Raw genomic sequence first — 57,671 nt, 5'->3', positions numbered from 1 at the left:
AAGGGAATGTTCGTGCATGCAAGGTAAAGTTAAATGGTTTAACGCAGAAAAAGGTTATGGTTTCATCGAGACTGAGGAAGGCGGCGACGTATTCGTACACTTTTCCGCAATCCAATCCGAAGGCTTCAAGACTTTGGAAGAAGGTCAATCCGTAGAATTCGAAATCGTCGAAGGCGCACGTGGACCACAAGCTGCTAACGTAATCAAATTATAATCATCCCGGCTTAGCCCGACCTACATATAACGGTTAGATGGTTAACAATTGAGTTTAGCTAGCGTCAACCTTGAGACAGTTGTCTCAAGGTTTTTTTTGTTCCCGTTAGAGGGATTTATCTCTCCTCGCTTAGCTTGGGTACCAAGGTACACATGAAGGGACACATACAAGCCTGCTCTCTTTCGAGTATCTAATATCAAACAACAAACTTTAAGCATTGAACCTAAAGCTTCAAACTTAATCTTCAATCTCCTCTATTATTGCCAGGTGCTACTACTCATAGCTATTCATGCAACATTGCATATATCTCAATGGATTATATATTGAACCTCACTAAATAGTACCTCACAGGCTTTGCTCCCCCTCAGGATGTGTACTCTCAGAGTCTTGGCCCCATTTAAGACAACTTCAACCTTATCTCAACGAGATCTAAAGCTTATTTTCTTGCATGATCAGAAATTTTAATTTCACATTATATTAAATTTCCGACAAAATAAGTGAAAGTCTCCGCCAAAATCCGCAGATTTCTTCTTCTCATTTCACAAAGATAACAGAGTATTTTAACCGAATCCTGCTCGCCTCAAACGCTCCTCATACAATTGTCATAACTTTGTGTTAGATATGTGTAAAACGCCCTCATTCTTTTTACATTGGCCTAACAAACATGTTATAATCAAGGTGCAAAGGAAAAGGAGGAATTGCCCTATGAATTTGAGTATTCGAGGTCAACAAATCGAGGTTACCGATGCTTTGAAAGAATATGTCGACAAGAAACTTAGCAAGCTAGAGAAGTATTTCGATGAACCTCTAACCTCTGATGGCAATGTGACACTAAGCGTGAATGTTAACCGCGGGTTCCACACTGTTGAGGTTACGATTCCGATGAAAGGTCTGGTCCTTCGCGCAGAAGACGAGAGCACGGACATGTACGCGTCCATTGACGCGGTGGTGGAGAAGCTCGAGCGTCAGATCCGCAAGCATAAGACGAAGATCAACCGCAAATTCCGTCAAGAAGATAATTTGAAGACGTTTTTTGTTGAAAATGTTCCTGCCAGCCCGTCCCCAGTTACCGATGAGGAGCTGGACAGTGAATATGATGATCTAGAAGTGGTCCGTACGAAGAAATTCTTCCTGAAGCCGATGGATGTGGAGGAAGCCATTTTACAGATGAACATGGTCGGCCATAACTTCTTTGTATTCTCCAATATTGAGAATAATGAAGTTAGCGTCGTGTACAAGCGTAATGACGGCAAGTACGGTCTTATTGAACAAGAATGAGTAAGTACCATTTAAATCTTATTGCATTCAGCCGGTTTGATTTCAACTTAATCTAAGGTTGACTGAAACGATTGTGAATGTTGCGTGCAGGTACTGGTAAGGATTATTTAAAAATTTGATCGAACTAGAAAATAACCAAGAGCCCTCTCTTTGATGAGCAGGGGCTCTTTTTTGTATTTTTCCACATAATGTCTTCGTCATATAGCGAAACTAAATATTAGGCTCATGCGTCTATATATACAGAGTCTTACCGGATGATGGGCTAGGGCTGTGATGAGTTTCACTGCTCATTTTAATAGCGGAATTCGGTGAAAATAAAGGGCCTGCCCTTGTTGCGACAGCCTTGACAAACTGTTACAATTTAGGCAAAACCATTTTTATGTATACTAGAATCAATTTCATAATACCTTTGTTTATGATTTATGAAATTGATTCACCGCTGAATCTAATTCATTGTTTTCGTGAGTGATGAAGTGGATTCACCTTGATTTGAATATGCGTAGAAATGTTATGAATGATTCGATATGAACATCAGCTTGTGCATGTAAGAACTTTGAATGACAGTTGAACCACTCAAGTTCCTAACATTTACCCTTTGCATGCCGAGTTTGATTCTAACATCTGTTTTGCACGAAAGGGGTTAACCATGCTAGGACTAGTGAAGAAGATCTTCGGCGACACCAACGAGCGTGATGTCAAACGTCTGATGAAGACGGTCGATACTATTAATAAAATGGAACCGGAATTTACCGCGCTTTCCGACGCTCAACTTAAAGGGAAGACAGAGGAGTTCCGCGCACGGATTGAGAAAGGGGCTACCCTTGAGGAGATACTGCCGGAAGCCTTTGCTACTGTAAGGGAAGCATCGAAGCGTGTCTTGAATAAACGTCACTATGACGTACAGCTACTTGGCGGTATTGCACTGCATGAAGGCCGGATTGCAGAGATGAAGACAGGGGAAGGGAAGACGCTCGTCGGAACGCTGCCTGTATATCTCAATGCACTTCTTGGCAAGGGTGCTCACGTGGTTACGGTCAATGACTATTTGGCTCAACGTGACAGCCAGGAGATGGGACAGATTTATGAGTACCTCGGCATGACCGTTGGGATTAACCTCAGCGGCATGGATCATGCGTCCAAGCAGGCTGCTTATGCATGTGATATTACGTACGGAACGAACAACGAATACGGGTTTGACTACCTTCGTGACAACATGGTCCTATACAAGGAACAAATGGTACAGCGTCCACTCTATTTCTGCATTATTGACGAAGTGGACTCCATCCTTGTTGACGAAGCGCGTACACCGCTCATCATTTCCGGACAAGCCCAGAAATCGACAGAGCTCTATTTTGCAGCCGATCGTTTCGTGAAGAAGCTGGTCGCTGAAGAGGATTACACTGTAGATATTAAGGTGAAATCTGTAGCGCTGACCGAAGCAGGGGTTGCTAAGGCTGAGCGTGCTTTTGGTATTGATAACTTGTACGACCAAGCTCATGTAACGCTGAATCACCATATCGTGCAGGGGCTTAAGGCGAATGTCATCATGCGTCGTGACGTCGATTACGTCGTTGCAGAAGGCGAAGTTGTCATCGTTGACGAATTTACAGGCCGTCTAATGGCGGGTCGTCGTTACAGCGATGGTCTGCACCAGGCGATCGAAGCGAAGGAAGGCATCGAAGTTCAGAACGAGAGCATGACGCTTGCGACGATTACCTTCCAGAACTATTTCCGGATGTACAAGAAGCTGGCAGGGATGACCGGTACGGCGAAGACAGAGGAAGAAGAGTTCAAGAAGATTTACGGACTTGAAGTGCTTCAAGTACCGACGAACCGTCCGAACCAGCGTCAGGATATCCCGGATGTGGTTTATAAGAGCGTAGAGAGCAAGTTCAGAGCCGTGGTGAATGAGATCGTAGAACGTCATGCGAAGAATCAGCCGGTACTCGTGGGTACGGTGTCCATTGAGAACTCTGAGGTTCTGTCCGAAATGCTGAAGCGCAAAGGTGTGAAGCACCAGGTATTGAACGCGAAATACCATGCGGAGGAAGCACAGATCATCTCCGGTGCAGGTCAGGCTGGAGCGGTAACGATTGCGACCAACATGGCTGGACGCGGTACAGACATTATTCTGGGTGAAGGCGTATCGGATCTTGGCGGCCTGCACATCATCGGTACAGAGCGTCATGAGTCGAGACGGATCGATAACCAGCTACGCGGTCGTGCCGGACGTCAGGGTGATCCGGGTTCGACGCAGTTCTATCTGTCACTTGGCGATGAGCTCATGAAGCGCTTTGGTGCGGATAACGTACTGAACATGATGGAGCGTCTTGGCTTCGAGGAAGATCAGCCGATTGAGAGCAAGATGATTACGCGTGCGGTAGAATCCGCTCAGAAGCGTGTTGAGGGCAATAACTTCGATATGCGTAAAGTCGTTCTCCAATATGACGATGTCATGAACCAGCAGCGTGAAGTCATCTACAAGCAGCGTCGTGAGGTGCTGGAGTCTGAGAACATCAAGCAGATCGTGATGGAGATGATCCGTGGAACGATTCAGCGTAATGTGGAGGCTCACTGCCCGGATGATATCCCAGAGAACTGGGAGCTGCAGGAAGTAGCAGACTACATGAACAGTAAGATGCTCGAAGAGGGCGCTATTACCCGCGATGATCTATGGGGCAAAGAGGTTGAAGAGATCGTTGAGTTCATCTTTGGCAAGGTGCAGGAGAAGTATGATGCCCGTGAAGAGCGCATTGGGGAAGAAATGGTGCGTGAATTCGAGAAGGTTATTGTGCTTCGTGCGGTAGATAGCAAATGGATGGACCATATCGATGCGATGGATCAGCTGCGTCAAGGGATTCACCTTCGGGCATACGGCGGTACTGATCCGCTTCGCGAATACCAATTTGAAGGATTTGCGATGTTCAACGAGATGATCTCCACGATTCAGGAGGAAGTTGCAACTTATGTCATGAGAGCTCAAATCGAGAGCAACCAGGAGCGTCAAGCGGTTGTGGACGAGAAGCAGATCTCAACAAGCGGCGAACCTGCGGAGAAGCGTCCTGTGAAGGTAGCAGACCAAATCGGACGCAACGATCCTTGTCCTTGCGGCAGTGGCAAGAAATATAAACATTGCCATGGTCAAACTTCTTAATTCGGCATAGAATATAATATAAATTAAGGGTTTTGCTCAGAATCCCACCTGTGTGATGCACAGGATGCATGGGATGGCGTGATGCATAATCTGAAATAGGTTTGTTTTAATAATACAGCTCCCTGAGACTTGTCCGTGTTACTGTACGTGGCCAGGTCTCAGTGGGGCTTTATCTACAAGTAAAGAGAGGAATCTGTGAATCATGATTGAACCAAGCATTAAGCAGGATTTACGCGAGATCAGCAAGAAACTAACCAACCTTAGGGGGTCTCTTTGACTTAGATCTGAAGAATGAAATGATCGCAAACTTCGAAGAGAAGATGTCAGCCCCTGATTTTTGGGATGATAATGATAAAGCCCAGGCGCTCATCTCCGAGATGAATGCAGTGAAGGGCTCTGTCGATCAGTACAAGAAGCTGCAGCAGGAATATGATGATGCGAGCATGATGATCGAGCTGGCGGAAGAGGAAGGCGATGAGAGCATCGCGGCAGAAATCGGTGAAACGATCAAAGCCCTGGTAAGCAAGCTGGAGGAGTTCGAGCTGCAGCTGCTGCTGGATCAGCCTTATGACAAGATGAATGCCATTCTGGAGCTGCATCCTGGTGCAGGCGGTACGGAGTCTCAGGACTGGGGACAAATGCTGCTTCGGATGTACACTCGCTGGGCTGAGAAGCGCGGCTTCAAGGTGGAAGTGCTGGATTACCTTCCGGGAGACGAAGCGGGAATCAAGAGCGTGACCTTGTCCATTAAGGGCTATAATGCTTATGGTTACCTCAAAGCTGAGAAGGGTGTACATCGTCTGGTGCGAATCTCTCCATTCGATTCATCTGGCCGCAGACACACCTCGTTCGTATCCTGTGATGTTGTACCCGAGATTACAGAGGACGTAGAAGTGGATATCCGGACTGAAGATTTGAAGATCGATACGTACCGTGCGAGCGGTGCCGGCGGTCAGCATATCAATACGACGGACTCGGCTGTACGGATTACGCATATTCCAACCGGTGTCGTTGTGACGTGTCAGAATGAGCGCTCTCAGATCAAGAACCGTGAGCGTGCCATGACGATGCTTCGTTCGAAGCTGTACGAGCGAAAACTGGAAGAGCAGCAAAAAGAACTGGATGAAATCCGAGGGGAACAGTCGGAAATTGCATGGGGCAGCCAGATTCGCTCCTATGTATTCCATCCCTATAGTATGGTAAAGGATCACCGCACATCCGTGGAGACGGGGAACGTAGGCGCAGTAATGGACGGCGATCTGGATACTTTCATTGATGGATACCTCCGCAAGCAAATTAAGGTGGAGTCTGAATAATTTATATGGAATTCCAACATGGTAAGGTTAAGTATAGCCGTGTAGGAATTTTTTTGGTTGTTTTTAATTATGAAGTGAAATCATCGATCATCTATGTTAAGGGGAGACAGTAATCAAGATGCAGCAAGCACAAGAGCGCAAGAGCAGGAACAAAAGAGCTTCAAATCTCATTCCGGTGGACGGTCCGCTTCGAGTGGTCGTTGACGCCTTTTTCATCATATTCGGGGCATTTGTCATGTCCATTGCCTTCAATCTGTTCCTCGTGCCGAATTTGATCGCCTCGGGCGGTGTATCGGGTATCTCGATTCTGGGGCAGGCCGCCTTCGGATTCGAACCGGCATTTACACAGTGGGCACTGAATATTCCGTTATTCATTGCAGGGTATTCCATACTGGGAAGGCAATATGCTATCCGTTCCCTGCTCGGAAGTGTGATGCTTCCGCTGTTCGTTTATCTTACTAAGGATTGGACGGTGCCTACCAGCAACCCGCTGCTGGCTTCGATCTTTGGCGGAATTGGCGTTGGGCTCGGGATTGGTATCGTATACCGCGGACGAGGTTCCACAGGGGGACTGACGATCCTTGCGCAAATTATTCAGAAATACAGTGGTCTCCGGCTGTCCCTGAGTGTCATGCTGCTGGATGGGGCAGTTATTGTAATAGCGGGGATGCTGCTGTCCCTAGAGAACTCACTTTATGCACTCATCAGTTTATATGTCACGGGAAAAGTGATTGATGCGGTTGAAATGGGATTTGGTACTTCCAAAGTCGCCTACATTATATCCAATTATACGGAACCAATTAAGCAGGCGATATTGCACGATCTGGACCGAGGCGTAACGAAGCTGTCTGCCCAAGGAGGTTATACGGATGATGACCGTACGGTGCTGATGGTTGTTGTGGGGCAAAGTGAGATTGCGAGATTGAAGACGCTCGTTCGTGCGGTGGATCCGAATGCATTTGTGACCATTACGAATGCGCATGAGGTGCTGGGAGAAGGGTTTAAGAAGACATTCTAAACAGAAGCGTGTTAGTTACTTGCTGCATAAGCCGTATTTATGCAAACTGTGAATCATCGAAGTTCATGAACTTATTCAAGCGATGAACACCGAGTGCAGGTGGAGAAGAATGGTATGTGTAGCTACAGAAATGTAGAAAATTTTTAGCTACAGCTAGTAGATGTAGAGATTCAGGCTGAGTCGCTAAAGAATGAATGGAGCGGCTAATGCATAAATGAATAAGTTAATAGGGAAATGACAAAAGGGAGTGGCCTCACGTTTGAACGGAGGAACTCCCTTTTCTCTATTATATAGCTATAAAATTGGCGAGAGCAGCCTGGATATGGATTCCTTGAACCGGATCCAGAGCGAACGCTGTCTGTAGTGTTCTGCTGTCATCTCGGCAGAGAGCTGCATATCTTTTTCGAAAGCATCCGTCAGCTCCAGCGCAATCTTGGAATCATAAATAAAAGCGTTGATCTCGAAGTTAAGCCTGAAGCTGCGGACATCGAAGTTGGCTGTACCGATGGTGGCCATTTTCTTATCTACAACGATCATTTTCGTATGCAGGAAGCCGTTGTCGTAGATATAAATCTTGGCGCCGACCTTGATAAGCTCACCGACGTACGAAGTTGTTGCCCAGTAGACAAACATGTGGTCCGGCTTATTCGGGATCATGATTCGTACATCAATTCCTGACAGACAGGCAATCCGTACCGCATCCAGCATACTAGCATCGGGAATAAAATACGGCGTCTGAATGATGATGGATTTCTTCGCAGCAGAGATCATTTTGATATATCCATTCTTGATATGCTCGATTTCGGCATCGGGTCCGCTCGTTACAATCTGCATACCGATATGATCCTTGCCTTCCGGCTCAGGAAAATGTTCAGGCACAAACGTAATGTCATGATAACGGGACGCTTCATTCCAGTCCATAATAAACCGGGCCTGCAGTGTGGAAACCGCCGTTCCTTGAATCCGCAGATGCGTATCGCGCCAGTATCCAAACTTCTTATCCTTGCCGAGATACTCATCCCCTACGTTAAACCCGCCAGTATATCCGATAATTCCATCAATGATAACGAGCTTACGGTGATTACGATAATTGAGCCGCAGGTTGATCAGCCTGAACTTCGATGGGAAGAAGACCTCAACCTTCCCTCCGGCTGCAACCAGCTCTTTGAAGAAGCTCTTCTTCATGCTCCGTGAGCCAAGCGCATCATACAGTACCCGCACGTACACGCCTTCTCGGGCTTTTTTGATCAGTGCATTTCGAATGCTTCTCCCCAGCCCATCTCCTCGAAGAATATAGTACTGGATATGAATATGATCCTGTGCATTTTCAATGTCTTCCATCAGCTTGTTGAATTTATGATGTCCGTCGCAGAAGATTTCGACACTGTTGTCTTCCGTAAATAGCGCACCATTTTGAATGAGATGCATATAAATAAAATCCTTGTACTCTAAAGTGTCTTGTTTGCGGAATGGGAAATCCTTCTCCTGCAGGTGACGAATCTGATCGATGACCATCTGGTCGATGTTGAGCTTCGCGCGTTCCTTCCATTGAAAAAGACGGTATCTTGTAAGGTTTTGTCCGAGCAGCAGGTAGAGCACGAACCCTACAATCGGAATAAAAGTAAGCACGAGCAGCCAGGCCCAGGTGGAAGAAGCATCTTTGCGTTCTAGAAATATAAGGGCGGCAGCCAGTAACATATTGATGATGATCACTACGATGTAGCTGATATGGTTAATATCCAAGTGAGTCGTTCCTCCAAATTCGATGATATCTATGTAGCTAGGCTTATTAGTCCAATCTATCTATGAGCTTAATTAACCCTATTATGCATCATATCACTCAATTGGAATCCACGAAAAGAGATTTCATAGCATGTCATCATTTTTTTGACGAGGGGAAGGATCAGGAACGAATAATAACATATAGAAATCATGTATAAAGTGTTGTATTTATATAAGTCTGGATGTATAATAATTCACATCTATTAAAGAGAACGTATCGTTAAATGTATGGAGTACATCGGAAATTAGGGATCAGAAATTCAGAATTACTGACATAATAGGCACCGTTATATAGAGTGCTGCATACATAGAGAGTTGCATGGACTGTGAGCTCAGCTTAAGAGAGAAGGGGAGACATTATGAAGAACAAATTAAAGGTAGCAATTGTGGGTTCCACTGGGTATGGCGGAGTGGAGCTCATTCGTTTTTTACAGCATCATCCAAACGTAGAGATCGCCTCGGTCATTTCGTCTTCGACGAGCGGAGTATCCATTGCTGAAGGGTTCCCTCACTTGAACACGATTATGGAGCAGACACTGGACGGCATTGACGTAGCCCATATGGCAGCAAATGTGGATCTTGTATTCACCGCCACGCCATCAGGTGTAAGTACACAGCTCGTTCCTCAGCTTATTGATGCGGGTCTCAAGGTTATTGACCTGTCGGGCGACTTCAGGTTGAAGGACGGAGCAGCGTATGAAAAATGGTATAAACACACTCCTGCAGAGGATCAGTATCTGGAGCAGGCTGTTTACGGACTTAGTGAAGTGTATGGAGAGCAGGTTCAAGGTGTAGACTTCATCTCTAACCCGGGCTGTTATCCGACAGCAACGCTGCTGGGACTGATTCCTGCCATCGCATCAGGCATGATCGATCCCGCAAGCATCATTATTGATGCGAAATCCGGTGTATCCGGAGCAGGTCGAGGCACAAGCCTGGCTTCGCATTATGCTGAGATTAATGAGAATTTCAAAGCCTACAAGGTCAACAAGCATCAGCACATTCCGGAGATTGAGCAGGTACTTACAGACATAGCAGGTCATAAAGTAACCGTCACATTTACAGCACAGCTCGTTCCTATGACTAGAGGTATCATGAGCACGATGTATGCAACCTTAAATGGAAATTATACAGACCAGGATTTCATTGATGCATACAACCAGTATTATGAGGGCAAGCCATTCATTCGAATCAGGCAAGCGGGAAGCTGGCCGGCGACGAAGGAAGTGTTCGCATCCAACTATTGTGACATTGGGTTCTCAGCCGATTCACGTACAGGAAGAGTTACCATCTTCGCCGTGATTGATAATGTCGTGAAGGGCGCTGCTGGGCAGGCCATTCAGAATTTGAATCTGATGATGGGCTGGGAGGAAGCAACAGGTCTTCAATTCTCACCAGTATACCCATAAATATAAGGAAGCATAATCCGTGCATGTCCGGCTTTTCATATTAACTTGGATAGGATGGGGAGGAAATCATGGGACAGGTTGCAATTCAGGCTTTTAGCATCGTGGATAACGGATCGATCGTATCGCCCTTAGGATTCAGCGCAGGAGGTCTGCATTGTGGACTTAAGAAGACAGATCGGAACGATCTTGGCGCTATTAAATGTGATGTAGTTGCGAACGCGGCTGCTGTATATACAACGAATGTATTCCAAGCGGCACCGCTTCAGGTGACAAGAGACAGTCTGAAGAACGGTAAGCTTCAAGCCATTATCGTGAACAGCGGTAATGCGAATGCCGTGACGGGCAAGCAGGGAGAAGAAGATGCTTATGCAATGAGAGCAGCTGCTGCGCGTGAGCTGGGTGTGGCCGAAGAGGATGTAGCGGTTGCTTCAACGGGTGTCATTGGTGAGCTGCTCAAGATGGATTGTGTACATGCCGGAATTAAGGCGATGCCTGCGAAGATGGGCAAGGACACGGATGTAGCGGGTGAGTTCTCTCAAGCGATTCTGACTACTGATCTTGTAAAAAAAGAAATCTGTGTCACCACTCAAGTGGACGGCAAACAAGTTACGATTGCGGGAGCGGCAAAGGGCTCAGGGATGATTCACCCGAATATGGCGACAATGCTTGCTTTTGTAACCTGTGATGCAGAGATTGAACAGCAGGCATTGCAAGGGCTGCTGGGTCAATCGACAGATTCGACCTTCAATATGATTACGGTGGACGGCGATACCAGTACGAATGATATGCTGGTGGCGATGTCCAGCGGGCTGGCAGGCAACGATATACTCACTCCGAAGCATAAAGACTGGGAGTCGTTCGCAGAGGCATTCAACTATGTATGCGAAGTGTTGGCCAAGGCGATTGCAAGAGATGGAGAAGGCGCAACAAAGCTGGTTGAGGTAAACATTCAAGGAGCAGACACGGATGATTCTGCCAGAGCCATCGCGAAGACGGTGATTGGTTCGAGTCTGGTCAAGACAGCCATGTTCGGTGCAGATGCAAACTGGGGACGAATCATTGCTGCTGTAGGCCGTGCCGGCGTGCCGGTAAATCCGGAACAGGTGGATGTGAAGCTGGGAGATATTTTGGTGCTGCAAGGCTCTCGTCCTGTGGCATTCAGTGAAGATGAGGCACTTGCCTATCTTCAGGGCGACACGGTTCAGATCTTTGTTAATCTTCATGGTGGTACAGGTAAGGCTACTGCCTGGGGCTGCGATCTGACTTATGATTATGTGCGGATTAATGCAGCTTATCGGACATAAAGATACTTGGAGAAGGGGAGAGGGGACATGACGCAGGCAAGTGCAGAAGTGAAGAAGAGCTCGACCGGGAAGTCAGCAGGAGCGTTTGTCATGAAATGCGGAGGGAGTACGCTTGCGGCGCTGCCGGCTTCCTTTTTCGAGGATTTGCGTGAGCTTCAAGCGGAAGGTACAGCACCCGTTATCGTTCATGGCGGCGGTCCGGCGATTTCGGAAAATTTAGAGAAGCTTGGCATCGAAACTGAATTCGTTAATGGGCTGCGTAAGACAACCGAGCCGGTGCTGGATGTTGTGGAAATGGTGCTGGCAGGCAGCATTAACAAGCAGATCGTCCGACTTATCCAGGGGACGGGAGCACGGGCGATTGGTTTGTCCGGTGTGGACGGTGGTCTCATACAGGCGAAGCCGGTCAGTAACAGTGCTGAGGTTGGTTATGTAGGAGATGTCACTCGGGTAGAGGCTTCTATTATAGAAGGAATCGTTAACCTGGGTTATATGCCAGTAATTGCGCCTGTAGGTGTAGATGCAGCAGGACAACGCTATAATATCAACGCAGACACTGCGGCGGGAGCTGTCGCTTCCCATCTGGGTGTGGACCGAATGATTGTCGTTACTGATGTACCTGGCATTATGAAGAACGTTGATGGAGTGAAGAAAGTGCTTCCTTCGGTTACCGTGCAGCAGATTGAAGATATGATCCAGAGCGGCGAAATTTATGGAGGCATGATTCCCAAAGTGAGAGCCGCGATTAAATGTATTCAAGGCAAAGTAAAAGAGGTCGTCATCGTGGACGGCAGCGAGCCGAAGATCTTGAGCCGGGTGCTTAAGGGAGAAGTGATCGGCACGAGAATTGTACGGATGTAACGGTTAGGCCGCAATAATAAGTTGAAGAATACTAACTTACAATACGAGTTCGTGGTAACAGCTCGGAATAAGAGTTTGCAGTAGGAGCAATGAATACTTTTTATTAAAAAAGGCGCATGCGCCAAAATCGGATGGGAGTGTAGATGATGACCGTTACGAATCAATCACAGCAGACACAAGCGGGAGCACCGGATACGCAAGTGACAAATGAAACAGGGAGCTCGCTTTTTCCAACCTATGCACGGTATCCGCTCAGCCTGATCAAGGGCAAGGGCAGTTACCTGTGGGATGACAAGGGCAATAAATATTTGGACTTCGTGAGTGGTCTCGCTGTTACCAATCTGGGTCATGCGCCGGATAAGATTGTAAATAAAGTGAAGGAACAGCTGGATGAGCTGTGGCATGTATCGAATCTGTTCACCATTCCTGGACAGGAGCAGGCAGCGAAGCTGCTTACGGCGAATACTTGTGCAGATGCAGTGTTCTTCTGCAACAGCGGGGCAGAGGCTAATGAAGCTGCAATTAAGCTGGCGCGCAGATATCAGCAAAAAGTGCTGGGCAAAGGCAAGTTTGAAATTATCACCTTCAAACAGTCCTTCCATGGCCGGACACTGGCAACACTCACGGCGACAGGACAGGATAAAGTGAAGGAGGGCTTCCTTCCGCTGCCTGAAGGCTTTGTTCATGTACCATTGCATGATATTCCTGCACTGGAAGCAGCGATTACACCGCATACAGCGGCGATTATGCTAGAGCTGATCCTGGCTGAAGGCGGCATTCATGTCGTCGATCCGGAATTTTTGAGAAAAGTGAAGGCACTCTGTGAGGAGCATGGCTTGCTGCTGATTATGGATGAGGTGCAGACAGGCATGGGCAGAACAGGCAAGCTGTTTGCTCATCAGCATTATGATGTGGAGCCGGATATTTTCACTTCAGCCAAAGGGATTGGCAGTGGATTTCCGGTGGGTGCGATGCTGGGTAAAGGTTATTTGCGCGACGCATTTACCCCGGGAAGTCATGCGACCACATTCGGCGGCACACCGCTGGCCATGGCAGCAGTCAATGCAACGATAGAGACGATCATTGAAGAAGAGCTGCCTAAACGAGCACAGCAAATGGGAGATTACTTGATCGAATCCTTGCGCAAGGAGCTGGAAGGCATTTCATTTGTTACTGAGGTGCGCGGCAGAGGTCTGATCGTTGGCATTGCGTGTAAGGGTCCGGTTGGCGATATTATTACAGCAGGCCAGAACAGAGGCTTCCTGTTCGTGAATGCGGGGCCTGAAGTGATTCGCTTCCTGCCGAACTTGTACGTAACTACAGAAGAAATCGACACAGCGGTTGCTCTGATCAAGACTTTGATTGAGGAACACGTCGCGGCGAATGCGTAAATCCTTATAAGGCCAGTCCTGCAAGGGGAACTTAGAAGCTGGAACATTGTAGGTCGAACTAAACGTTAAACTGAGGTGAAGCTCAGTTGAAGGATAGAAGAAGTTTGAGCATGGAGATAGATTTGAAGGAGGATGAAAAATGACGATTACACAGCTGAACCTCAAAGGCCGGGATTTTATTGAATTTACAGACTACAGCAAAGAGGAGATTGAGTATCTTCTACAGCTTGCTGTCGATATCAAGAAGAAGCAAAAAAGCGGTGAAGTCTATCAGCCGCTGAAGGGCAAGACCATCGGACTTATTTTTGAAAAATCATCGACACGTACACGCGTATCTTTTGAAGTAGGGATGTTCCAGCTGGGCGGGCACGCACTATTCCTTAGCAAAAATGACATTCAGCTTGGACGCGGCGAAATCATCAGCGACACAGCTCAGGTGCTCTCACGTTACCTGGACGGTATTATGATTCGGACGTTTGCGCACAGTAATGTGACGGAGCTTGCCAAGTATGCGGATATTCCCGTAATCAACGGGCTGAGCGACGATGCACATCCTTGCCAGGTGCTCGCTGATTTCCAGACCGTGCTGGAGCATAAAGGACAGCTGAAAGGTCTCAAGATGGCCTATGTAGGCGACGGAAACAACATGGCACATTCCCTGATGCTCGGCGCTGCCAAGCTTGGAGTGCATGTATCGGTAGCAAGTCCAGAAGGATACGAGCCGAATCCGGCGATCGTAGAGCAGGCGAAGAGCATTGCGCAAGAGACGGGAGCTCAGGTTGTGGTGACCCGCAGTCCAGAGGAAGCAGTGAAGGATGCGGATATTATTTATACAGATGTGTGGGCAAGTATGGGCTTTGAGGAAGAACAGAAGGTTCGCGAAGCCGCTTTTGCCGATTATCAGGTTAATGAAGAGCTCGTTAAAGGAGCGAAGAAGGATTATATCTTCCTGCACTGCCTTCCTGCTCACCGCGGCGAAGAAGTAAGTGAAGGCGTCATCGACGGACCGAACTCGGCTATTTTTGACCAGGCGGAGAACCGACTTCATGCCCAAAAAGCACTGATGGCTGCCCTGATGGGTTAATGGGGAGATTGTGGTAGGGAAATTCAGCTTGAATTAAGCAGCTAAAGGTTTATGAAATTGACTTGTTAATGTTAAAATAAATTAAATTGAAAATTTTGGATTCCATATCGACTATGGTTCAAGCGACTTAAGGAGGACATTATGGCAAAAGAGAAAATTGTACTAGCTTATTCCGGCGGATTGGATACTTCCGTCATTCTAAAATGGCTCAAGGAAACCTATGATGCAGAGATCATTGCATTCACAGCAGATATCGGACAGAAGGAAGAGCTGGACGGTCTAGAAGAAAAAGCACTTGCAACAGGTGCCTCCAAAGTATATATCGACGATCTGCGTGATGAGTTCGCTAGTGACTTCATTTATCCAATGTTCCAGGCAGGCGCCTTGTACGAAGGCCAATATCTGCTCGGTACCAGTATCGCGCGTCCATTGATTGCTAAACGGATGGTTGATATCGCGATTGCCGAAGGCGCAACAGCTATTGCTCACGGCGCGACAGGCAAAGGTAACGACCAGGTTCGTTTCGAGCTGAACGCAGCTGCGCTGACACCAGATATCAAGGTAATTGCCCCATGGCGTCTGGAAGAATTCCGTAATCAATTCCCGGGACGGGCGGAAATGATCGCTTATGCAGAACAGCATGGCATTCCGGTAACTGCATCGGCTGCGAAGCCGTATTCCATGGACCGCAACCTGCTGCATATCAGCTATGAGAGCGGAGTGCTTGAGGATCCTTGGTTTGATGCGAGTGCGCCGGAGAACAAAGAAATGTTCCTTCTTAGCAACTCGCCGGAGGATGCTCCGGATGAAGCGGAATACTTGGACCTTGAGTTCAAGAATGGGGACTGCGTAGCCTTGAACGGAGAGCAGCTTAGTCCGCTTGAAGTGATGGAGAAGCTGAATGAGCTGGGCGGCAAGCACGGAATCGGCCGTGTAGATATGGTGGAGAACCGTTTCGTGGGTATGAAGAGCCGCGGCGTGTATGAGACACCAGGCGGAACGATTCTGTTCACTGCACATCGTAAGATGGAATCCATCACTATGGACCGTGAAGTCATGAACCTGCGTGACAGCTTGATTACCCGCTACAGTACGCTTGTGTACAACGGCTTCTGGTTTGCACCGGAACGCCTGGCACTGCAGGCACTGGTGACAGAGAGCCAGAAGAATGTAACAGGAACCGTTCGCGTGAAGCTGTACAAAGGCAATATTATCGCGGCTGGTGTGAAGAGCCCTGTCAGTCTGTACAATCCGGATATCGCTACGATGGAGGCAGATCCTACCCAGGCTTACGATCAAGGGGATGCAACAGGCTTCATCCGCCTGAATGCGCTTCGTCTTAAGGTCGGATCAGGTGTAGCACAGAACCAATAATGAAGTGTCCTAGTGGCATGAGTGGCATGATTATAGATAAAGCAGCAGTAAGCTGGTAAGGAAGCGTAAGGCCGTTCCTTGAAGAGACCTCAGGAGCGGCCTTTATCCATGAGATGTGAAAGGGAGGCAAGCACAGACATGAGTAAATTATGGGGCGGGCGTTTCACCAAGCAAACGAATCATTTGGTTGAGGAATATACAGCATCGATCAATTTTGACAAGGCACTTGCAGAGGAAGATATTCAAGGCAGTCTGGCACATGTGACGATGCTGGGCAAATGCGGGATTTTGCCACAGGAGGATGTGGAGAAGATCAAAGAAGGACTTCACACGGTCCTTGGCAAAATTCGGGAAGGCCAGATTGAGTTCTCTGTCTCGGATGAAGATATTCATATGAATATCGAGAAGAATCTGATTGAGGAGATCGGACCGGTAGGTGGTAAGCTTCACACGGGACGCAGTCGGAATGACCAAGTAGCAACCGACATGCATCTCTACTTGCGGTCACGCGTTATCGAGATTGTCGGGATGCTGCATGCGCTGCAGGAGGCGCTGATCGGACAAGCCAAAGAGAATCTGGATACGATTATTCCTGGCTATACCCATCTGCAAAGAGCACAGCCCATTCTGTTCGCTCATCATCTGATGGCGTATGTCTCCATGTTCCAGCGTGATGCGGAGCGTCTGATCGACAGCTACAAACGAATTAATGTGCTTCCACTGGGTGCAGGTGCCTTGGCAGGCACAACCTTCCCGATTGATCGTCATTTTGTAGCTGAGCAGCTTCAATTTGACCGTGTGTATGAGAACAGCCTGGATGCGGTAAGCGATCGTGATTTTATCGTTGAGTTCTTAGCTGATGCTTCCCTTATTATGATGCACCTGTCTCGTCTGAGTGAGGAGCTGGTACTATGGAGCAGCACAGAGTTCAGTTTTGTTGAGCTTGATGATGCATTCTGCACTGGCAGCAGCATTATGCCACAGAAGAAGAACCCGGATGTACCGGAGCTCGTCCGCGGCAAGACAGGACGTGTATATGGGAATCTGATGGGTCTGCTCACTGTGCTTAAATCCCTTCCGCTTGCCTACAACAAAGATATGCAGGAAGACAAGGAAGGTATGTTTGATACGGTGGCAACTCTTGAAGGTGCGCTGCAGCTGTTTGCGCCAATGATTGCTACGATGAAGGTAAACAAAGGACGCATGCGCGAAGCCGTGAACCAGGACTTTTCCAACGCGACTGATATTGCGGACTTCCTCGTAGGCAATGGCCTTCCTTTCCGTCAGGCACATGAGGTTATCGGTAAGACAGTGCTGTATTGTATCCAAAACGGAAAATACTTGCTCGATCTAACCCTTGATGAGTTCAAGCAGTTCTCCGAGCTGTTCGATGATCAGATCTATGCCGTGCTTCAGCCGGAAGCGGTTGTTAATGCGCGTAATGTTTACGGAGGTACAGCTTCAGTCCAAGTAACGGATGCGATTCGCCGAAGCGAAGCGATGCTGGGTCTGACGACACAATGGCTCAAGGAGCATACAGAGTAAGTAAATCGTTCTAAATATAAAAAGGGATTACTTGAAGGAGGCCAGTGCGGCCTTCCTCAAAGTAATCCCTTTTTTAACGTGCTGACTGTTTATTTTTGCAAAGGAAGCCAGTTCAAAACATCCTGAATATGTGTATCCCAGTATCCCCACTCATGCTCTCCAGGGCCTTCGATATAGGTGAAGTCAAGACTTGTTTGTTCAGCCGCCGAACGGAAGCTGAGATTATCCTCATATAGAAAGTCCTCTGTCCCGCAGCATTGGAACAGCTTAGGCTTAGGTCCTGGCTGCTGATCGCATTCCTTGAGCAAATGCAGCAGATCATTATCCGTGCCCGCTATCTTATCCCCGAATATCCGTTTGAATTCTACGCTTCGTGCTTCATCCTGAGTCTGGATCTTGTCATAATGGGCAGCCATGTCAACAGCACCCGAGAGGCTCGCGGCAGCAGCATATTCCTGGGGTCTGGACAACGCAATCTTCATAGCACCATATCCGCCCATGGAGAGCCCGGCCACAAAGTTATCCTCACGTGCAGAAGACAATGGGAAGAAGGATCGGGCCAGCTTTGGAACCTCCTCCGTTATGTACGTATAATACTTGCTTCCTTCCGCCATATCGGTGTAGAAGCTGCGGTAACCGTTCGGCATCACGACCGCGATTCCCAGAGCAGAGGCGTAGCGTTCAATGGAAGTCCGGCGCAGCCAGATCGAGTCATCATCGGAGAGACCATGCAGTAGATAAAGTGTCGGGTAGGGCCCGTGTCCCTGCTTCGTATCCACGCCAATCTGAGAGAAAGTCTGCTGAGGCAGAATGACGTGCATCGTTGTATTCAGTCCTAGTACTTCGGAATAAAAGTGACATTGCATAAAGGCCATGTAAAGGTGCTCCCTTCGAATAGAGATGAATTGTAGTCACTTTTATTATAAAGCATATTCCAATAAAAAGCGGTTTCATTTTCAGCGGAGCAATTCAATTCAAATAGGGTGGATATCAAGAAGTGACAGGAAAGTTTAAACGGGCTTCATCTCGGTCTGTGGCGTACGTAAGCGCTGAACGAAAAGTTATCAACAGATACCAAAATGTTGATAACTTCCTGTAGGAAATGGGGTTATTTTGAAGACTTATTCACGATTCGGGATAAAATGGTGCGTTTTCATGTGCATAACATTGTGTTATACACAGGACGCTCGAAATAACGACATTTTTTTCATGTTTATGCACATATCTATTCACATTACTCACAGACAAGCAGAGAAATTGAACATGTCCTATGCAAGTCATGTGGATAGGATTCAAAAGTAGAAGCCTGTTATTTTCAGTTATCCGGCGCAAGAAAGTGCTAATCCACAGCTGTCTACGGCTCTGTAACAATCTTAACGACGAAGAAACGAGCTCATTTCATTTACAGCGTAACAATGTTATGTTACATTGTGTTCAGGAGGTTGATTTCACATGCAGGAGGACTTGATATCGAAGAAAGATCTGCTGGAGATCACCGGTATTTCATATGGACAGTTATACCGATGGAAGCGGAAGAATTTAATTCCGGAGGGTTGGTTCATTCGCAGATCTTCCTTTACGGGTCAGGAGACGTTTTTCCCCAGGGAGAGCATCTTATCACGAATTCACAAAATAAAAAACATGAAAGATGATCTATCTCTGGATGAGCTCGCAGATGTGTTCTCTCCATCGGTTAGCACACTTCTTCTGACACAGGAAGAAATCATGCATAGAGAGCTGGTTACACCGATTACCATGCAATTGTATTTAGAGCAAGCAGAGCTTCGTGAGACAGAGCAGCTGGAGTTCGAGCAGCTTCTTTGCCTTTATGTTCTGGATCAGGCTTTGTCCAGCGGACAAATGACCCGAGATGAAGGAGTGCTTCTCATTCGTACGTTTCATCAGGAATACAGGAAGTTTGAGGATAAGGGCTGCGACATCATTCTGATCCGTAAAATGGGAGTGCCGATTCTCATGATGGTCAGTGCCGGAAGCGGGATTTATTACGATATGGGCGTGAAGGAAGCGCTGAGATTACCGATTGCAGTATATATAGAACAGCTCAAGGTACATTTAAATCGATCTGGAGGTTATGGCTATGAGTGAAGCAGAAAGACGGAATCGGAATATTGCGGGGATCGGCAGTTCTTCAGGGGGAGTATACCAGCATGTCAGAGCAGATGGGATGGCCAGGTTTTCCAGCGATATTGACTGTATCAGCTATGAGGTGAATGGGAATGCAAGTCTGAATGGCACTTTGAAATGTAATCGCTACGTCGTGAATGGGTTATCAACGGTGGATGGTGATATCGCTGCAGAAGATATCCTCGTAAACGGAACGAGTAAAGCGAAAGGGAATGTGAGAGCTGAGCGTACCCGAGTGGATGGCGTCTTTTCTATTAGAGGACTGCTGGATACAGAGTCGCTTATTGTCAACGGCAAAGCTAACTTAGGCGGCAAACTCATCGCAAGCAGCGTAGAGGTGGCGGGAACCCTGTCCGTAGATCGGGATGTGGAATGCGAGAAATTCGAGGTCCAGGGAGGCTTTAAGATCCGTGGGCTCCTGAACGCAGGTGATGTTGATATTAAGCTGCTTCTGGGGTGTGAGGCAGAGGATATCGGCGGGGAACGCATTCATGTGCGCCGTGATCACAAGGTGAAGCTTCTCGATGGTTTCGTGCCAGGACTCGCACCTAAGCTGAAGGCCAAAGTCATTGAGGGAGACGACATCTACTTGGAGCAGACCTATGCTCAAACGGTTAGGGGAAACCGGGTGGTTATTGGCCCAGGCTGCCAGATCGGTCTTGTGGAATATAAGGAATCCTATCATCAGGATGAGGATACGGTCGTCGATCGCTACATTCAAATGTAAAGAGGTGAATTCGTTGTGATTACAGGGAATCGTGAGCTTAACAGCGATTGGAAAAGCGACGTCAGAATAATTGGCGAAGGGGACTCCGCTGGAGGATTATTTCGAAAAATAAGCATTATGGGCCAAGGCCGAATTGACGGGGATGCGAGCTGTGAGACCTTTCGCTGTATGGGGGACGCCTCTGTGCAAGGGCAATTAACTGCTTCTTCATTTAAACAATTGGGAAACATGCATATTAAAGGCGGATTATCCGGTGATTCGGCTTCAACGCTGGGGGAGCTTCGTGTAGATGGGTCATTGCAGGTTCGTCGCATGAAGCTGATCGGAGCAATGAAAGTAGGGCAGAATCTTCGCGGTGAGAAGCTAAAATGCTCTGGGCAGCTGCAGCTTCACGGGGACTGTATCTCTGAAGAAGTGCGCATACGAGGTGTGATAACGGCAGAAGGAGCCGTGAACGCGGAGCGTATCCAAATTAAACTGAATGGACCAAGTCATGTAAGGGAAATCGGCGGGGCACAGATTGATGTTCAACAGGCGTCTTTATCCTGGTTTCCGATCTTACGCAGCAAGAGAGTCAGCAAGACGCTGACGGCTGACCTGATTGAGGGGGATAACATCAGGCTAGAGCATGTGGAAGCTAAGGTTGTGCGGGGACGACATGTGACGATTGGTCCAGGCTGCCGGATCGGGCTGGTTGAATACAAGGAGAAATACAAGGAGCATCATTCCGCGAAGGTCGGAGAAAGTGTGCGTCACTAAAATAGGAAGTATGAACTCAATAACTTAATACTCATTAACTCATGAACCTGCATCCTACAGGCCCATGAGTTTTTAGTTTTTTAGGACTTAAAGTACGACAGAAGCACCTGTTGCTCGCAAATAAATATCAATTTCCGATGGTTCCTAGTGTACGTATACCGTCCTCGACCGGAGGAGCGGGATCAGATGGCGTATCTTCTGGCGGGTCTTCTTTTTCAGAGGGAGGGTTGTCTGAATTCACAGCAATAAGACGCGTTTGTGGGCGATAGGTGTCCTTGGAGATCAAAGTGCGGGAGACGATATCTCCGTTAACCCGTTTGATCTGATAGGTTTCCACGATATAACCAGGTGCTCCTTCTTGGACTACGGTTTGCGTATTTACCGGGATAGAGGAGTCATTCGTATACGTTGTGGGTGCTGGGATGGTTTCGAGAAGATGCGTTTCAAGTTCATAACTAACATTCTCTGCCATGGTCCCAAAAAACTTTACAACCATCTCACGATCTCTGACTTCAGCTTTGATCAATAGGGAGCTGCCCGTCGTATTCTGAAATCTGAAATTGATATAGCCCGTCGCGAACGTAGCATCAAGACCTTTGGGCATATAGCTGACGGGCAGTGAATGATTTCTTCGTTCCACAATGTGCAGCCCCGTCTTAAGTGCCGCCGTATAGAGGGTGCTTGAGACCTGGCAGATACCTCCGCCGATTCCTGGCACAAGCTCTCCGCCTACAATGACAGGTGCTTCCTTGAAGCCGCTGTCCTTCTCTACTTTTTTAACAATTTGTCCATAGTCCAGCTCATCACCCGGCTTAAGTATCATACCATCCACCGCTTTGGCGGCAGCCATTACGTTGTAGGTTCTGCCTTCTCCGCTAGTGCCGAGCGGGGTAGAGACTTGAATGATTTTTCGCTGAATTCCCGACCTTCTAAGAGAGTCAATTGTCACTGAGGGGTTCATCACTTGGAGGGGGAGGTCGATAACAATAGTAGGTCTGGGTTCTATTGGATTCATAAGTACTGTAAAATCGGCGGGGACAGCATGTTCTACGCGCCGGGTCATTTCCACCCAGTTTATCCTGTTCGCGCTGTGCTCAGGTATCAACTCGATTTCATCCAGCTTCGTAATATTGACCTTAGCAGGGATGATGTCACCGAATTCAGATTGTTCCCAGACAGGAGACAGATAGCTTTGCAATTTAGCACGATCGTAGCTGTAGGTGATGCTCCAGTCTTTTTGGAAACGGAGTCGGTTAAACAGTCTTTGAATCATGTTTCCTTCGGACAGCCCAGCTGCGGCCTGTTTAAACTCATTTGCGTTATACCTCACTCCGGCATGCTGCAGTGTCAGCTTGGGGGTGTACAGGGGTCGATTGCCTTCCTTTAGATGTAGAGGAAGTTCTTCTAATGCTTGGAGCTTCTGATCAAGCTCACTAATTACAGAGGGAATATCTTGGCCGCCGACAGCCCAGCCGGAGACGGTTACTTTCGAGGGGAGCTTCGTTTGATGAGTATACATATAAATCCACACCAAAAGGGTGGTGAAAAAGAGAGCAAATAGCACAGAAATGATGGCGAAAGTGTGAATTTTTTTCATGGGTAGCTCCTTTCCTGCTTCTTGTTTCCCCGGATTACAGACACTTTACATGTATATGTTCCGGGAGCGGAAATCTTTCAGCTACTCAAAAGGTAACAAATTTGTTACAATGGGAAACATCTTGATGAAATTCGCGAGATTTTAAAGGAAATCAATGGAAAGTGTCGAAATGATAAAGGCTACTATGCAACGGGAAGTGATCATGTGATTGAATTACAGGACGTGTGGAAGACCTATCCGAATGGGGCACATGCCTTGCAAGGTGTGTCGGTAAAGATCGACCGCAACGAATTCGTTTATATTGTCGGACCGTCTGGCGCGGGGAAATCGACATTTATGAAGCTAATTTACAGAGAAGAAATTCCGACAAAAGGACAGATCTCAGTTAACGGATTTAATATCGGCAAGCTGAAGCATCGCAAAATCCCTTATGTTCGGCGTAATATCGGCGTTATTTTTCAGGATTTCAGACTTCTTCCGAAGATGACGGCGTATGAGAATGTCGCTTTTGCGATGGAGGTTGTCGAGGCGCCGAAGAAACAGATTAAGAAACGGGTTATGGAAGCCCTGGATCTTGTCGGCCTTAAGAACAAGGCAGACCGCGAGCCAACCCAGCTGTCAGGCGGGGAGCAGCAGCGTATAGCGATTGCTAGGGCGATCGTGAACAATCCCTCCGTCATCATTGCGGACGAGCCTACAGGCAACCTTGATCCCGAGACATCATGGGGAATTATGCAGCTGCTGGATGAAATCAATTTCCGAGGAACAACCATCGTTATGGCAACACATAACCGGGATATCGTAAACACCATGCGTAAACGGGTTATTGCTATCGAGCAGGGACATATCGTTCGAGACGAAATGAGAGGGGAATACGGTTATGAATTTTAGTACCTTCTTGCGCCATTTGCGGGAAGGGTTCAAGAGCCTATTCCGCAACGGCTGGATGTCGATTGCATCCATTACGTCGATCATTGTCTCGTTGTTGATTCTGGGTGTATTCGTTCTGCTCGTAGTGAATGTCAATTCCATGGCTAATCAGGCAGATGATCAAGTGGAGATCAGCACATTCCTGCAGCTTAACGTAGATGAGGATCTGCGTAACAGTCTTCAAGACCAGATTGGAGCCATGCCAGAAGTAAGCAAGATTGAATTTGTTCCTAAGGAACAAGGTTTGGCTGATTTTAAAGAAGAGCTTGGAGAAGATGGTCAGGAGCTGCTTGAAGGCTTCGATGAGGATAACAATCCTCTTCCAGATACTTTGCGGGTAGAGGTTATTGATCCGAGCACCGTCAGCTTTGTAGCTGAGAAGATTGAAGCTCTGAATGAGGAATATCCAGAACAGCCAATTATGAAAGTGAACTATGGAGAAGACACGGTGGAGACATTGTTCAAGATCACTCGTCTAATCCGGACAATCGGCGTTGTTTTTGTAGCAGGACTTGCACTTATGTCTATGTTTTTGATCTCGAACACGATTCGCGTAACGATCCTGGCACGCCGCCGGGAGATCAGCATTATGAAGCTGGTAGGAGCGACAAACTCCTTTATCCGTTGGCCGTTCTTCGTTGAAGGAGCCTTGATTGGATTCATTGGATCTATTATTACGATCGCAATTCTATTTATCGGATACAACCAGCTGCTAAACTCGATTCAGCAGGATATTATTATCCAGATGCTTGATCTGGTACCATTGTCCAGTATATGGACCTGGTTTGGCGGAGCACTGCTCATTATGGGGATGCTCGTGGGTATCCTGGGAAGCACGTTGTCTATTCGCAAATCTTTGAAAGTGTAAGGCTTTCATAGTTTCAGAAGTTTGTAGTTTATATAATGATGTGGCTGTCCAATACCGGGCAGCCGCTTAAGTAAGAACATAACTCGTCATGGATTGATATATAAAATATTTATGAAGAAGGATGGGAAACGAACTTGAAAAAGACGGCCACTGCAATTGCGTTAAGTTTACTTACAGCCACAGTACTTAGTCCTGGATATGGAATCGCTGCATCGAGCATCAGCGATATTGATAAAGAGCTGAATCAGCTGGAACAGCAGTCCGAATCTGCTAAGTCCCAGCAACAGAAGGCGGAACAGAAGAAAGAGGAAGCAGAGCACTACAAGCAGAAGCAAGAAGGCTATCTCGAAGCGATTATGGAACAAATTAATGCTGTAAGTAATGAGCTGGCGACCGTGTCTTACCGCATTGAAACAACAGAAGAGAATTTGCGGAACACGAAGAAAGAACTGCAAGCAGCAGAGGAAAGAATTGCAGCCCGTGAGGAACTGCTTGAATCTCGTGTGCGTCTGATGTATACAGATGGAACGGTTTCCTATCTGGATGTATTGCTGTCTTCTACAAGTATTTCCGATTTTCTGGAGCGTGCAGACTCACTGAAGATGATTGTGGATCAGGATCAGAATCTACTCGTTGAACATAAGAAAGATAAGCAGCTTGTTGTAGACAAAAAGGCAGAGCTGGAACAACAATATGCAGAACATAAACGTCTATATGCTCAGAAGAAAGAACGCAAGGCAGAGCTGGACAGCAAGGAACAGGAGAAACAGGTCCTCATTGCAGGCTATGAGGAAGAAATTCATGTGCATGGTGAACTCAGCGAAGAACAGGATCGCATGCTGGTAGAGATTGCATCCAAACGTTCAGCGTTGGTTCAAGAGAAAAATAAGCTCAAAGCAGAGCAGGCAGCAGCAGCGGCAAGAGCGAAGGCAGCAGCAGAAGAAGCGGCAAGAAAGGCTGCTCAGAAGAAAGTAGCTAGCTCAAATACAAGCTCTGGTTCAAGCTCAAGTTCAAGCTCAAGTTCTTCAAGTGAAAACATCTCTTCCAGCGGAAGTGGTGTACTGGGAATGCCAGTTTCAGGAGCACGGATTTCTTCAGGCTACGGCCCGCGTGTTCACCCAATTACAGGTGTGGTTGGTAAAATGCATACGGGTACTGACTTTGCTGCTCCGCAAGGGACAAGCATCTATTCAGCCGAAGATGGTGTAGTTATTATGGCAGAATGGTACAGCGGTTATGGTTATACAGTGATGGTCGATCATGGTGATGGACTATGGACGCTGTATGGACACATTCGTGAGGGCGGCATTAAGGTGAGCGAAGGTGATTCTGTAAAACGAGGCCAAAAAATTGCTGAGGTCGGCTCGACTGGAAACTCCACGGGTCCTCACTTGCACTTTGAGGTTCGCGTCAACGGAAGCACACAAAATCCGATGAATTATTTGTAAGCAGAGGTCTATTCTGGTCATATTCCGTACAAGCTTTACATATACTCTTGCTGGTATATGGTTTTTAGTTAGGATGATTCAGACAACGCAAATATAACGATTGTCTGAATCATCCGGGATGAATCAGGCAGCGCATATATAACCGACTGTCTGAATCATCCTAGGATGAAATGGAGAGCGTGACACAGTCGTGCAGTGTTTCATCCAAGGATGAAACGTGAGACGTATCAGAGACGTGGACTGTTTCATCCTTCAGCGAAATATGATACAAGTAAATAAGGAGCTTGTTTTCATCTTAAATGAAGCAGGACTCTAAGTTGACTTGTATCCTATTTACATCCAAAGCAAGTAAGTCGGAATAGAAAGGGCGGTGACGCTCATGATGAAGAAGCGCTCTGCTATACTGCTGTTCGTTCTCGCGCTTCTGGGTGGGAGCTTGCTTACACTCGCGGTCGTAAATTACCCAGGGCTGAACAGCCAGGGTGGAGAAGGACTGCTTGCCAGTGTAACGGGCAGCAATCAGAAGAATGAACTCCAGAAGATTGAAACCGCACTTGACCTGATTGAAGCTAATTACTATCAAGATGTGGACCGTACTAAATTGATTGACGGCGCTATTAATGGAATGATGGAGTCCCTTGGAGATCCTTATTCCAATTACATGGGTCAGGAATCGGCTGCCCAGTTTGAAGAGTCAATTGAAGGCTCATTTACAGGGATTGGCGCAGAGGTGTCCTCACAGGACGGTAATGTTGTGGTGGTATCTCCAATTAAAGGCTCTCCCGCTGAAAAAGCAGGAATACGGGCTAAAGACGTGATCTTATCTGTTAACGGTGAATCATTACAAGGTCTTGATCTCAATGATGCCGTATCCAAGATCCGCGGACCAAAGGGCAGCGAAGCCAAGGTACAGGTTCAGCGTACAGGCTCATCTGAACCGTTAGAATTTAGTATTGTACGAGATGACATCGATCTAGAGACCGTGCACGCGGAGATGAAGGATGATGGCGTCGGCGTCATTACGATTACCCAATTCTCTTTGAATACAGGTGAACGATTCAAGGAGGAGCTTGCTAAGCTTGAAAGTCAGAACATGAAGGGACTTGTCATTGACGTTCGTAACAATCCGGGTGGCGTTCTGTCTGTCGTTATCGATATTGCAGAGCAATTTGTTCCGTCTGGAGAGCTGATCGTTCAAGTGGAAGACAAGAACGGGGCTCGGGAAACGAATGAGTCCAAAGGGTCATCTAAGGATTATCCGGTGAGTGTTCTGATGAACAAAGGAAGTGCGAGTGCATCTGAAATATTGGCAGGCGCACTGCAGCAGTCTGCAGGGGCAACGTTACTAGGAGAGCATTCCTTCGGTAAAGGAACGGTTCAGACCAGCTTCGAGCGTCAGCTTGGTGACGGAAGCCTTGTGAAGATTACGATTGCCAAGTGGCTTACGCCAAACGGTGATTGGATCCACGAGAAAGGGATTGAACCTGATATCAGTGTAAGTCAGCCTGATTATTTCTCCGTGGCGCCGATCAATAAGGATAATCTTCCATTGAAGTTCGATACGAACAGCTCGGACGTGAAGAATGCCCAAACGATGCTTGAGGGACTCGGATATAAGACGGATCGCAAGGATGGTTATTATGATGATAAGACCGTAGAAGCCGTCAAAGATTTCCAGACTTCAAAAGGATTGAGTGTGAGTGGAAATATCAATGAGGAAACGGCAGCTGCACTCGAGACTGCGCTCATTGAAAGAATCGGTGATCCTGCATACGATACGCAGCTCAAACAGGCCGTTTCCACTATGAAGCAGGAGATCTCTTCTGCAGCGTCGAACTAAGAGAGAAAAACGACCCGAACATCAAGCGTTCAGAATAAGTTTTTCTTGTCGATATTAGAAAAACAGATGAAAGAAGGCTGCTTGTTCAGCCTTCTTTTTTACTTGGATTTTGTATGTGGAGAGGGCATGCAGCAGTTGAATTAGAGGGGGGCGTGAGCTAACTTGAATGAAGTCATCACATGGCTATGGCTTGTCGTGGATGCATTAATCGCTTTGCTGACTCAGCCATTTTATTATATAGCCATCGTATTATTAGCGCTCAGTTACCGTCGTCAGGGGATGCTGGAACGAAGGTTGCTCCACACACGTCTTCATGGGTGGCCGCTGTTAACGCTGCGAGCTATTTTTACAGGTATACTTGTTGGTCTTATTGTTTCTGTTGTTTATTTATTGCTTGGCATTGAGATGACTGCGCAGGCTGTAGTGGCAATATGGGTGACCTCCATTATATTAATGCTGTTCCGGGTTAGATACCTGAACGCTGTATATGCAGTGGGTTTGCTCGGAGTTGTACAATGGCTGCTTAAGCTGTTTGGCAGCTGGGAGCCACAAGGCTTCCTCGAAGCCATTGTCTCTACAATTCGTGATCTGCCAATTCCTCAGCTGCTGGTGCTTGCAGCGGTGCTGCATCTGACACAAGCTATGTTCATAAAGCTGCAGCAGGAGCAGAACGCTTCCCCGGTTTATTTCAAAGGGAAGAGGGGCAAGCTTGTCGGCGGTTATCAGCTGCAGTACTATGTACCGGTGCCGCTTATGCTGCTGATGCCCACGACTTCTGCCAGCGGGGCAGATCTTGCCTGGAGTCCGTTACTTGCCGGCGGTGCCGATATGTATATGCTCTACGCTGTTCCATTTATCATTGGATTCAGTGAGATGACAAAAAGCATGCTGCCAGAAGAGAAAGCAGCTCTAACTATGAAGCGGCTTCTGCTATATGGTGTCATACTGCTCGTTCTGAGTCTCTTGTCGGTATGGTGGAATCCGTTGTCACTGGTAGCTGTGTTGTTTGCTCTTATTGGTTTGGAAGCGATTTGTTGGATAAGTTCGTCAGAGGAAGAGAACCGCAGTCCAATGTATGTTCATCCTAAGCAGGGACTTCAGGTTCTGGCGGTATTGCCGGGCAGTCCAGCGGAGGAGCTGGGGATACAGGCTGGCGAAGTCATTTTTAGAGTAAATGGACAGCATGTCAGCTCACAGGCTGAGCTGCACAGCGCGCTTCGAATGAATCCTGCATTTTGCAAGTTAGAAGTACGCAATATCGAGGGAGAGAGTAAATTTCTACAGCGTGCGATATATGAAGGAGAGCATCATCAGCTTGGTGCATTACTTGCGCCAGATCCGGATACCGGCTTTGCTATTGACGAGCGTCCAGCCTCATTCTTTCAGATTGTGGGGATGAAGCTGGATACACATCGTACCGAAAAGCCAGCGCCAGATCCTTTCAGTCACGAGGCTTGAAGGAATAGAAGTTGAATGACGCTGAGCTATAACACGATAAGATAAGCCTGGAGAAGTGAACGGCTGTATACAAGCTTCTCTGACATATAAAAGAGCCTCTATCCTGTATAAAAACAGGGCGGAGGCTCTTTTTTTATAAACGAAAATTGCTTCATTCGCCTTGCAGCTGGCGCAGGACAGTGATCTCAACTCTGCGGTTTTGTTGTCTGCCCGCTTCGGTCGTATTCTCTGCTGCAGGCCGGTTATCGGCATATCCTGCATATTGGAAGCTATCTGGATCAAGGTTTTCTTGTTCAATAAAATAACGAAGTACAGAAAGTGCGCGCTCACCGGACAGTTCCCAATTGTCTCGGTATTTGGAGCTAGATGTCACTGGAGTGTTATCGGTATGCCCTTCAATTGAAATGGTTGTCTCAAGATCCCTGAACAAGCTGGCTAATTGAGAGAGAACCGGTCCTGCACCCTCCATCAAATTGGCGTCCCCTGTGCGGAACAGAAATTGTTCACTGAGCGTAATGGAGATCCCTTGGGGCTTGTCCACCACAAAGATAAGATTCTCAAGCTCATGATCTCTAATGTAATCCTCAATTAAGGCCATCAAGTCTTGAAGCTCCTGTTCCTGCTCGCGAAAGGCGACCTCCCGTTCTGTCAAAGGTCCACTGTCCTCCTCAAGTCCAGCCTCAGAACCGGTCCCACCCGAACCCGGCTGGTTCGCTTCGCTGCTTGTGTCTCCATTCTGGCCAGAGGGGTGGTCAATGACACCAGTGCCTCCGTCAAGAATTCCGCTTGAACTCTGAAAGGTGCTCTGCAGGGAGCTGGTTACTTCCTTATACTTGATTGCATCAAGCCGGCTCATCGCATACATCATCACGAAGAAAATGAGCAGAAGCGTAATGAGATCCGCATAGGTGATCATCCAGCGATCATGCTGAGAGCCGGAGGAAAGCGCACGTCCTGCATTCCGTGTTCGCCTATTCCGTTGTCTCATGCGTGACATCCTTCCTTGAGCTTAATGGATTCGGCTGTGAGGTGATATAGGTGTTCAGCTTTTTACGAACAAGTAGTGCATTATCGCCATTTTGTACAGACAGCACACCTTCAAGAATCATTTCCATCACCAGGATCTCCTCTGCGCTCTTCGATCTAATCTTGGATGCGATGGGCAAGAAGATCAGATTTGCGCTGGCAACGCCATATAAAGTCGCGATAAAGGCAACGGCGATCGATGGACCGAGCTGACTCGGATCTGTCAGATGGCCAAGCACCTGAATAAGTCCCATGACCGTCCCGATGATCCCCATTGTTGGCGCATAAGAGCCTGCAGATTCAAATAGCTTGGCATAGTTATCATGCTCCTGCTCTTTGGCATCGATATCCAGCTCCATAATCTGGCGGACGATCGGCTGATCGGTTCCATCAACGACCAACTGAATTCCTTCTCTTAAGAAAACATTAGGATGGTCAACCACCTTCTGCTCCAAAGCTAGAACGCCCTCGCGTCTTGCAACCATAGACATCTCCACGATATCATCCAGCCATTCATTCACTTCAGACTTGTTTGGTTTGAAGGCCATTTTAATGCCCGCAGGCAGGGTGCGGATCCGGTGCAGCGGATAGCTGATGAGCACAGCTGCAATCGTACCGCCGAAGACGATAAGAGCAGCTGTCCCCTGAAATAGTCCTGTTATCTGTCCCCCTTCCCATAAAAATCCTCCAATAATTGCGACAGCTCCGGCTATAAGGCCGATTAGGGTCGCGATATCCATCACATCATCCCCTCCAGTCAATTGCTTTCTTTGTTTGCATCCAGGACATGAACCGAGTATAATAAACGGGAACAAACATTCTTATAAAATGCTTTTGCTTAACTCATGAACGAAGAGCCGATGAAACAGCCTTATGAAGAGCTACAATCACTTTTTTGAGATGAGTTCTTTTTTATTTCGGCTGAGGCACTTCATTTGCAGGTATGGAAATAAGCATTTCAGCATACAAAATGGTTTCCGAATGTTATATTTTCGGTAAATCTCGACATATATAAGGATATTGCACTGCTTGCTATGCGCTGTTCTTACATGAATATCTAGGTTGATTTGAAGTTTTTGTGTGTAAGTATGTACATTGATGACTTCATTCTATCTGGATATTTGTAGTTTCTTAGCGAGTAAGATCGAAATTTGCATAATCCTGGTGTAAAACTATTTTAGACGATGAAGGTGAGGTTGGGCAATGAGCGATATTGTCATGAGCAATAAAGGATTCGAACTCGTATCGGAGTTTGAACCTCAAGGGGATCAGCCGCAGGCTATTGTAGAGCTGGTAGAAGGAATCCGGCAAGGGAAAAGGCATCAGACATTGCTTGGTGCCACAGGTACCGGTAAGACGTTTACCATTGCTCAGACCATAGCGAAGTTAAACAGACCCACGCTTGTTATTGCACATAACAAGACGCTTGCGGCACAGCTCGCAAGTGAGTTCAAGGAGTTTTTTCCTAACAATTCGGTAGATTACTTTGTAAGTTATTACGATTACTATCAGCCGGAAGCCTATATTCCTTCTTCCGATACGTATATTGAGAAGGATTCAAGTATAAATGAAGAAATTGATAAGCTTCGGCATTCGGCGACCAGTTCTTTGTTCGAGCGTCGCGACGTTATCATTGTTGCGAGTGTATCCTGCATCTACGGTCTCGGATCTCCGATTGAATATTCTAATATGTTATTGTCGCTCCGTGTAGGGATGGAGAAGTCTCGCAAGGAGATTTTGTCACGTCTCGTTGATATCCAGTATCAGCGCAATGACCTTAATTTTGTTCGGGGTACGTTCCGTGTACGCGGTGATGTAATAGAAATTTTCCCAGCTTCCAAAGATCAGCATGCCATGCGAATTGAGCTCTTTGGAGACGAGGTTGAACGCATTACGGAGATTGACGTACTGACCGGCGAGCTGATCGGTGAGCGCGATCATGTGGCGATATTCCCGGCCTCTCACTTTGTTACTCGTGAGGAGACGATGAGAGTTGCGCTTGTCAATATTGAGCGTGAACTAGAAGAACGTCTTGCTGAACTGCGTGAGCAGGGCAAGCTGCTGGAGGCACAGCGTCTGGAGCAGCGGACGAGATACGATATTGAGATGATGAAGGAAGTGGGCTTCTGCTCGGGCATCGAGAATTATTCTGGACCCCTGACCTTCCGTGAGACAGGAGCAACGCCGTATACCCTGCTCGACTATTTCCCAGATGATATGCTGGTTGTCATAGATGAGTCTCATGTGACACTGCCTCAAATTCGCGCAATGTATAACGGTGACCGTGCGCGGAAGACCGTTCTCGTTGAGCACGGATTTCGTTTGCCGTCTGCACTAGATAACCGGCCGCTGCAGTTTGAGGAATTCGAGAAGAAGACAAGTCAGCTTGTATATGTCTCTGCCACTCCAGGACCTTATGAGATTGAGCATACCGAAGGGGATATGGTTCAGCAGATTATCCGCCCTACAGGTCTACTTGATCCGATCATTGAAGTGAGACCGACCAAAGGTCAGATTGATGATTTGATCGGAGAGATTCGGGATCGTGTTGAGAAGGATGAGCGCGTGCTTGTTACGACGCTGACGAAGAAGATGGCAGAGGATCTGACAGATTACTTCAAGGAAGTCGGCATTAAGGTCAGATATATGCACTCTGATATCAAGACATTGGAACGTATGTCCATCCTAAGGGATTTAAGGCTTGGAACATTCCACGTCCTTATTGGGATTAACCTGCTTCGGGAAGGGCTTGATCTTCCTGAAGTATCGCTTGTCGCTATATTGGATGCTGACAAGGAGGGCTTCCTGCGCTCCGAACGCTCCCTGATCCAGACCATTGGACGCGCAGCCCGGAACAGCGAAGGTAGAGTCATTATGTATGGTGATAAGGTTACGGACTCCATGGATAAGGCGATTAAGGAGACGGAACGTCGTCGTACGATTCAGGTAGCTTATAATGAAGAGCATGGAATTACCCCACAGACGATTCGTAAGAAGATCCGTGAGGTTATTGAGGCGACGAAGGTGGCTGAGGCGAAGAGCGATTATCTGACAGGCGGCGCAGAGAAGATGTCGAAGCGCGATCGTCAGTCGTTGATGCAGCGTCTTGAAGCTGAAATGAAGGATGCGGCGAAGAATTTGCAGTTCGAGCGCGCCGCAGAGCTGCGTGATGCCCTGCTCGAATTAAAGGCTGAATAAAATAAAGAAGAGAACGGCCGAGGGGTCGTTCTCTTCTTAAAGAGTATATATAGAGCGTGCTGTTTCTGTACTCTGTACGTGTAATTGTATTTCTTATAATAACGTTGAAAGCTGATAATAAAGGCTATACTTATTGATAAATTGATATATTGTTTAATTTAATAGAACAAGCTCAAGGACCGAGCTCGAAGAGCAATGGTCCGCCGTGGGATGGAGCGAAGCAATCCCACACAGAACTATGCCCTTCAAGGACCGAGCTCAGAGAGCAATGGTCCGCCCGTGGGATGAAGCGAAGCAATCCCACACAGAAATGCACTTCAAGGACCGAGCTCAGAGAGCAATGGTCCGCCCGTGGGATGGAGCGAAGCAATCCCACGCAGAAATGCACTTCAAGGACCGAGCTCAGAGAGCAATGGTCCGCCTGTGGGATGGAGCGAAGCATCCCACACAGAAATGCCCTTCAAGGACCGAGCTCGGAGAGCAATGGTCCGCCTGTGGGATGGAGCGAAGCATCCCACTCACGGTCTCGCTTCGTATGAAAGCATGTTCTGGACAACCAGAAGGGTTGTCTAGAACGAATGCGTTCCAAGCACAACAACCCAGCTATAAATACCACGAGCCCAACTACTCCGGCCAGTTTCCGGTTTCCAAAGGGAGGTCCCTTTGGGGTCCTCCCTGTCAGGGAGGATTTAGGAGGGTTCTTTTAAGGAGATGAAAATATGGCGAATGAGAATATAATCATTAAAGGTGCGAGGGCGCACAATCTGAAGAACATCGATGTAACGATCCCGCGTGACCGTTTTGTCGTCCTGACCGGACTTAGCGGATCAGGTAAATCATCGCTGGCATTTGATACGATATATGCCGAAGGTCAGCGCAGATATGTAGAGTCATTGTCTGCATATGCTCGTCAGTTTCTAGGGCAGATGGAGAAGCCGGATGTAGATTCCATAGATGGACTGTCTCCTGCGATTTCAATAGATCAAAAAACGACAAGCCGCAATCCGCGCTCAACAGTAGGAACCGTTACTGAAATTTATGACTATTTGCGTCTATTGTTTGCACGCATCGGTCATCCGCATTGTCCGGAACATGGTGTAGAGATTACTTCCCAGACCGTGGAGCAGATGGTTGACCGGATCATGGGCTACCCGGAACGGACAAGGCTGCAGATTCTGGCTCCTGTTATTTCGGGTCGCAAAGGTGAGCACAAGAGTCTGCTTGCAGATATTTCGAAGCAAGGCTTCGTACGGGTGCGGATTGATGGCGAGCTCCGTGACCTGTCGGAGAACATTGAGCTTGAGAAGAATAAGAAGCATACGATTGAGGTCGTAGTGGACCGGATCGTCGTGAAAGAAGACATTCAGTCGCGTTTATCGGACTCGATTGAAACGGCACTTAAAATTTCCGGCGGTCAGCTGCTGGTTGATATCATTGGAGAAGAAGAGCTGAGATTCAGCTCCAACTATGCCTGCCCGATATGCGGATTCAGCATGGAGGAGCTGTCCCCACGAATGTTCTCGTTCAACAGTCCTTTTGGTGCTTGTCCGGACTGTGACGGCTTGGGAACGAAGATGATTGTCGATCCTGATCTGCTTGTTCCTGATCGCAGCAAGTCGATCGAGGGCGGTGCATTTGAAGCTTGGGCTGGGGGAACTTCGAACTACTACCCGCAATTTTTGCGTTCCGTATGCGAGCATTACGGAATTTCGATGAATGTTCCTGTCAGCGAGCTGTCACCTGATCAGATGAACAAGCTCCTTAGAGGGACCAACGGAGAGAAGATTCGTTTCCGATACGAAAATGACTTTGGTCAAAGAAAAGAAGCTTATGTTGTATTTGAAGGGATCATTCCCAACCTGGAGCGGCGGTATCGTGATACGGCTTCGGAAGGCATTCGTGAGTTTATTGAAGGCTTTATGGGCGAGAAGCCATGTGGAACATGTAAAGGACATCGTCTCAAAAAAGAAGTGCTGGCCGTTACCATCAACGGTAATAACATGGCTTATGTGACTAATCTGTCCATTGGAGCGGCAATGGAGTTCTTCAGCAATTTGCAGCTGTCCGAGAAGGAACAGGCCATTGCCCATCTCATTCTCAAAGAGATCAACAGCCGTCTGGGCTTCCTCGTAAATGTCGGACTGAATTACCTTACCATGAGCAGAGCTGCAGGGACATTATCTGGTGGGGAAGCACAGCGTATTCGGCTGGCGACACAGATCGGCTCCAGTCTCATGGGTGTACTATATATATTGGATGAGCCAAGCATCGGACTGCATCAGCGGGACAATGACCGTTTGATTGCAACACTGGGTCATATGCGTGACCTCGGAAATACGCTCATTGTCGTCGAGCATGACGAGGATACAATGATGGCAGCGGATTATATTATTGATATCGGTCCGGGAGCCGGAATTCACGGGGGTCAGATCATATCACAGGGTACTCCGCAGGAAGTCATGGATGATCCTAATTCACTGACAGGCAGCTATCTCAGCGGACGCAAGTTTATCCCTGTTCCTGCAGAGAGACGGAAAACGGATGATCGCTGGCTGGAAATTCGCGGTGCGAAGGAAAACAATCTCAAGAACATAAATGTGAAGATCCCGCTAGGCGTATTTACAGCGGTTACCGGAGTATCCGGTTCAGGGAAATCTACTCTCGTTAATGAGATTTTGTACAAAACACTGGCGCGGGATTTGAATCGGGCAAGAGTGCGTCCAGGACTGTATAAGGAAATGAAAGGCCTGGAGCATATTGATAAGGTCATTGATATCGATCAATCTCCAATTGGCCGTACACCTCGATCCAACCCGGCAACATACACTGGTGTATTTGATGATATTCGAGACCTGTACTCTCAGACGAATGAAGCCAAGCTTCGTGGCTACCAAAAGGGCCGTTTCAGCTTCAACATCAAAGGCGGTAGATGTGAGGCATGTAAGGGCGATGGAATCATTAAGATCGAGATGCACTTCCTGCCGGACGTCTACGTACCTTGTGAAGTCTGCAAAGGGAAGCGGTATAATCGGGAAACACTTGAGGTTAAATATAAAGAGAAGAACATTTCGGAAGTACTGGATATGACGGTGGAGGATGCGGTGGAATTCTTCCGGAACATTCCGAAGATTCATCGCAAAATCCAAACCCTGCTGGATGTCGGTCTAGGATACGTCAAGCTTGGACAGCCGGCAACGACTCTATCCGGCGGAGAGGCACAGCGCGTTAAGCTCGCATCCGAGCTGTACCGCCGCAGTACCGGTAAGACGATGTACATCTTAGACGAGCCTACAACCGGTCTGCACGTGGATGATATTGATCGTCTCCTGACGGTGCTTCATCGATTGGTTGACTCTGGGGAAACCGTGCTTGTGATCGAGCACAATCTGGATGTAATCAAGACGGTCGACCATGTTATCGACTTGGGACCGGAAGGCGGAGACGGCGGCGGTACCATTATCGGTACAGGTTCTCCAGAACAAATCGTAAAAGTGAAAGAATCCTATACGGGTAAATACTTGAAGCCGGTGTTGGAACGAGATACCGAGCGTAGTCAAACATTGGTGTTAAACCGTTCATAGTTACTGCATGAAGAGCTGGAGGAGATATATTTATCTTACCTCCAGCTTTTTTAAAAAGAGGATCTGTCTTTTATCCGATTGACGTTGGCTACTTAGAATCTCTATTCGGAAGCTGTCAAAGAAAGCGTTGGAACGGAGGATTCCTGTATTGAGAAGTGAACAAGAAATGATGAAGATCTTTATCGATTTTGCCAAAAATGAGGATCGAATTCGATTAGTAACTTTGGAGGGCTCACGTACAAACCTCAATATTACCCCGGATACATTTCAGGATTATGACCTGTCTTTCTTTGTGACAGATATGAACTCTTTCAAGGAGAATGATCAGTGGCTTCATATTTTTGGTAAACCTGCTATGATGCAAAAACCCGAGGATATGGAGCTTTTTCCGTCAGAGTTAGGCAATTGGTATTCATATTTGATCTTATTTGAGGATGGAAATAAATTAGACCTGACACTTATCCCAGTTCACGAGGTAAACGATTATTTTACGAATAGTGACGGTTTAGCCCAGGTGTTGCTTGATAAGGATGATCTCGTTAAGTACGAAGTGATTGCAAATGATCGTCAATATTGGATTAAGAAGCCGACTGCAAGAGAATTTGATGATTGTTGTAATGAGTTCTGGATGGTTTCAACTTACGTAGTAAAAGGGTTGGGAAGAAAGGAAATCCTTTTTGCTATTGACCACCTGAACGAGATCGCAAGACCGAATTTATTGAGAATGATGGCTTGGAAGATCGGATCAGAAAAAGGATATAACTTTAGTGTAGGAAAGAACTATAAGTTTATAGAACAGTATCTCCCGGATGAAGACTGGGAAAAACTCCTGTCCACCTATGCGGAGAATGGGTATCAGCAAATGTGGCAGTCATTATTCACTTGCTACGAGCTTTTTAGAATATATTCAAGAGCTGTGTCAGAAAATCTCGGGTATAAGTATCCAGGTTATGATGAAGCGATTACGAAGTATACGGAAACAATTCGCTCTAAAGAAAATGGATTATTTTAGTTTTTATGGATGAAAACTCTTGCTAAACCGAGGCGATGAAGATAACATATAAGAAGGTGTAAACGCTTGTACGTATATGATATCTCGTCATAAGGGGGCGCATGTATGCTGCTATTAGCGGAAGCTGGAGGCACAACTTCTAAATTTAATGGATTTGATATCTTCGTCATCTTATTTACAATTATTATCTTCATCGGTGTTGTTCGCTTGATCAAAGCACCTCAGAAGAATTTGTTTGCTATTGGCTTTGGTGTGGTCAGCTTAATCGTATTTCTAATTACCGATTATGCGATGATCAAGCATTGGCTGAGCTAGACGGTTACATACAGCATAAGTAGCTTTGCAGAACACTTTCCCCTGTGTGAAGGGAAGGTGTTTTTTAATCCTCTTTTGAGGCATAAAAGAGCAGGAATGATAGATTGAGAGAGGAATAGGTGAAGTCATTTGAAACCTAATCGTATAGATAGAGCTAGAGATAGAGATGAGAACAACACTAGATATAAAGATCAAAATAGCGATACAAATCTCAATCTACACAAGGTAAGAACTAGAATCACAGCAGCTGCTGTCATGACAATCCTTATGCTTGGAGCAGGTGTGATTAACCCAGCAGTAATAGAAGGCGCCAGTGTTAAGCTGAATGCGAAGCTGCAGAATGATCAAATATACATAAATTCAAAAGACCTTATTAAAGCGTTAGGCGGAACAGGTCAGTATGACACGAAGACAGGAACATTCATTTATACCGCGAAGGATGACATACCGGAGGTTGTCGAGGCCGTATCCCCATCGGTTGTTGGAATTATAGGGCGCCCGGATGCAGGTGAAGAGGGGGCGAGCTCGGATCGTTACAATTTAACGCACGGAACGGGTGTGATTATAAAATCAAATGGATGGATTGTGACCAACGCCCATGTCATTGAAGGTTTATCTAATGCAGTTGTAGTCACATCGGACGGTAAGTCCTATAAGATCACCGACAGTTACAGCGATAGGGCAAGCGATCTCGCACTGATCAAGATCAATGCCAAATCGCTCAAGCCAGCGAAGCTTGCCAGCTCCTCTTCCAATATGCGAGTGGGCGAGACGGTGATTGCGATTGGAACACCGGTCTCTTTTTCCCTGCGGAATTCAGCTACAGTGGGTGTGGTCAGCGGGCTCAATCGGGGAGTGAATGCATCCTATCGTCTGATTCAAAGCGATACAGCCATTAACCCGGGGAACAGCGGCGGCCCGCTCGTGAATTTAAAGGGTGAAGTGATTGGGATTAACACGATGAAATATGCAGCGGTTGGTGTAGAGAATACAGGCTTTTCGATCCCTGCTGAGACAATGCATTATGTAATCAATCATTACTTTAAATATGGCGAAGTCAAGCGTGCAAGTCTGGGGCTTACACTGGAAGAGAGCTGGTCGGCCATCGTGGGTCTGCCTACTGACGATCCTTTGACCGTTACGAGTGTTGACACGAATGAAGCAGACAAGGCCAAAATCCAAGAGGGTGACGTGCTGTACAGCATAGACGGAGTGCGAGTTACTTCGGTTGTCGATATTAATGAGCTGCTTAAAAAGTATCTGCCTGGCCAGAGAGTAAAGCTGCTCATGCAGTCAGATGGAGACATCGTAACGCGCTATCTTGTATTGACACAGGGTGAGAACACGGTCTTTTCAGTTGAAGACGAAGCATGGGATGAGGTAGAACAATGAATACAAGAATGATACGTATCATTACAACAGCGCTATTGACGGGTACAGTCGTGTTAAGCAGTGCAGCTCAACCGGCAGCAGCTTCTGATCTTGTGGAAGAGCTGAGATTAAAGACCGGAAGCCAGACCGCAACCATCAATGGAGAGAAGCAAACAATTCATACACCCTATGTTGAGCAGGGAACGCTGATGGTCCCGGTAGGCATATTCAAAAAAGCTTTCAATAGCGAGATCCGATTATCCGGGGAGGATGTTGTCAAAGTTATGGACGGCCCTCATACGGTTGCACTTACCATCGGCAGCAAGACCGCCTGGATCGATGGGGCCAAAGTAGAGATGGCTGCTGCCCCCAAGATGGTGAAGGATGTGCTTATGGTTCCGCTTCGTCCTGTAGCTGCAGGAATCGGAGCATCGCTTCACAAGTCAGATCATGGTGAGTTGGTCATCCGCATGAAGGTGAATGATGCTGAAGCTCCGCAGGAGGATCCAGAGAGCGATATCGATACGGATCTAGGCAAAACAAAGATAGGGAACAGTTACTACGAATGGTCTATGAACTATCCAACCGGACTGATTGTGGGCGGTTCTTATAATGAAAGTGAGGACTTTACCAGCTTCATGAACGCAGAAGGAACCTATTATCTTGAAGTGCTGGTGAGCGATCAGGAAGTGGAGCTGGATGCGGAGGATATGCTGCAGCAGCTTGTTCAGGACGCCAAAGATATGGGTGAGACCGTAATGGACCGTGAAGCCTTAGGAGAGGCGGTTACACCGTATGCCCGGATCGTGACCAAGGATAGTGACGGTATGTTCTGGGAAGCGAGACAATACTACGATAATGGGCACTTGTATGAAGTCTATTTTTCCGACTATGAGGCTGTCAATTACAAGGATTTGCAAAAGCATGCCCCGCTGTTGAATTCCTTCCGCACATCATTCAACACATCGGATACAAGGATGAAGGATTTGTCCACGGTTGAGAACGGCATGTCGACAGTATATAACGAAGATTATGGAATATCGCTGTCTGTGCCCGCGGAGTGGGACAAGGATAATCAGTCCCTGGTATACGAGAGTGAGGAAGGAACTCATCTATCCCTTCAAGTGACATCTGCACCGGAAGGTGCATCGCTTAAGGATTGGAGCGACAAGCTGAATCAGTGGATGCGGGATGTGTTCGTGGAGGAAGCTCACCGGGAGGTCGATTCCTACACGCTGAACGTTGCAGGTAAGGATGCTCAAGTGAACCAGTTCCAATACAATTTTGGAGATGGCTGGACAACGGAATATAATGTGTTGATTCAAGAAAACGGCTATCGTTACTATTTGGAATATGCGATACCCGAAACAGCAGCAGCGGATGAGAGCTTGTTCGAAGAGATCCTGGCTTCGCTCGAAATTGATTATGATACAGTATCTGAAAATTTCGGCAAGCTTGGTGAAGATCCTTACTTAGTAAATAAGTCGAGCATGATCACCCGAACTTCCAAAACATATGGATATACACTTGATATCCCGAGATACTGGACTCCGGTGGAGAACCGTTTTGAATCCACGATTGTAGCGTACCAGTTTACAGGGGGCTTTTTCTCCATCCATGTGGATAAGGAAGTTTCTGTAGAGATGGCTGTCAGTCAGCTGCGTGAATCTTATGCTGAAGCGGCCCAGAGCCGCAAAGATTTTCGTGTGACCGATACGAAGAATGTAACGTTTGCGGGACAACCGACGACAGAGTTCACTTACCATGAGGTCGAGAGGGGTGTTCCTATGCAAGGCAGGCAGCTGGTATTTGAGCACGATGGCATTACTTATACGGTGACGGCGGTATTAAATGATGCCAATCGAACAGAAGTGCAGCTGAATGCTCTCTCGAAGACGCTTGAATCTTTTTCATTTAATAAATAGTTTATGAATTGAAGAACCGGCACAGCTGAATTCAGTTGGCATGCGGGTTCTTTTTCATAGGTTCAGAGAAGAGAAGGACACATATTACACGCTTAATAGAAAAGTCCATGGAGAATGAGCGGAAATTTCGGTTTTTTCAGGAAGTAGTAGAGGAAAGAACGAGGATTTGATACACTATTATAGTTGTTTAGCAGAATGGCTACACTGATAGAGTATATAGTTAATTAATTGGACGTTGTATTAGGATATTGGCAAAGTAAAAAAGCCTGCTTGGATCAGGTTTAGGAGGATATATGGATACAAAAGCATTGAGAAGAGAAGATGTCGAGCTGTTAGCACCTGCCGGCGATTGGGATTGTATGCGTTCAGCAGTAGCGAACGGCGCAGATGCAATCTTTTTCGGTGTGGAAAAGTTTAATGCCCGCGCAAGAGCGAACAATTTCCGGATGGAAGAGCTGCCGGAGATTATGGCTTTTTTGCATAGCTATGGAGTCAAAGGATTTTTGACGTTTAACATATTGGTATTTGAAAATGAGCTGGCGGACGCAAAGGCATTGGTTGATGCTTGTGTGGATGCAGGTGTAGATGCGGTTATTGTGCAGGATTTGGGTCTAGTGAAGCTGATTCGTGAAATCTCACCGGATTTCCCAATTCACGGTTCAACACAGATGACGATTACTTCGCCGGAGGCGGTAGAGTTTACGAAGCCGTTTGATATTGAACGCGTCGTATTAGGTCGTGAGAACAACCTGAAGCAAATTCAAAAAATCGGAGAACAAGCGAAGCTGCCAATGGAAGTATTCGTGCATGGTGCACTCTGCGTCTCCTACTCAGGTCAATGCTTGACTTCCGAGATGTGGGGCGGACGCTCTGCGAACCGCGGTGAGTGTGCACAGGCCTGCCGTCTTCCCTATGATCTGATGGTCGATGGTGAGCAGAAGCCGATGGGCGATGTTGCTTATCTGTTGTCTCCGAAGGACCTTGCCGCGATCGACATTATGCCTGAGCTGATTGAAGCGGGTGTTACTTCCTTCAAGATTGAAGGGCGTCTGAAGACACCGGAATATGTAGCGAATGTGGTAAGTAAATATCGCAAAGCAATTGATGCCTATTTTGACGGCGTTAAAGACCCGATCAGCACGGAGGAAATTCGTGAGCTGCAGCAGAGCTTCTCCCGCGGCTTCACGCATGGCTTCCTTGAAGGAACGAACAACAAGAAGCTGGTGGATGGTACATTTCCGAAGAGCCGTGGTGTGTATTTGGGCCGTGTGGAAAAAATACTTCGTGATGGTGTCGTATGTAAACTGGAAGCTCCGCTGAAGCGTGGAGATGGTATCGTGTTTGATGCCGGCGACCCAACTAAGCGCGAAGAAGGCGGACGTGTCTATGATGTTCGCCGTAAAGGAGTCAAGATCGAAGGCGAAGCGGGCGAAGGCTGGATCATCGATATCGTACCGGGCCGCAGTGACGTGGATCTGCGCCGTCTGCATGAAGGTGATCGGATCTGGAAGACGAATGACCCGGCGCTGGATAAGCGCCTGCGTCAAAGCTATGAGACAGAGAAGCCATATCGTGTCTTCCCGGTTCATGTGAAGGCAGTAGGCAGACCAGGTCAGCCACTAGAAACCTGGTGGACGGATGTGCAGAAAGGTACTACTGTTCAGGTGAATTCCGAGATGGAGCTTGAAATAGCGAAAAAACGTCCGATGAACGACGAGCTGCTGGAAGAGCAGTTTGGACGTCTAGGCGGTACAGTGTACCAGCTGGAAGAGCTGGATGTGCAGCTGCATGGAGATATCATTATCCCGATGCGTGAGCTGAACAACATTCGCCGTCAGGCGGTAGAAATGCTGGCAGGGGAACGTCCGAAGCCGCCAGTATATGTGAAGCGTGAGGTTGAGGTATATGGTGATTCCGTTAAGCCAGCACCAGCGGTGAAGCGCGGAGCAGCGGAACTGACGGCATTGTGCCGCAGCCTTCCTCAAGTAGAGGCTTGCCTTGAAGCTGGTGTAGACTTTATATATGCGGACTTTGAGTTCATCAAGCAGTTCCCGGCTGCTGTTGAAATGGTGCATGCTGCAGGCAAGAAGATCGCACTCGTTACACCACGCATTCACATGCCTGGAGAGAACGGCTACCATAACAACATTCTACGTCTGAAGCCAGACGCTGTGCTGGTTCGTAATACAGGCGCACTGTATTTCTATCTGCGTCATCGCATGGAGAATCCAGATGCGCATCATCCAGAGCTGATCGGTGACTTCTCGCTGAACATCGCCAACCATAAAGCGGTTGAGCTGTTCCTTGAAGCCGGCTGTGATGCGGTTACTCCATCCTATGACCTGAATATTCAGCAAATGGTCGATCTGCTGGAGCGTTCTCGTACGGACAAGATGGAAGTCGTTATCCATCAGCATCTGCCGATGTTCCATACAGAGCACTGTGTGTACTGTACGTTCCTTAGTGAAGGGACAGACTACACGAACTGCGGACGTCCTTGTGAAGATCACAGCGTATCCCTACAGGACCGTATTGGCATGTCCCATCCGGTTCGTGTCGATGAAGGCTGCCGGAATACGGTATACAATGCCGTTGAACAATCCGGTGCTGAGTACCTGACCAACTTCATGGATCTAGGTGTATCCCGCTATCGTGTGGAGTTCCTGGAAGAAACACCAGAGCAGGTACGTGAAGTGCTTGGACTGTACAACCGTGCTCTGCACTGAGAGATCAGCGGTACACAAGTGTGGAAGACACTTAAAGCAACCAACCAGCTTGGCGTAACACGCGGGCAATTGGTGAAATAAATTAATTATATTGAAGCCTTCTCTATTAAGGGGAGGCTTTTTTATTTGGCAAGGGACGCTCTGTGAAGGCCCACGTTTTAAATTGTTGTTTACTCTCACAGAGAATATAGGTCACCGATATCAATAGTGCATATATTGAGTTAGAACAAAAACTTATAAATCTAACTCAGAGGTGAGATCAGCAATGGATATCACTCCTTTATATCTAGAAGGAGCAAGCATAATTGAACCCAAAGTCCACGGAGACCATCGTGGTTTCTTCATGGAAAGCTACAATGAAGAAACGTTCAAAAAGAAGGGGATCCAACATAATTTTGTACAGGATAATCATTCATTATCTGCTGAATCAGGTGTACTGAGAGGACTCCATTATCAACTGAATCCAAAGGCTCAAACAAAGCTTGTTCGTGTCATCTCTGGTGCAATCTATGACGTAATTGTTGATATTCGTAAGAACTCTCCAACATTCGGGAAATGGATTGGTGTCATTCTTAGTGGAGATAACAAGCGTCAGCTTCTCGTACCAAGCGGGTTTGCACATGGTTTTTGCACGCTTGTTCCACAGACACAGGTTATTTATAAAGTAGATGAATACTATTCACCAGAACATGATCGTGGAATTCTATGGAATGATCCAGCATTGAATATTGACTGGCCAATTAGAAATCCTGTGTTGTCTGATAAGGATAAGAGGCACCCAGTATTAGCGAATGCAGAGCTCAATTTTAATTAGAAAGGGAGTCGGTCAGATGAAACTTTTAGTTACAGGAGGCGCGGGTTTCATTGGTAGTAATTTCATTCTGTATATGATAAAGGAACATCCAGATTACGAAATTATTAATGTAGATTCACTCACTTATGCAGGGAATTTAGAAAATCTCAGATCGGTTGAAAGTAACCCTAAATATAGATTTTTGAAAGCTGATATAACGGATACAAATAAGATGGAGGAGCTGATTGAGCAAGATGTGGACATCGTTGTAAACTTTGCAGCTGAGTCCCATGTGGATCGCAGTATACTTACATTTGATGTATTTGTTAAGACAAATGTGCTTGGAACGCAGGTGTTACTTGATGCAGCGAAGAAATATAAAGTATCCAAATTTGTTCAGGTATCTACGGATGAGGTGTATGGATCTCTTGGAGCAACAGGATTGTTCACCGAAGAAACACCTTTGTCGCCTAATAGTCCTTATTCCGCTAGTAAAGCCGGAGGAGATCTGCTAGTTAGGTCCTATTATGAAACCTTCAGTCTTCCTGTTAACATTACACGTTGTTCTAATAACTATGGGCCCTATCAATTTCCTGAGAAGCTGATTCCTTTAATGATCTCCCGTGCTCTTATGAATAAATCTCTTCCTATATATGGTGACGGACTGAATATTAGGGATTGGCTGTATGTTGAAGATCATTGCAGTGCAATTGACCTAGTCATTCACCAAGGGAAGCTGGGAGAAGTGTACAATATAGGCGGCAATAACGAGCGAAGCAACATAGAGATTGTAGAAACCATACTAAATGAATTGGAGAAACCTAAATCCTTGATTTCTTACGTATCGGATCGTCCAGGTCATGACCGGCGCTATGGAATTGATCCGTCAAAAATAATGGCAGAGCTTGGTTGGAAACCTAACCATTCTTTTGATACGGGGATTAAGGAGACCATTCAGTGGTACCTGGATAATAAGGAATGGTGGACCCGGATTCAATCTGGAGCCTATCAACAATATTACACCCAACAATATGGGGGGCATCAGGGGGACGGATAAATGAAAGTGTTAGTAACCGGAGCAGCGGGTCAACTTGGAAAGGACGTTGTAATATTACTGGAGCAGAAGGGCTTTGAAGTCCTGGCATGCGATCGTCAAACGCTTGATATTACAAATCCAGAGCAGTGCGAAGCCGTAGTTTCGGAATTCCTTCCGCAAGCCGTTATCCATTGCGCAGCCTATACTGCAGTCGATGCAGCCGAGGCCGATATTGAAGGTGCCTACCGGGTTAATGCATCTGGTAGCCGAAACCTGGCAGTAGCTGCGGAGAAGGTTCAGGCCAAAATGGTATATATCAGCACAGATTATGTTTTTGATGGCCAATCTCCTGAGCCGTATCATGAGTATGACAATACAGACCCGCAAAGTATTTACGGAAAGTCAAAGAGAGCAGGGGAAGTGCTTATCCAAAGTTTGTCTTCACGCTATTTTATTGTACGTACTTCATGGGTTTATGGCTTGCATGGCAATAACTTTGTTAAAACGATGCTGAAATTGGGACAGGAGAAACCGTTTCTGAATGTAGTGAATGACCAAAAGGGCTCACCTACCTATACCGTAGATTTGTCCGCGTTCTTATTTGAGCTGATTCAGACTGAGAAATATGGGATTTATCATGCCTCCAATAGTGGCTCCTGTACATGGTATGAGTTTACCAAAGCGATATTAGATGATGCTGCGCAAATATTAGACTTGAAGATAACAGCTTCGCTAGAGCCTTGTACTACAGACCGCTTTCCACGTCCAGCACCACGTCCCCAAAATTCGGTCATGGAGCACTTCGCCATCCGAAGTAACGGATTCACTGATATACGTCCTTGGCGCGAGGGTTTGCACGATTTTCTACATGAGCTGAAAGCCGCAAGCATAGAAATACAATAACAGATGTCTAGATCTCAATCATTATACAATGCAAAAAGATGGCTTCATCTCCCATTGAGAGAAAGCCATCTTTTTCTATACCATCTTTATTGCTTGCTGCAGGCTTATCAGCGTATTTCGTTCTATATCTTACCTTAAGCCGTCCGCCTGCTTCACACCCACTTCCAGCATAATCCCCTTCTCTGCCAGATTATCGAGGCACTCCGTCATGTAGGCATCGTTATGCTCATCATAACGCGTATGGGCCATCACCTCATACTCATCGTCCCAATCCCATGGATCGGTCTGCTTCCCGCGATAAGTTGGATTTTCCCATAGGCTATCTACGTTGTATCCCCGATTTTTCATTTCTTCTATAATTAAAATATGATACCGAACCAGCTTCAGCGGATGGTAGTCAAATACATAATTGACGGTTGCATGCTTCTTGCCCCATCCGCCGCCCCGCAGTGCACAGCATTCCCGATGCTGTCCGAGCAGCTGGGGTCTAGGGAGCATACGAATTAGATCTTCATGCCATAAACGCATCTATCATTCTCTCCTATATCGTTTGTTTCTATTTATATAAGCATAGGCGAGAGGAATTAAGCAGGTCAATGGCAAACATCTTCCTATATGGGTATTTGGAATCTATCGTTTTTTCGTCTAACATTGTTTATACTGAAGGAATTGGTCTTTTAATCAATAGTTTTAATCTCATATGAACAGGGAGGTTCGTGGAAATGACAACCATTATGGAACAGCTCAGAAAAGAAACGGCGGAGGAACATGATCGAATCGAGCAAAATGACTATGCCAAAGCCATTATGAACCATACCCTTAACAAGGCCGATTATCAGGCGTATTTAGAGAAATTTTACGGCTTTATTCTGCCGATAGAACAGAAGATTGAGCAGCTTGACGGTGTGCAGGAGCTGGGCATCGATATGAAGCATCGTGCGAAATCGCCCCTGCTGGAGCAGGACCTTGCATACCTCTCTTCGAATAGACAGCAGGTTCCTCTATGCAGCGAAATCCCCGAGATCGCTTTAACGGAACAATTGCTGGGTTATTTATATGTCATTGAGGGCTCAACGCTTGGAGGACAGGTTATTACCCGTAAGCTGCGAGAGCATTTAGCTCTGGAGCCGGGCGCAGGACTCTCTTATTTTAATGCTTACGGACAAGACACACGTGTGGCATGGAAAGAACTAAGTGGTATCATGAACTCGGCTGCAGAAGCTGGAGCGAATCGCGAGGTAATCGTTGGTACGGCAAAAGAGACCTTCCGTTTGCTTAATCAATGGGTTAACACTACCGATCATAGCGAATGATAAAGGGGAGATCTTACGACAATGTCTGGAACCGGGGATTACCAGGATAACCAATTACTGAATCGAACACTGTATAACTCCGAAGAGGAACTCGATCCAGGCGAACCTATAGATTTAACCAACTGCGAGAAGGAGCCCATTCACATTCCGGGAATGATTCAGCCACACGGGGTTTTAATTTCAATGATGAGTGAGTCTCCGTATACGATTGTACAATGCAGTGCCAATACCTTTGAATTTTTCGGACAAGAAGCAGAGGAACTGATTGGAACGCCGGCAGCAGATCTCATTGGCTGGGAATCGCAGCAAGAGCTGATTGATCGTAATTTAAGCGCTAGTGATACATCTGATTTACAATATATGAGTTTGAAGATCAAGAACGTAGAGACGGGTAAGGACTTGGACTTTTTCGGCATTGCCCATTCGAGTGAAGGTCTGATGATATTGGAGCTTGAACCGGCTCAAGAAGAGCAGTCTAAGACGGATGATTATAACTGGATTCATACGTTCTTCAGTCGAGTTAAGCGTACGAGCACGAGATATGATGCCAGCCAGGTGGTTGCTGAGCAAGTGAAGGAGATGCTGGGGTACGACCGGGTTATGATCTATGAATTCGATGAGCAGTGGAACGGAAAGGTTATAGCCGAAGCGAGGGAAGTGGGGCTGGAGCCTTTTTTGGGACATCACTATCCCGCCTCCGATATTCCGAGACAAGCTCGTGAGCTCTACCTCCGCAACTGGCTTCGAACGATTGTGAACGTGGATTACATTCCTGTGCCGATTATACCCACCGTACAGCCGTTGACAGGCAAACCGCTTAATCTCAGCTTGTCTGTGCTCCGAAGCGTTTCGCCTATGCATATTGAATATTTACAGAACATGGGTGTTCAGGCCACAGTGACGATATCCTTAATTCATGATGGGGAGCTATGGGGGCTGATCACTTGTCACCATTATTCTCCTAAATATGTACCGCACCGTATAAGGAACTTGTGTAATTTCCTAGGTGCTTTTTTCAGCAGTGAATTGGTGCAGCGACAGGAGCTGGATGATTATCAGGATGAGATCAGGCTGAGACAGACAGCCTCACGCATTGTGCAGATCTTTATTGGCAATACAAGCTCATCCCGTGTGCTCGCAGATTTGGATAAGGAGCAGGAGTCGCTGCTTCAGCTGATGAATGCGTCAGGAGCGGTTGTGTCTTACAAGAATGATCTGCTGTTTTATGGGAACACGCCATCTGCAGAACAGGTCCGTGACCTGGCACAGTGGCTCTCGAGTCAAGCTCAAGATTATACCTACCATTCTTCGAAGCTAAGTGCAGAGTTTCCCCCTGCTGAAAAATATAAAAAAATAGGCTCCGGCGTGCTCTATCTATCTATGGATCAAATGCATCGTGACTATATTATATGGTTTAGAGCCGAAGTAGTTCAGATCGTGGACTGGGCAGGGGATCCTGCAAAAGCAGTAATAAAAGCAGACGACGGATACCGCCTGTCCCCCCGCAAATCATTTGAAAAATGGCGAGAAGTGGTAGAAGCCACTTCGTATCCTTGGCTGAGCAAGGAACTGAATATTCTTCCTGAACTGAAAAGTATCGTGCGGAGCCAGACAGAGAATCAGCTCAGGCAGATGGAAGTAGAGGCGATTCAGAATGCCCGCATTCTACGAGATAATGAGCACCGATATTTGCAGCTTATGGAGCTGTCTCCGGTTGGATTTTTTACGGTAACGAATGGCAGGATCATATACTGTAATAGTAAAGCAGTTCAGCAGCTGGGTTACGAGACAACAGAAGAGCTGACCGGCAAAGAGTTTCTTCATTATATCGCTGATCCGTCGAAGGACGGTTTTCATCAGAAGATGGAAGAGCTTGATATGGGAAATGATGAATTAATTGCAGGCAAATCTTATTTTAAACAGGCTGACGGAGACTCACTGCTGCTGGAGTATACGGTGGCTTCGGTGATGCATGGGGGTGACCCTTCCTTCATGATTCTAATCCACCAGGGTGTATCCAACAGTGATAAGAAGGAATTTGCGGAAATGACAGATCAGCTCAAAAGCTATCTCGTTACCGATTCGCTCACCGGATTATCCATCTGTTCTGTTTTTGATCGAGAGCTGTGCCAGGAATGGGAGAGCTGTATAGAAGAGAATTGTTCCATGGGACTGCTCATTATTGATGTGGACGATTTCCGAACATATAACCTGACTCACGGGCTTAAGAACGGAGATTTATGTCTTCAGTGGGTTGCAGACGTTCTTAGAGTACTGGGAGAAAGAGAAGAATATAACGCATCGATCTGTAGAAAGAGCGGCGGTAAATTTAGATTAAGACTTAAGGATACTACCACAGAAGCAGCAATTAGTCTGGCAGAAGAGATCAGACAAGGTGTCGAGGCACTGCAAATTCCTGTACAATCCACTCTGAACGCTTATGATCATGAATGGTTGACAGTAAGTGTTGGCGCAGCGGTCATCGTGCCGAATGCAGTGACTCATCCCGATGTTTTGTTTGAGCAAGCAGAGGCTTCCCTGCGTTCAGCCAAAAGCCAGGGTAAAAACAATGTTACCATGTTATAACGGAATTCATTTCAAATATGAAATTGTTCACGATAAATTTAAGTTCTTCTATAAACTTTTGGAAGGATTTTGCAGATAATTAGCTTAGGGCTGTCCTTAAGCTGCACTATTCAGACTCGCTTGGAAGGCTGCTTGGACAGCGCCTCTCAGCGGGTCTTTTTATGTTAACCCGGATGAATCATATAACTATACATAAGAGTAAAGCGAGGTTTTCCGATATGGCAAAAGCAACCCGAAGACCCAAGGAATTTACGCAGGCCCAGCTGTATGAGCTCAGACATAATCCCAATGTGTCCAGTATTGAAGGCAGGAATATTACGTATACGCCCGTATTCAAAATTGCTGCGATTCGGGCAGATCAGGACGGAGTTCGGCCAAGGGACATTTTTATACGCGGCGGCTTCTGCTTAGAAGCGATAGGCACAGATACGCCCAAGCGATGCTTGCAGCGATGGAGGGCCATTTTTGATAAGTATGGTGAGAAGGGGCTTATGAATGAGGGCAGACAGCGGCATAATCGTAAGCACTGGAGCTTGGAGGAGAAGCTGCAGGACAAAATTTATGTGGCAGAGGATCAGATTCGTCTATTGAAGGATGAGAATGCTCAATTAAAACGGGAGCTTAGGGAGCTGCAGAAGCTATACGCGGAGAAGCCCAAACGCTTATATGTTCGCAATCGGGTAGGTGAGTATTAAAGTATGCAAGCCGAATTTGGTCATACTCGAATGATTTAATCAATGAATGTTTTAGCGCACAAATGTTTAATACGGTTAAATTAAATATCGACAGCTAATAAAGGCTGCTCTCAAGGCCCTCATGTAAACCTGCCCTTTCATAGGAAAGCCGCAGGTTTTTTGGTATTCCATCCTCTGTTTCCAGCTAAAAATCTTGTTCGCCTCGCATACGAACATTGACTTACCTTATGCCACTATCATAGACTTGTTTTAGTAGTGATTTGCTCGCGTGGAGGAATGGAATTTTGAAGGAAATGATCAAGGAATGGAAGCATATTTTCAAACTCGATCCTGACCGTGAATTGACGGATGAGGCGCTTGATGCGGTATGCATGTCCGGATCCGATGCAATTATGATCGGCGGCTCTTCTGGCGTCACGTACGATAACACGGTGGACCTGCTCTCAAGGGTGCGGAGGTACGAGCTTCCATGTGTACAAGAGATTTCAGACCTTGAGGCGGTTGTGCCCGGATTTGATCTTTACATGGTCCCGATGGTGCTGAACGCACAAGATACGCGCTGGATCACCGGACAGCATCAAGCCGCCATTGAACAGTTTGGATATATGATTCCTTGGGAGCTTATCGTTTGTGAAGGATATATCGTATTGAACCCTGATTCAACGGTAGCGCGACTAACTTCTCCGAATACTGAGCTTGAGGCTGAAGGGGTAGCTGCTTATGTACAGGTAGCGGACAGACTGATGAATCTGCCTATTGTGTACATTGAATACAGTGGAACCTTTGGTGATATGGAAACAGTAGAGGCAGCTCGCCATGCAGCATACCAGTCTCAGCTATTTTATGGCGGGGGGATTGTCGATTACGATACAGCAGTGAAGGCAGCGAAGGCAGCGGATACCATTGTTGTGGGCAATGCGGTTTATTATGATTTGCCCTCGGCGCTTGCTACGGTTCAGGCTGTCAAACCGGTTGAGACCAAACCAACCTCAAAATAGAGGATGATGCACTTTTTTTACTTCAATAACGAAAGGGGCTTGCATGTATGCAATCCATTAATATACAGGACGCTGTTGCACGTCTGAACCCTCCGCAGCGGGAGGCGGTGGTTACAACAGAAGGACCACTTCTCATTATGGCCGGCGCAGGCAGTGGTAAGACGAGAGTGCTGACTCATCGTATCGCTTACTTGATTGCCACCAAAAAAACAGCACCTTGGGGCATTCTGGCCATCACATTTACGAATAAGGCAGCACGGGAGATGCAGGAGCGGGTATCGAAGCTCGTCGGGTCGGAAGGACGCGATATTTGGGTATCTACGTTTCACTCCATGTGTGTGCGGATTTTGCGCCGTGATATAGAACGAATCGGATTTACATCTAACTTTAGTATTCTGGACTCGGCAGATCAGCTGTCCGTTATTCGTAACTGTATGAAGGATCTGAATATTGATACGAAGAAGTTTGAACCCAAAGCTATTCAGTCTGCCATGAGTACGGCGAAGAATGAGCTGGTCACTCCTGCACAGTATGAAGCGAAGATTGGTGATTATTTTGAAGGTATTGTGGCGAAAGTATACACGATGTACCAAAAACGACTGAAAGCGAACAACTCGCTTGATTTCGATGATCTCATTATGACAACCATTCAGCTGTTCAAAGAAGTGCCGGAAGTACTTGACTTCTACCAGAAGAAATTCCAATACATCCACGTAGATGAGTATCAGGATACGAACCGTGCGCAGTATATGCTGACCCGCATGCTGGCGGACAAGCATCACCGTATTTGCGTCGTGGGTGATAGTGACCAGTCGATCTATCGCTGGCGCGGTGCCGATATCAGCAATATTCTGAACTTTGAAGAGGATTATCCGGAAGCCCGTACGATCCTGCTGGAGCAGAATTATCGTTCCACTTCCAATATTCTGGATGCAGCTAATGCCGTCATCGCACTTAATTCGGGACGCAAGCCGAAGAAGCTGTGGACGGATAAGACTGGCGGGGACAAGATCAAGGTTTACCGTGCGGACTCCGAGCATGATGAAGGATATTTTGTAACTTCCGAGATCAGCAAGAACGTGAACAAGGGCAAGAGCTATCAGGATCATGCAATATTGTATCGTACCAACGCACAGTCCCGGGTAATCGAGGAAATTTTGATTAAATCGGATATTCCTTACCAAATCGTCGGCGGGATTAAGTTCTATGACCGTAAAGAGATTAAGGACGTCCTTGCTTATTTGCGCCTTTTGTCCAATCCTGATGACGATATCAGCTTGACACGAATTATCAATGTACCTAAACGGGGCATCGGTGATACGACTGTTGGAAAGCTCGCTGCCGCAGCGGGGGAGAGAGGAGTATCCATTTTTAAAGTGCTTGAAGTGGTAGATGATCTGGGATTTGCTGGACGCACACGTAATGCACTGGTTGAATTCTATGATATGATTGCGGCCCTGCATCGGATGGTTGAGTATTTGTCGGTGACGGAGCTGACGGAGAAAATACTCGAGATGAGCCAGTATCGTCTGGAGTTCCAGAACGAGAATACGCTGGAATCCAAGGCCAGACTTGAGAATATTGATGAGTTCTTGTCTGTAACGATGGAGTTCGAGAAGAACAATGAAGACAAATCACTTGTATCGTTCCTTACGGATTTGGCTCTTATTGCTGACATTGACAGCATGAATGATGACGAGGAAGAGCAGGATGATGCGGTCGTTCTGATGACCATGCACAGTGCCAAGGGACTGGAGTTTCCTGTTGTCTTCATTATCGGGATGGAGGAAGGCGTGTTCCCGCATAGCCGTACCTTTATGGATGAGGAAGAGCTTGAAGAGGAACGCCGCCTTGCTTATGTAGGGATTACCCGTGCGGAACAGCAGCTCTTCCTGTCCTGTGCCCAAATGCGGACTTTGTTCGGACGGACCACAGCGAATCCACCTTCCCGCTTCCTGGATGAGATTCCGGAAGATCTTAAGGAGGATACGAAAATTGCCCAGGACCGCTATCGCCGCGGGGGAGGCAGCAACGCTGGCGGCTCCTATGGAGGACGCGGTTTTTCTGGAGGAGGAAGTAACTTTGGAGGTTCTCGGACTACCAGTACCGGCTTCGGTGGTTCTACGGCTTCTGCAGAAGCTTCTAAAGTATCTGTTACTACAGGGAGACCAGGTGGTGCAGCTGCAAGTACGGCAGGCAGTGGCTCGAAGGATTTCGCAGCAGGCGACAAAGTCCAGCATGGCAAATGGGGAACAGGAACGATTGTCTCCATTAAAGGTGCAGGCAACGACATGGAGCTGCAGATTGCTTTCCCTGCGCCGGTTGGTGTAAAACGTCTGCTCGCCGGTTTTGCGCCGATTACCAAGGTCGAATAGTGATGATGGCGAGGCTGCGTACGCATACCTTTTGCTGATCAATCTATCAAGCTTTAGTGCTAAAAATGAACATCATAGGTGAGTACACCATTTTAATAAAGGTACCCGTGAGAAGGAGAATTTTGTAGGACAGTATACGCTTATCTAGCAGTATAATCTGGCAGTACAAGAGTTTGGTCTTTCACGGGCCTTACATATTATTTGAATTTATTATCACGGAGGGATAGCCCTACATGGATCCAATGCATCGATTGGAACAGCTCGTAAAGGAGCTGAATGAGTACAATTATCACTATTACACACTGGACAAGCCGAAGATTAGTGATAAAGAGTATGATGTTTTGTACGATGAGCTGGTGTCACTTGAGACGCAAAGCGGGATTGTACTCCCCGATTCTCCGACTCAGCGTGTGGGAGGCGAACTGCTCAAAGGCTTCAAGCCACATCGTCACTTATCTCCTCTATGGAGCTTGGACAAGGCACAGAACATCGAACAGCTTCGCAGCTGGAATGGCAGAGTGCAGCGTCTTGTTCAGGATTACAACACCAAGAATCCCGATACACCGCTTCCTGAACCCGGTTATGCGATTGAATTGAAGTTTGATGGTCTGACTTTGAATCTGACCTATACGGATGGACAACTTGTTCAAGCTTCGACCCGAGGGAACGGAGTAACTGGTGAAGGGATTTTGGCACAAGTAAAAACGATCAAGTCTGTACCACTCACTATCCCCTACACAGACGGTACGATTGAAGTGCAGGGGGAAGGGATTATGAATCTCTCGGTGCTGAACAAATATAATGAGACAGCAGCCGACCCTCTCAAGAATGCGCGTAATGCTGCAGCAGGAGCACTTCGCAATTTGAATCCTAAAGTGACTGCAGAACGCAGGCTCAGTGCGTATTTCTACAATGTGGGCTATTCGGATGCAATAACATTTGAGAGTCATGAGCAGATGATGCAGTTTCTGCGCGACAACCATTTCAAAGTAAATCCTTATATCAGCTACTTCCAAGAGTTTGACGATGTGATGGAGCGCCTGGCGGAAATCCAGGAGAATCGTGATAAGCTGGACTATCTTATTGATGGAGCGGTTATTAAGCTTACAGATATTCGTACCCGGCAAGTATTGGGCTATACCGACAAATTCCCTCGGTGGGCTGTTGCCTACAAGTTTGAGGCGGAAGAAACAACGACGGTGCTGAATTCGGTCAGCTGGAATGTGGGACGTACAGGAAAAGTCACACCACTTGCTCGTGTTGAACCAGTAGAGCTTGCAGGTGTGACCGTATCGAACTGTACACTGAACAACGTGGGTGATATCGAGCGAAAGAACCTGAAGTTCGCACTTGGGACTCGTGTCTTTATCCGGAGATCGAACGATGTCATTCCTGAAATTTTGGGTAAGGTGACAGAGGAAGCCGATGGAGAAGAGATTGTGTATCCTACGGAGTGTCCTTCATGTGGGTATCCGCTGGAGGAACGCGGTGCGCATTTATTCTGTAACAATAAAATGAACTGCAAGCCGCAGATCGTAGCCCGAATTTCTCATTTTGCTTCCCGTGATGCCATGGACATTGAGACTTTCAGTGATAAGACAGCAATCCAGCTCCATGATGAGAAAGGATTAAAAGAAGCGGCAGAGCTCTACACGCTGACTTATGAAGATCTCATTGGATTGTCCCGGTTCGGTGACAAGAAGGCAAAAAATCTGCTGGCAGCCATTGAAGAAAGCAAAGGCAGAGATTTAGCATCCTTCCTGTATGCATTGGGTATTCCGAACACAGGGAAGTCGACGACCAAGATGCTTGCAGATCACTACCGCGACCTTCACCGCATTATGAATGCGACAGTAGAGGAACTGGTGGAACTTCCTGATGTAGGACTTATCGTAGCGGAGAGTATCGTATCCTTCTTCCAGGATCCATTTATACAAGCGAGCATCGAGAAGATGCTGTCTCTTGGAGTCGAGGCCAAAGCACCTGAAGAGGCTCAGGTCGTTGTGACTGACTCATTCTTCAGCGGGAAAACGGTTGTGCTTACAGGAACTTTGCATCAGCTAACGAGAGAAGAAGCTACCGAAAGACTTGAGGCGCTGGGTGCAAAGGTAACGGGAAGTGTATCGAAAAAAACAGATCTCGTCATAGCGGGAGAAAAAGCCGGAAGCAAGCTCGCTAAAGCTCAGCAGCTAGGTATAGATACCATTGAAGACGAGGATGAATTCGTTAAGCTCCTGCAGCTTAAATAGAATTGTATTGTTAAGCAGCATCATATTGTTATATGTAGAAGCGCAGTTTGTCGGATAATCTTAGTCG

General features: G+C 47.0%; 41 protein-coding genes and 1 pseudogene. 36 read left to right on the top strand and 6 right to left on the bottom strand.

Translation table 11 applies throughout. The features are described from left to right. Positions 1–16 precede the first annotated feature (16 nt). The 5 genes from PUW25_RS22630 to PUW25_RS22610 all read left to right on the top strand — a co-directional run bounded on the left by PUW25_RS22630 (position 17) and on the right by PUW25_RS22610 (position 6,980). Positions 17–214, top strand: a complete 198-nt coding sequence (locus PUW25_RS22630; protein ID WP_007132290.1) for a cold-shock protein — start codon at positions 17–19, stop codon at positions 212–214. A 705-nt stretch (positions 215–919) separates the two neighbouring features. Beyond that, positions 920–1,492 (top strand): ribosome hibernation-promoting factor, HPF/YfiA family, encoded by a 573-nt coding sequence (hpf, locus tag PUW25_RS22625; protein ID WP_274337575.1) that lies wholly within the window; start codon positions 920–922, stop codon positions 1,490–1,492. Between the two features lie 646 nt (positions 1,493–2,138). Next, entirely contained in the window at positions 2,139–4,646 is a 2,508-nt protein-coding gene (gene secA / locus PUW25_RS22620) for a preprotein translocase subunit SecA (protein ID WP_047912356.1), read from the top strand. A 202-nt stretch (positions 4,647–4,848) separates the two neighbouring features. Further along, positions 4,849–5,962, top strand: a protein-coding gene (gene prfB / locus PUW25_RS22615) for a peptide chain release factor 2 (RefSeq protein WP_152557760.1) whose coding sequence is annotated in 2 segments (ribosomal slippage) — positions 4,849–4,920 and positions 4,922–5,962 — 1,113 coding nt in all. Because the reading frame shifts where the segments join, the coding sequence is not laid out codon by codon here. A 118-nt stretch (positions 5,963–6,080) separates the two neighbouring features. Next, entirely contained in the window at positions 6,081–6,980 is a 900-nt protein-coding gene (locus tag PUW25_RS22610) for a YitT family protein (protein ID WP_047912355.1), read from the top strand. Between the two features lie 294 nt (positions 6,981–7,274). Here the strand turns inward: PUW25_RS22610 and cls are convergent, their stop codons facing one another. Next, positions 7,275–8,723, bottom strand: coding sequence for a cardiolipin synthase (gene cls, locus PUW25_RS22605; protein ID WP_047912354.1), 1,449 nt, complete (start codon positions 8,721–8,723; stop codon positions 7,275–7,277). A gap of 398 nt (positions 8,724–9,121) precedes the next feature. Between cls and argC the strand changes: the two genes are divergently transcribed. From argC to argH, 7 genes are all read left to right on the top strand, one after another. Continuing rightward, positions 9,122–10,171 carry an N-acetyl-gamma-glutamyl-phosphate reductase gene (gene argC, locus PUW25_RS22600; RefSeq protein ID WP_047912353.1) on the top strand — a complete coding sequence of 350 codons (1,050 nt, stop codon included), beginning with the start codon at positions 9,122–9,124 and terminating at the stop codon, positions 10,169–10,171. Between the two features lie 68 nt (positions 10,172–10,239). Further along, positions 10,240–11,475, top strand: coding sequence for a bifunctional glutamate N-acetyltransferase/amino-acid acetyltransferase ArgJ (gene argJ, locus PUW25_RS22595; protein WP_047912352.1), 1,236 nt, complete (start codon positions 10,240–10,242; stop codon positions 11,473–11,475). A 27-nt stretch (positions 11,476–11,502) separates the two neighbouring features. Continuing rightward, positions 11,503–12,336 (top strand): acetylglutamate kinase, encoded by an 834-nt coding sequence (gene argB / locus PUW25_RS22590; protein WP_047912351.1) that lies wholly within the window; start codon positions 11,503–11,505, stop codon positions 12,334–12,336. 143 nt (positions 12,337–12,479) lie between these two features. Next, a complete protein-coding gene (locus tag PUW25_RS22585; RefSeq protein WP_152557759.1) occupies positions 12,480–13,727 on the top strand; it encodes an acetylornithine transaminase in 1,248 nt (415 codons plus the stop codon). Between the two features lie 139 nt (positions 13,728–13,866). Continuing rightward, entirely contained in the window at positions 13,867–14,811 is a 945-nt protein-coding gene (argF, locus tag PUW25_RS22580) for an ornithine carbamoyltransferase (RefSeq protein ID WP_047912349.1), read from the top strand. Positions 14,812–14,952: 141 nt separating this feature from the next. After that, positions 14,953–16,185, top strand: a complete 1,233-nt coding sequence (locus PUW25_RS22575; RefSeq protein ID WP_047912348.1) for an argininosuccinate synthase — start codon at positions 14,953–14,955, stop codon at positions 16,183–16,185. A 138-nt stretch (positions 16,186–16,323) separates the two neighbouring features. Further along, positions 16,324–17,730 carry an argininosuccinate lyase gene (argH, locus tag PUW25_RS22570; RefSeq protein WP_047912347.1) on the top strand — a complete coding sequence of 469 codons (1,407 nt, stop codon included), beginning with the start codon at positions 16,324–16,326 and terminating at the stop codon, positions 17,728–17,730. 89 nt (positions 17,731–17,819) lie between these two features. Here the strand turns inward: argH and PUW25_RS22565 are convergent, their stop codons facing one another. Continuing rightward, a complete protein-coding gene (locus PUW25_RS22565; protein ID WP_047912346.1) occupies positions 17,820–18,605 on the bottom strand; it encodes an alpha/beta hydrolase in 786 nt (261 codons plus the stop codon). Positions 18,606–19,182: 577 nt separating this feature from the next. Here PUW25_RS22565 and PUW25_RS22560 point away from each other — a divergent pair. From PUW25_RS22560 to PUW25_RS22550, 3 genes are read left to right on the top strand one after another with little or no spacing between them, the layout of a single operon-like run. Beyond that, the gene (locus PUW25_RS22560; RefSeq protein WP_274337572.1) at positions 19,183–19,836 is read left to right on the top strand and encodes a YhbD family protein; all 654 of its coding nucleotides are present in this window, start codon (positions 19,183–19,185) and stop codon (positions 19,834–19,836) included. Next, positions 19,829–20,602 (top strand): bactofilin family protein, encoded by a 774-nt coding sequence (locus PUW25_RS22555; protein WP_274337570.1) that lies wholly within the window; start codon positions 19,829–19,831, stop codon positions 20,600–20,602. The genes PUW25_RS22560 and PUW25_RS22555 overlap by 8 nt, the downstream gene beginning before the upstream one ends. A 15-nt stretch (positions 20,603–20,617) precedes the next feature. After that, positions 20,618–21,361, top strand: coding sequence for a hypothetical protein (locus tag PUW25_RS22550; protein ID WP_274337568.1), 744 nt, complete (start codon positions 20,618–20,620; stop codon positions 21,359–21,361). Positions 21,362–21,488: 127 nt separating this feature from the next. On the opposite strand, the gene PUW25_RS22545 is transcribed toward PUW25_RS22550, so the two are convergent. Next, on the bottom strand, positions 21,489–22,880 hold the full coding sequence (locus PUW25_RS22545) for a VanW family protein (protein WP_274337566.1): 1,392 nt from the start codon (positions 22,878–22,880) through the stop codon (positions 21,489–21,491). A gap of 282 nt (positions 22,881–23,162) precedes the next feature. On the opposite strand from PUW25_RS22545, the gene ftsE reads away from it, so the two are divergent. From ftsE to PUW25_RS22520, 5 genes are all read left to right on the top strand, one after another. After that, positions 23,163–23,849 (top strand): cell division ATP-binding protein FtsE, encoded by a 687-nt coding sequence (gene ftsE / locus PUW25_RS22540; RefSeq protein ID WP_274337564.1) that lies wholly within the window; start codon positions 23,163–23,165, stop codon positions 23,847–23,849. Then, positions 23,839–24,756 carry a permease-like cell division protein FtsX gene (ftsX, locus tag PUW25_RS22535; RefSeq protein WP_274337562.1) on the top strand — a complete coding sequence of 306 codons (918 nt, stop codon included), beginning with the start codon at positions 23,839–23,841 and terminating at the stop codon, positions 24,754–24,756. Before ftsE ends, ftsX begins: the two co-directional genes overlap by 11 nt. 134 nt (positions 24,757–24,890) lie before the next feature. Beyond that, positions 24,891–26,204, top strand: coding sequence for a murein hydrolase activator EnvC family protein (locus PUW25_RS22530; protein WP_274337560.1), 1,314 nt, complete (start codon positions 24,891–24,893; stop codon positions 26,202–26,204). Positions 26,205–26,583: 379 nt separating this feature from the next. Further along, positions 26,584–28,044 carry a S41 family peptidase gene (locus tag PUW25_RS22525; protein ID WP_274337559.1) on the top strand — a complete coding sequence of 487 codons (1,461 nt, stop codon included), beginning with the start codon at positions 26,584–26,586 and terminating at the stop codon, positions 28,042–28,044. A gap of 162 nt (positions 28,045–28,206) precedes the next feature. After that, on the top strand, positions 28,207–29,502 hold the full coding sequence (locus PUW25_RS22520) for a PDZ domain-containing protein (protein WP_274337557.1): 1,296 nt from the start codon (positions 28,207–28,209) through the stop codon (positions 29,500–29,502). A gap of 151 nt (positions 29,503–29,653) precedes the next feature. Here PUW25_RS22520 and PUW25_RS22515 read toward each other — a convergent pair whose 3' ends face one another. Both PUW25_RS22515 and PUW25_RS22510 read right to left on the bottom strand, forming a co-directional pair. After that, positions 29,654–30,490 (bottom strand): flagellar motor protein MotB, encoded by an 837-nt coding sequence (locus PUW25_RS22515; RefSeq protein ID WP_274337555.1) that lies wholly within the window; start codon positions 30,488–30,490, stop codon positions 29,654–29,656. Continuing rightward, positions 30,474–31,268 carry a flagellar motor protein gene (locus PUW25_RS22510; RefSeq protein ID WP_274338239.1) on the bottom strand — a complete coding sequence of 265 codons (795 nt, stop codon included), beginning with the start codon at positions 31,266–31,268 and terminating at the stop codon, positions 30,474–30,476. Before PUW25_RS22510 ends, PUW25_RS22515 begins: the two co-directional genes overlap by 17 nt. Positions 31,269–31,731: 463 nt before the next feature. On the opposite strand from PUW25_RS22510, the gene uvrB reads away from it, so the two are divergent. The 10 genes and pseudogenes from uvrB to rfbD all read left to right on the top strand — a co-directional run bounded on the left by uvrB (position 31,732) and on the right by rfbD (position 47,388). Beyond that, positions 31,732–33,726: an excinuclease ABC subunit UvrB gene (uvrB, locus tag PUW25_RS22505; protein WP_274337553.1), complete on the top strand. Its 1,995-nt coding sequence runs from the start codon at positions 31,732–31,734 to the stop codon at positions 33,724–33,726. Between the two features lie 719 nt (positions 33,727–34,445). Then, positions 34,446–37,307, top strand: coding sequence for an excinuclease ABC subunit UvrA (gene uvrA, locus PUW25_RS22500; RefSeq protein WP_274338453.1), 2,862 nt, complete (start codon positions 34,446–34,448; stop codon positions 37,305–37,307). Positions 37,308–37,455: 148 nt separating this feature from the next. Then, positions 37,456–38,319: an aminoglycoside 6-adenylyltransferase gene (gene ant(6) / locus PUW25_RS22495; RefSeq protein WP_274337551.1), complete on the top strand. Its 864-nt coding sequence runs from the start codon at positions 37,456–37,458 to the stop codon at positions 38,317–38,319. Between the two features lie 105 nt (positions 38,320–38,424). Then, the gene (locus PUW25_RS22490) at positions 38,425–38,634 is read left to right on the top strand and encodes a DUF2759 family protein (RefSeq protein WP_274337550.1); all 210 of its coding nucleotides are present in this window, start codon (positions 38,425–38,427) and stop codon (positions 38,632–38,634) included. A 255-nt stretch (positions 38,635–38,889) separates the two neighbouring features. Next, positions 38,890–40,026 carry a S1C family serine protease gene (locus tag PUW25_RS22485; protein ID WP_274337549.1) on the top strand — a complete coding sequence of 379 codons (1,137 nt, stop codon included), beginning with the start codon at positions 38,890–38,892 and terminating at the stop codon, positions 40,024–40,026. Further along, positions 40,023–41,930: a stalk domain-containing protein gene (locus tag PUW25_RS22480; protein WP_274337548.1), complete on the top strand. Its 1,908-nt coding sequence runs from the start codon at positions 40,023–40,025 to the stop codon at positions 41,928–41,930. The genes PUW25_RS22485 and PUW25_RS22480 overlap by 4 nt, the downstream gene beginning before the upstream one ends. A gap of 293 nt (positions 41,931–42,223) precedes the next feature. Beyond that, a pseudogene (locus PUW25_RS22475) lies at positions 42,224–44,737 on the top strand (U32 family peptidase). Between the two features lie 184 nt (positions 44,738–44,921). Continuing rightward, entirely contained in the window at positions 44,922–45,470 is a 549-nt protein-coding gene (gene rfbC, locus PUW25_RS22470) for a dTDP-4-dehydrorhamnose 3,5-epimerase (protein WP_274337547.1), read from the top strand. A 16-nt stretch (positions 45,471–45,486) separates the two neighbouring features. Beyond that, positions 45,487–46,506: a dTDP-glucose 4,6-dehydratase gene (gene rfbB / locus PUW25_RS22465; RefSeq protein ID WP_274337546.1), complete on the top strand. Its 1,020-nt coding sequence runs from the start codon at positions 45,487–45,489 to the stop codon at positions 46,504–46,506. Then, positions 46,507–47,388 carry a dTDP-4-dehydrorhamnose reductase gene (gene rfbD / locus PUW25_RS22460; RefSeq protein ID WP_274337545.1) on the top strand — a complete coding sequence of 294 codons (882 nt, stop codon included), beginning with the start codon at positions 46,507–46,509 and terminating at the stop codon, positions 47,386–47,388. Between the two features lie 129 nt (positions 47,389–47,517). On the opposite strand, the gene PUW25_RS22455 is transcribed toward rfbD, so the two are convergent. Then, entirely contained in the window at positions 47,518–47,916 is a 399-nt protein-coding gene (locus PUW25_RS22455) for a TIGR02328 family protein (RefSeq protein ID WP_274337544.1), read from the bottom strand. Positions 47,917–48,110: 194 nt separating this feature from the next. Between PUW25_RS22455 and PUW25_RS22450 the strand changes: the two genes are divergently transcribed. From PUW25_RS22450 to ligA, 6 genes are all read left to right on the top strand, one after another. Further along, on the top strand, positions 48,111–48,701 hold the full coding sequence (locus PUW25_RS22450; RefSeq protein WP_274337542.1) for a biliverdin-producing heme oxygenase: 591 nt from the start codon (positions 48,111–48,113) through the stop codon (positions 48,699–48,701). Positions 48,702–48,722: 21 nt separating this feature from the next. Further along, a complete protein-coding gene (locus PUW25_RS22445; RefSeq protein WP_274337540.1) occupies positions 48,723–51,287 on the top strand; it encodes a diguanylate cyclase domain-containing protein in 2,565 nt (854 codons plus the stop codon). Between the two features lie 218 nt (positions 51,288–51,505). After that, a complete protein-coding gene (locus PUW25_RS22440; protein ID WP_274337538.1) occupies positions 51,506–51,982 on the top strand; it encodes a hypothetical protein in 477 nt (158 codons plus the stop codon). A 284-nt stretch (positions 51,983–52,266) separates the two neighbouring features. Further along, on the top strand, positions 52,267–52,980 hold the full coding sequence (gene pcrB, locus PUW25_RS22435; protein ID WP_274337536.1) for a heptaprenylglyceryl phosphate synthase: 714 nt from the start codon (positions 52,267–52,269) through the stop codon (positions 52,978–52,980). Between the two features lie 47 nt (positions 52,981–53,027). Next, positions 53,028–55,355, top strand: coding sequence for a DNA helicase PcrA (pcrA, locus tag PUW25_RS22430; RefSeq protein WP_047914450.1), 2,328 nt, complete (start codon positions 53,028–53,030; stop codon positions 55,353–55,355). 233 nt (positions 55,356–55,588) lie between these two features. Further along, positions 55,589–57,604, top strand: coding sequence for an NAD-dependent DNA ligase LigA (gene ligA / locus PUW25_RS22425; RefSeq protein WP_047914449.1), 2,016 nt, complete (start codon positions 55,589–55,591; stop codon positions 57,602–57,604). Positions 57,605–57,671: the final 67 nt, after the last annotated feature.

This window comes from Paenibacillus urinalis (genome assembly GCF_028747985.1).
GTDB lineage: Bacteria > Bacillota > Bacilli > Paenibacillales > Paenibacillaceae > Paenibacillus > Paenibacillus urinalis.
Note: the sequence above shows the minus strand (reverse complement) of the source record. Positions and strands in the feature narration are given on the sequence as shown.

Bases quoted from the DNA above. Each gene is read 5' to 3' on its own strand.
- PUW25_RS22630 (WP_007132290.1), top strand. From the start codon at position 17: ATGCAAGGTAAAGTTAAATGGTTTAACGCAGAAAAAGGTTATGGTTTC.
- hpf (WP_274337575.1), top strand. From the start codon at position 920: ATGAATTTGAGTATTCGAGGTCAACAAATCGAGGTTACCGATGCTTTG.
- secA (WP_047912356.1), top strand. From the start codon at position 2,139: ATGCTAGGACTAGTGAAGAAGATCTTCGGCGACACCAACGAGCGTGAT.
- PUW25_RS22610 (WP_047912355.1), top strand. From the start codon at position 6,081: ATGCAGCAAGCACAAGAGCGCAAGAGCAGGAACAAAAGAGCTTCAAAT.
- argC (WP_047912353.1), top strand. From the start codon at position 9,122: ATGAAGAACAAATTAAAGGTAGCAATTGTGGGTTCCACTGGGTATGGC.
- argJ (WP_047912352.1), top strand. From the start codon at position 10,240: ATGGGACAGGTTGCAATTCAGGCTTTTAGCATCGTGGATAACGGATCG.
- argB (WP_047912351.1), top strand. From the start codon at position 11,503: ATGACGCAGGCAAGTGCAGAAGTGAAGAAGAGCTCGACCGGGAAGTCA.
- PUW25_RS22585 (WP_152557759.1), top strand. From the start codon at position 12,480: ATGATGACCGTTACGAATCAATCACAGCAGACACAAGCGGGAGCACCG.
- argF (WP_047912349.1), top strand. From the start codon at position 13,867: ATGACGATTACACAGCTGAACCTCAAAGGCCGGGATTTTATTGAATTT.
- PUW25_RS22575 (WP_047912348.1), top strand. From the start codon at position 14,953: ATGGCAAAAGAGAAAATTGTACTAGCTTATTCCGGCGGATTGGATACT.
- argH (WP_047912347.1), top strand. From the start codon at position 16,324: ATGAGTAAATTATGGGGCGGGCGTTTCACCAAGCAAACGAATCATTTG.
- PUW25_RS22565 (WP_047912346.1), bottom strand. From the start codon at position 18,605: ATGGCCTTTATGCAATGTCACTTTTATTCCGAAGTACTAGGACTGAAT.
- PUW25_RS22560 (WP_274337572.1), top strand. From the start codon at position 19,183: ATGCAGGAGGACTTGATATCGAAGAAAGATCTGCTGGAGATCACCGGT.
- PUW25_RS22555 (WP_274337570.1), top strand. From the start codon at position 19,829: ATGAGTGAAGCAGAAAGACGGAATCGGAATATTGCGGGGATCGGCAGT.
- PUW25_RS22545 (WP_274337566.1), bottom strand. From the start codon at position 22,880: ATGTATACTCATCAAACGAAGCTCCCCTCGAAAGTAACCGTCTCCGGC.
- ftsX (WP_274337562.1), top strand. From the start codon at position 23,839: ATGAATTTTAGTACCTTCTTGCGCCATTTGCGGGAAGGGTTCAAGAGC.
- PUW25_RS22525 (WP_274337559.1), top strand. From the start codon at position 26,584: ATGATGAAGAAGCGCTCTGCTATACTGCTGTTCGTTCTCGCGCTTCTG.
- PUW25_RS22515 (WP_274337555.1), bottom strand. From the start codon at position 30,490: ATGAGACAACGGAATAGGCGAACACGGAATGCAGGACGTGCGCTTTCC.
- PUW25_RS22510 (WP_274338239.1), bottom strand. From the start codon at position 31,268: ATGGATATCGCGACCCTAATCGGCCTTATAGCCGGAGCTGTCGCAATT.
- uvrB (WP_274337553.1), top strand. From the start codon at position 31,732: ATGAGCGATATTGTCATGAGCAATAAAGGATTCGAACTCGTATCGGAG.
- uvrA (WP_274338453.1), top strand. From the start codon at position 34,446: ATGGCGAATGAGAATATAATCATTAAAGGTGCGAGGGCGCACAATCTG.
- PUW25_RS22490 (WP_274337550.1), top strand. From the start codon at position 38,425: ATGCTGCTATTAGCGGAAGCTGGAGGCACAACTTCTAAATTTAATGGA.
- PUW25_RS22485 (WP_274337549.1), top strand. From the start codon at position 38,890: ATGACAATCCTTATGCTTGGAGCAGGTGTGATTAACCCAGCAGTAATA.
- PUW25_RS22480 (WP_274337548.1), top strand. From the start codon at position 40,023: ATGAATACAAGAATGATACGTATCATTACAACAGCGCTATTGACGGGT.
- rfbC (WP_274337547.1), top strand. From the start codon at position 44,922: ATGGATATCACTCCTTTATATCTAGAAGGAGCAAGCATAATTGAACCC.
- rfbB (WP_274337546.1), top strand. From the start codon at position 45,487: ATGAAACTTTTAGTTACAGGAGGCGCGGGTTTCATTGGTAGTAATTTC.
- rfbD (WP_274337545.1), top strand. From the start codon at position 46,507: ATGAAAGTGTTAGTAACCGGAGCAGCGGGTCAACTTGGAAAGGACGTT.
- PUW25_RS22455 (WP_274337544.1), bottom strand. From the start codon at position 47,916: ATGCGTTTATGGCATGAAGATCTAATTCGTATGCTCCCTAGACCCCAG.
- PUW25_RS22450 (WP_274337542.1), top strand. From the start codon at position 48,111: ATGACAACCATTATGGAACAGCTCAGAAAAGAAACGGCGGAGGAACAT.
- PUW25_RS22445 (WP_274337540.1), top strand. From the start codon at position 48,723: ATGTCTGGAACCGGGGATTACCAGGATAACCAATTACTGAATCGAACA.
- PUW25_RS22440 (WP_274337538.1), top strand. From the start codon at position 51,506: ATGGCAAAAGCAACCCGAAGACCCAAGGAATTTACGCAGGCCCAGCTG.
- pcrA (WP_047914450.1), top strand. From the start codon at position 53,028: ATGCAATCCATTAATATACAGGACGCTGTTGCACGTCTGAACCCTCCG.
- ligA (WP_047914449.1), top strand. From the start codon at position 55,589: ATGGATCCAATGCATCGATTGGAACAGCTCGTAAAGGAGCTGAATGAG.